General features: G+C 66.2%; 47 protein-coding genes (1 of these 47 only partly in view). 20 read left to right on the top strand and 27 right to left on the bottom strand.

Going from position 1 to position 57,069, the window contains the following annotated elements:
- Positions 1-331: transposase (locus QWL29_RS18605; protein WP_502572777.1), on the top strand; the 331-nt coding region annotated here is incomplete at its 5' end.
- 10 nt (positions 332-341) lie between these two features.
- Here the strand turns inward: QWL29_RS18605 and QWL29_RS18610 are convergent.
- Complete coding sequence (locus QWL29_RS18610; RefSeq protein ID WP_305824370.1) at positions 342-1,088, bottom strand: DUF3108 domain-containing protein; 747 nt, start codon at positions 1,086-1,088, stop codon at positions 342-344.
- Positions 1,089-1,090: 2 nt separating this feature from the next.
- Positions 1,091-2,209: a DUF3108 domain-containing protein gene (locus QWL29_RS18615; protein ID WP_305824371.1), complete on the bottom strand. Its 1,119-nt coding sequence runs from the start codon at positions 2,207-2,209 to the stop codon at positions 1,091-1,093.
- Positions 2,210-2,321: 112 nt separating this feature from the next.
- Here QWL29_RS18615 and QWL29_RS18620 point away from each other — a divergent pair, with 112 nt between their 5' ends.
- Both QWL29_RS18620 and QWL29_RS18625 read left to right on the top strand, forming a co-directional pair.
- On the top strand, positions 2,322-3,002 hold the full coding sequence (locus QWL29_RS18620; protein WP_305824372.1) for a PhaM family polyhydroxyalkanoate granule multifunctional regulatory protein: 681 nt from the start codon (positions 2,322-2,324) through the stop codon (positions 3,000-3,002).
- 147 nt (positions 3,003-3,149) lie between these two features.
- A complete protein-coding gene (locus QWL29_RS18625) occupies positions 3,150-6,416 on the top strand; it encodes a patatin-like phospholipase family protein (RefSeq protein ID WP_305824373.1) in 3,267 nt (1,088 codons plus the stop codon).
- A gap of 227 nt (positions 6,417-6,643) precedes the next feature.
- Here QWL29_RS18625 and QWL29_RS18630 read toward each other — a convergent pair whose 3' ends face one another.
- Both QWL29_RS18630 and QWL29_RS18635 read right to left on the bottom strand, forming a co-directional pair.
- A complete protein-coding gene (locus QWL29_RS18630) occupies positions 6,644-8,338 on the bottom strand; it encodes a tetratricopeptide repeat-containing response regulator (protein WP_305824374.1) in 1,695 nt (564 codons plus the stop codon).
- Positions 8,335-9,063, bottom strand: coding sequence for a sensor histidine kinase (locus QWL29_RS18635; protein ID WP_305824375.1), 729 nt, complete (start codon positions 9,061-9,063; stop codon positions 8,335-8,337). Before QWL29_RS18635 ends, QWL29_RS18630 begins: the two co-directional genes overlap by 4 nt.
- A gap of 590 nt (positions 9,064-9,653) precedes the next feature.
- Between QWL29_RS18635 and QWL29_RS18640 the strand changes: the two genes are divergently transcribed.
- On the top strand, positions 9,654-9,995 hold the full coding sequence (locus QWL29_RS18640) for a YciI family protein (RefSeq protein ID WP_305824376.1): 342 nt from the start codon (positions 9,654-9,656) through the stop codon (positions 9,993-9,995).
- A 62-nt stretch (positions 9,996-10,057) separates the two neighbouring features.
- Here QWL29_RS18640 and QWL29_RS18645 read toward each other — a convergent pair whose 3' ends face one another.
- From QWL29_RS18645 to QWL29_RS18670, 6 genes are all read right to left on the bottom strand, one after another.
- Positions 10,058-11,950, bottom strand: a complete 1,893-nt coding sequence (locus tag QWL29_RS18645; protein WP_305824377.1) for an ABC transporter permease — start codon at positions 11,948-11,950, stop codon at positions 10,058-10,060.
- Entirely contained in the window at positions 11,947-13,797 is a 1,851-nt protein-coding gene (locus tag QWL29_RS18650; protein WP_305824378.1) for an ABC transporter permease subunit, read from the bottom strand. The genes QWL29_RS18645 and QWL29_RS18650 overlap by 4 nt, the downstream gene beginning before the upstream one ends.
- Positions 13,797-14,645: an ABC transporter ATP-binding protein gene (locus QWL29_RS18655; RefSeq protein WP_305824379.1), complete on the bottom strand. Its 849-nt coding sequence runs from the start codon at positions 14,643-14,645 to the stop codon at positions 13,797-13,799. The genes QWL29_RS18650 and QWL29_RS18655 overlap by 1 nt, the downstream gene beginning before the upstream one ends.
- A 150-nt stretch (positions 14,646-14,795) precedes the next feature.
- On the bottom strand, positions 14,796-16,475 hold the full coding sequence (mnmC1, locus tag QWL29_RS18660) for an FAD-dependent 5-carboxymethylaminomethyl-2-thiouridine(34) oxidoreductase MnmC1 (protein WP_305824380.1): 1,680 nt from the start codon (positions 16,473-16,475) through the stop codon (positions 14,796-14,798).
- Positions 16,472-17,038 carry a DNA-3-methyladenine glycosylase I gene (locus tag QWL29_RS18665; protein WP_305824381.1) on the bottom strand — a complete coding sequence of 189 codons (567 nt, stop codon included), beginning with the start codon at positions 17,036-17,038 and terminating at the stop codon, positions 16,472-16,474. Before QWL29_RS18665 ends, mnmC1 begins: the two co-directional genes overlap by 4 nt.
- Positions 17,039-17,171: 133 nt before the next feature.
- Positions 17,172-17,993: a DUF4142 domain-containing protein gene (locus QWL29_RS18670; RefSeq protein ID WP_305824382.1), complete on the bottom strand. Its 822-nt coding sequence runs from the start codon at positions 17,991-17,993 to the stop codon at positions 17,172-17,174.
- Positions 17,994-18,300: 307 nt separating this feature from the next.
- Between QWL29_RS18670 and QWL29_RS18675 the strand changes: the two genes are divergently transcribed.
- The 3 genes from QWL29_RS18675 to QWL29_RS18685 are packed head-to-tail and all read left to right on the top strand — an operon-like array spanning position 18,301 to position 21,042.
- Positions 18,301-18,819, top strand: coding sequence for a PAAR domain-containing protein (locus QWL29_RS18675; protein ID WP_305824383.1), 519 nt, complete (start codon positions 18,301-18,303; stop codon positions 18,817-18,819).
- Positions 18,820-18,835: 16 nt separating this feature from the next.
- The gene (locus QWL29_RS18680; protein WP_305824384.1) at positions 18,836-20,188 is read left to right on the top strand and encodes a hypothetical protein; all 1,353 of its coding nucleotides are present in this window, start codon (positions 18,836-18,838) and stop codon (positions 20,186-20,188) included.
- Positions 20,185-21,042 carry a hypothetical protein gene (locus tag QWL29_RS18685; protein ID WP_305824385.1) on the top strand — a complete coding sequence of 286 codons (858 nt, stop codon included), beginning with the start codon at positions 20,185-20,187 and terminating at the stop codon, positions 21,040-21,042. The genes QWL29_RS18680 and QWL29_RS18685 overlap by 4 nt, the downstream gene beginning before the upstream one ends.
- Before the next feature lie 18 nt (positions 21,043-21,060).
- Here QWL29_RS18685 and QWL29_RS18690 read toward each other — a convergent pair whose 3' ends face one another.
- Positions 21,061-22,707, bottom strand: a complete 1,647-nt coding sequence (locus QWL29_RS18690) for an acid phosphatase (protein WP_305824386.1) — start codon at positions 22,705-22,707, stop codon at positions 21,061-21,063.
- Positions 22,708-22,882: 175 nt separating this feature from the next.
- On the opposite strand from QWL29_RS18690, the gene QWL29_RS18695 reads away from it, so the two are divergent.
- Entirely contained in the window at positions 22,883-23,467 is a 585-nt protein-coding gene (locus QWL29_RS18695; protein WP_305824387.1) for an O-methyltransferase, read from the top strand.
- A 17-nt stretch (positions 23,468-23,484) separates the two neighbouring features.
- On the opposite strand, the gene QWL29_RS18700 is transcribed toward QWL29_RS18695, so the two are convergent.
- Complete coding sequence (locus tag QWL29_RS18700) at positions 23,485-25,494, bottom strand: MHYT domain-containing protein (protein ID WP_305824388.1); 2,010 nt, start codon at positions 25,492-25,494, stop codon at positions 23,485-23,487.
- A 224-nt stretch (positions 25,495-25,718) separates the two neighbouring features.
- On the opposite strand from QWL29_RS18700, the gene QWL29_RS18705 reads away from it, so the two are divergent.
- Positions 25,719-27,116 (top strand): S41 family peptidase, encoded by a 1,398-nt coding sequence (locus QWL29_RS18705; RefSeq protein WP_305824389.1) that lies wholly within the window; start codon positions 25,719-25,721, stop codon positions 27,114-27,116.
- A 319-nt stretch (positions 27,117-27,435) separates the two neighbouring features.
- Positions 27,436-29,169 carry a hypothetical protein gene (locus QWL29_RS18710; protein ID WP_305824390.1) on the top strand — a complete coding sequence of 578 codons (1,734 nt, stop codon included), beginning with the start codon at positions 27,436-27,438 and terminating at the stop codon, positions 29,167-29,169.
- Positions 29,170-29,541: 372 nt separating this feature from the next.
- Here QWL29_RS18710 and QWL29_RS18715 read toward each other — a convergent pair whose 3' ends face one another.
- Positions 29,542-31,776: a TonB-dependent siderophore receptor gene (locus QWL29_RS18715; RefSeq protein WP_305824391.1), complete on the bottom strand. Its 2,235-nt coding sequence runs from the start codon at positions 31,774-31,776 to the stop codon at positions 29,542-29,544.
- Between the two features lie 182 nt (positions 31,777-31,958).
- On the opposite strand from QWL29_RS18715, the gene QWL29_RS18720 reads away from it, so the two are divergent.
- The 5 genes from QWL29_RS18720 (at position 31,959) to QWL29_RS18740 (ending at position 36,785) form a co-directional block, all read left to right on the top strand.
- Positions 31,959-32,672, top strand: a complete 714-nt coding sequence (locus QWL29_RS18720; RefSeq protein ID WP_305824392.1) for a DUF4198 domain-containing protein — start codon at positions 31,959-31,961, stop codon at positions 32,670-32,672.
- 19 nt (positions 32,673-32,691) lie between these two features.
- Complete coding sequence (locus QWL29_RS18725; RefSeq protein ID WP_305824393.1) at positions 32,692-32,994, top strand: DUF3649 domain-containing protein; 303 nt, start codon at positions 32,692-32,694, stop codon at positions 32,992-32,994.
- Positions 32,991-34,628 (top strand): PepSY-associated TM helix domain-containing protein, encoded by a 1,638-nt coding sequence (locus tag QWL29_RS18730; protein WP_305824394.1) that lies wholly within the window; start codon positions 32,991-32,993, stop codon positions 34,626-34,628. The genes QWL29_RS18725 and QWL29_RS18730 overlap by 4 nt, the downstream gene beginning before the upstream one ends.
- A complete protein-coding gene (locus QWL29_RS18735; protein WP_305824395.1) occupies positions 34,625-34,975 on the top strand; it encodes a DUF3325 domain-containing protein in 351 nt (116 codons plus the stop codon). The genes QWL29_RS18730 and QWL29_RS18735 overlap by 4 nt, the downstream gene beginning before the upstream one ends.
- A gap of 124 nt (positions 34,976-35,099) precedes the next feature.
- Positions 35,100-36,785 (top strand): PKD domain-containing protein, encoded by a 1,686-nt coding sequence (locus QWL29_RS18740; protein ID WP_305824396.1) that lies wholly within the window; start codon positions 35,100-35,102, stop codon positions 36,783-36,785.
- A 55-nt stretch (positions 36,786-36,840) separates the two neighbouring features.
- On the opposite strand, the gene QWL29_RS18745 is transcribed toward QWL29_RS18740, so the two are convergent.
- From QWL29_RS18745 to ssuE, 14 genes are all read right to left on the bottom strand, one after another.
- The gene (locus QWL29_RS18745; protein ID WP_305824397.1) at positions 36,841-37,614 is read right to left on the bottom strand and encodes an enoyl-CoA hydratase; all 774 of its coding nucleotides are present in this window, start codon (positions 37,612-37,614) and stop codon (positions 36,841-36,843) included.
- A gap of 294 nt (positions 37,615-37,908) precedes the next feature.
- On the bottom strand, positions 37,909-39,105 hold the full coding sequence (locus QWL29_RS18755) for an acetyl-CoA C-acyltransferase (protein ID WP_305824399.1): 1,197 nt from the start codon (positions 39,103-39,105) through the stop codon (positions 37,909-37,911).
- A gap of 24 nt (positions 39,106-39,129) precedes the next feature.
- Positions 39,130-41,526, bottom strand: coding sequence for a 3-hydroxyacyl-CoA dehydrogenase/enoyl-CoA hydratase family protein (locus QWL29_RS18760; RefSeq protein WP_305824400.1), 2,397 nt, complete (start codon positions 41,524-41,526; stop codon positions 39,130-39,132).
- Positions 41,527-41,547: 21 nt separating this feature from the next.
- The gene (locus QWL29_RS18765) at positions 41,548-43,338 is read right to left on the bottom strand and encodes an acyl-CoA dehydrogenase C-terminal domain-containing protein (RefSeq protein ID WP_305824401.1); all 1,791 of its coding nucleotides are present in this window, start codon (positions 43,336-43,338) and stop codon (positions 41,548-41,550) included.
- Between the two features lie 48 nt (positions 43,339-43,386).
- Complete coding sequence (locus QWL29_RS18770; protein WP_305824402.1) at positions 43,387-43,998, bottom strand: TetR/AcrR family transcriptional regulator; 612 nt, start codon at positions 43,996-43,998, stop codon at positions 43,387-43,389.
- A gap of 270 nt (positions 43,999-44,268) precedes the next feature.
- Entirely contained in the window at positions 44,269-44,649 is a 381-nt protein-coding gene (locus QWL29_RS18775) for an RNA-binding S4 domain-containing protein (RefSeq protein ID WP_305824403.1), read from the bottom strand.
- A 72-nt stretch (positions 44,650-44,721) separates the two neighbouring features.
- Positions 44,722-45,882, bottom strand: a complete 1,161-nt coding sequence (gene clsB / locus QWL29_RS18780; RefSeq protein ID WP_305824404.1) for a cardiolipin synthase ClsB — start codon at positions 45,880-45,882, stop codon at positions 44,722-44,724.
- A 2-nt stretch (positions 45,883-45,884) separates the two neighbouring features.
- Complete coding sequence (locus QWL29_RS18785; RefSeq protein ID WP_305824405.1) at positions 45,885-46,694, bottom strand: endonuclease/exonuclease/phosphatase family protein; 810 nt, start codon at positions 46,692-46,694, stop codon at positions 45,885-45,887.
- 130 nt (positions 46,695-46,824) lie between these two features.
- Complete coding sequence (locus QWL29_RS18790) at positions 46,825-47,028, bottom strand: hypothetical protein (protein ID WP_305824406.1); 204 nt, start codon at positions 47,026-47,028, stop codon at positions 46,825-46,827.
- A 509-nt stretch (positions 47,029-47,537) separates the two neighbouring features.
- Positions 47,538-48,311 (bottom strand): ATP-binding cassette domain-containing protein, encoded by a 774-nt coding sequence (locus QWL29_RS18795; RefSeq protein ID WP_305824407.1) that lies wholly within the window; start codon positions 48,309-48,311, stop codon positions 47,538-47,540.
- 9 nt (positions 48,312-48,320) lie between these two features.
- A complete protein-coding gene (ssuC, locus tag QWL29_RS18800) occupies positions 48,321-49,070 on the bottom strand; it encodes an aliphatic sulfonate ABC transporter permease SsuC (protein WP_305824428.1) in 750 nt (249 codons plus the stop codon).
- 201 nt (positions 49,071-49,271) lie between these two features.
- Complete coding sequence (gene ssuD, locus QWL29_RS18805) at positions 49,272-50,426, bottom strand: FMNH2-dependent alkanesulfonate monooxygenase (RefSeq protein WP_305824408.1); 1,155 nt, start codon at positions 50,424-50,426, stop codon at positions 49,272-49,274.
- A 9-nt stretch (positions 50,427-50,435) separates the two neighbouring features.
- On the bottom strand, positions 50,436-51,410 hold the full coding sequence (locus QWL29_RS18810) for a sulfonate ABC transporter substrate-binding protein (protein ID WP_305824409.1): 975 nt from the start codon (positions 51,408-51,410) through the stop codon (positions 50,436-50,438).
- A gap of 22 nt (positions 51,411-51,432) precedes the next feature.
- Positions 51,433-52,020, bottom strand: coding sequence for an NADPH-dependent FMN reductase (gene ssuE / locus QWL29_RS18815; protein ID WP_305824410.1), 588 nt, complete (start codon positions 52,018-52,020; stop codon positions 51,433-51,435).
- 190 nt (positions 52,021-52,210) lie between these two features.
- Here ssuE and QWL29_RS18820 point away from each other — a divergent pair, with 190 nt between their 5' ends.
- The 5 genes from QWL29_RS18820 to QWL29_RS18840 form a co-directional block, all read left to right on the top strand.
- Complete coding sequence (locus QWL29_RS18820; RefSeq protein ID WP_305824411.1) at positions 52,211-53,416, top strand: acyl-CoA dehydrogenase family protein; 1,206 nt, start codon at positions 52,211-52,213, stop codon at positions 53,414-53,416.
- Between the two features lie 19 nt (positions 53,417-53,435).
- The gene (locus QWL29_RS18825; protein ID WP_305824412.1) at positions 53,436-54,254 is read left to right on the top strand and encodes a methionine ABC transporter ATP-binding protein; all 819 of its coding nucleotides are present in this window, start codon (positions 53,436-53,438) and stop codon (positions 54,252-54,254) included.
- Entirely contained in the window at positions 54,247-54,909 is a 663-nt protein-coding gene (locus tag QWL29_RS18830; RefSeq protein WP_305824413.1) for a methionine ABC transporter permease, read from the top strand. Before QWL29_RS18825 ends, QWL29_RS18830 begins: the two co-directional genes overlap by 8 nt.
- Positions 54,910-54,937: 28 nt before the next feature.
- Positions 54,938-55,783, top strand: coding sequence for a MetQ/NlpA family ABC transporter substrate-binding protein (locus QWL29_RS18835; RefSeq protein WP_305824414.1), 846 nt, complete (start codon positions 54,938-54,940; stop codon positions 55,781-55,783).
- Positions 55,784-55,905: 122 nt separating this feature from the next.
- On the top strand, positions 55,906-57,069 hold the 5' portion of the coding sequence (locus QWL29_RS18840; RefSeq protein WP_305824415.1) for an LLM class flavin-dependent oxidoreductase. The gene runs 222 nt beyond the window's last position; the window shows 1,164 of its 1,386 coding nt (coding positions 1-1,164); the start codon lies at positions 55,906-55,908; the stop codon falls past the right edge of the window.

A 57,069-nucleotide genomic window follows, 5' to 3' on the forward strand; every position in this document is an offset into this window, starting at 1 on the left:
CCTGCTGCCCTTCCTGGACCGGGACGTCTTGCTCGTGACCGACGCGAACGCCGCCTACCGTGCTTTCGCCCGTGCGCACGGCATTGCGCACCAGTTCGTGAATGTCCGTACCGGCGAACGCACGCGCATGGGCGCCTCCGGACTAATCCATGTGCAGAACGTGAACGCCTATCACCAGCGCCTGCGCGAATGGTTGTTGCCGTGTCACGGCGTCGCGTCGCACTACCTGCCGAACTACCTGGGCTGGCGCCGCATGCTCGATGGCGGGAACATCACTTCTGCCGATCAATTGTTTCGCCTTGCAATCGGACCCATCCACAGCCAACGGTGACAGCGCCTTTTTATTTGCGCGTGATGCTCTTGACCGTCTGGTCGATGGTGTCACGATCATCCTCGAAGCGAATCTTCACCGGATACCATTCCTGGCCCGGCGCCAGCCAGACTTCGACGCTGTCGCCGCGGCCGTCGCGCGGCTCGCGCTTGACGTGGATGGTGTCGAGCTCGCCCATGCCGGTGCGGATTTTTTCCTGCTTGACCACCTTGAAGGTCCAGGGCTCGGCATCGCGCCGCCCGGCCACGATGAAGGTCCATTCGCTGCCCGGCTTGAACTTCGCCACGCCGGCCGCACGTGCCACCGAAGCCAATTGCCACGTGACCGAGGCGCGGTCCTGCTCGCCGCCTTTCATGACGTAAGGCAGCTTGACGCCGGTAAAGCTGATCACTTTCTCGTCGCGCACGAAGGTCGTGGTGGTCGCTTCCTTGCGGTAGCGCTTTTCGGTAAAGGTGTCCGGCGCCAGGCCGTAATCGTCGACCGCACCCTGGCTGCGGTATTCGTTCAGCTTGCCGAGCAGCTGTACTTTGGCCTCGACGTTGACGTCGTACTTGCCGTCGCCCGCGCGCCAGGTGATCAGGGCGTCGCCCTTCAGGCCGATGCTTTTCTGCTGGGCGTTCAGGTCGTAGGCCAGGTCGGCCGAGGGCGGCAATTCGACTGCGCGCTTGGCTGGTGCGGCGGGAGCGGCAATGGCTGTCGCGGCGCCCAGCGCCAGCAGGCCCGCCATCGCGGAACGCATGATTAGATTGCTTCTCATTATTACTTTCCTGTATCGCTTAAAGCTATATTATTCACCGTTTGCGTAGTCACTGCACCGTTGGCCTCCGTATTGCGAATCCGCACCGGATACCAGCCATGCGCCGGCGCCAGCCAGACGTCCAGGCGCGAGCGGTAGGAGCCCTCTTTCGGCGGACGCGACAGATGCCAGGTTTGCAGCTTGCCGAGCTTGGTGTCGATTTCTTCCTGGCCCACCACGACGAAGCGGAATACGGCGGCGTCGCGGTCTTCGCCGACCGGCATGTCTATGTTGCCGCTCAATTGTCCAACATCCCCGCGCGCGATGGCGGCCAGTTGCAATGGGACACTGGCCTTGTCCTGGGCGCCGGCCACCAGCGGGAAGCTTTTTTGCGAGGCCGAGAAGCTGATCTTGTTGCCGCCCCAGTCGAAATGGGTGGCGGTGAGCGCCCGGCCGCGGCGCTTCTCCGTCATCTTGATCGGCGCAAAGCCGGTCGCGGCCACGGCGCCGTCGCTGGTGAGCACGGCAAGATTTACGCGCGTAAACACGACACGGATGCCCGCCTCGAAATTGATGTGGTAGGTATCGTCGCGGTAGCTCCAGTCGAGCTGGGCCTCGCCGCTCCACTGGGTGCCATCCTTGTCGGTGCGCGCCACGTCCATCGTCATCTTCGCCGGCGGCGGCATGTCGACCTTGTAGCGGCGCGGTTCCGGCGCGGGTTCGGGAACGGGCGCAGGTTCGGGCGTGGGTTCGGGCGCAGGCGTTGCGGCCAGCGCCGGCGCCGCCTCGCCTGCGGCCGGCATGCCTTCCCCCGTACCGCCCGTGCCCGGGACAACCGGCGGACCGATGGCGTCGTCGGCCAGCACCGGGCCGGGCTCAGGCAGCGGCGTGGGCGGCAGTTCGGGCAAGGGCGGCGGCGGCAGCGGGGCCGGCTGGGGCAGCGGCGCGGCGTCGGGCGGGGGCGGCGTGGCCGGTTCCGGCAACAGGCGGGTCTGCACCATGTCCATTGCCGCCGGTGCGATCGTGCGCGGCACGCCGACGTGGCCGCCCATCCAGGCAAACAGCAGCGCGTGCAGCAGCACGATCAGCGTGCCCAGCACCAGCGCGCGGCGCCGTCCGGCAATGTAGGAAGCGATACCCATGGGCCATAGTGTACCCGGCCACGTGCGCGCCTGCTGTCCAGCTGCTCGCGCCAGCCTTTGAAGCCACCTCCTTTATCTGCTACGCTAGGCCCACAACCAAAGGAGACCAAGCATGCTCAAACCACCATCGCAGACCGTGCCCGGCATGACGGATACGCTCGAGTTCGTAAAGAATCTGTGGGGCGGCATGAACGTTCCCGGCATGGGCATGCCCGGCATGGGCATGCCCGGCATGGGCGCCGGCGGCCTCGGCGGCGGCCTGTCCACGGACGAGCTCGACAAGCGGATCACCGACCTGAAGGCCGTGGAAAGCTGGCTGAACCTGAACCTGTCGATGCTGCGCACCTCGATCCAGGCCATGGAAGTGCAGCGCGGCACCATCGCTGCATTGAAATCGATGAGCGACAGCATGACCCAGGCGCTCAGCGGCCAGGGTGGCCAGGGTGGCCAGGGTGGCGACCAGACGGCCTCGCTGCCGCCCTTCTCCGCCTTCTTCACCGCCAGTGGCGCGCCCGAGCCGGGCAGCAATACCCCGGGCGCCGGCGCCGACCCGGCCGCCGGGCCCGCTGCCAGCGCAGGCGGCGCAAGTGGTGCGGAAGCCGCGATGCCTGCCGCCGTCGCATGGTGGAATTTGCTGCAGGACCAGTTCCGCCAGGCTGTTGCAAGTGCGATGCCGCCAGATGGCGCTGCATCCACCGCGGCCCCGGAAGCGCCAGCCGCCAGGGAGCAGCCTGTGAAAGAACCCACCGACATGGGCGCCCGCACAACCCGCACGAAAGCCGATAAAAGTTAAGTCTTCCGGCAATACTGTTTGCCGTTCGCCCGCCATTTGATTTGACGGGCATCACAAGCGCCCCAGCCATGCTGAACTGATCAGTACGGCTGGGGCGCTTGACATTCCATGCTTTCCCATCCGCACCTACTTTGCGGGAGGCAAGACATGGCCCATCTCGATTTTTCCCAATTGACGGCCGAGCAGGTCGGCGACCTGCGCCGCAAGCTCGAAAGCGCCGGCTGCACCGTGCCGCCCTGTGCGTCCACCCTGGAGGAACTGGCGGGCGCCATTGCCGCCTTCCGCAAGGCGCAGGGCATTGCCGCCGGCGGCCCGCTCGACGAAGCCACCTGGCGCCGCCTCGATGCGGTCAGCGGCAGCGTATTCAGCGAAGTCTTCCAGAACGAACTCGACCTGCTGCGTCCGCGCCCGGATGGCGATGCCGCGCAAGTCATGCCGGCCTCCAGCTGCGCACTGCTGCAGCGCTCGCACAACGGCACCCTGGCCGGCCTGGCGCTCTCGGGCGGCGGCGTGCGCAGCGCCACCTTCAACCTCGGCGCCCTGCAGGCGCTGGCCGAACTGCGCCTGCTGCGCGACTTCGATTACCTGTCGACCGTATCCGGCGGCGGCTTCATCGGCGGCTGGCTGTCGAAATGCATTCGCGAGCGGCGCGGCGACGTGCGCCAGGTGGAGGCCATGCTGACGCAGGGAACCGCAAGCCAGGCGGTGACGTGCGAGCCGACCGAAATCCAGTTCCTGCGCCAGTACAGCAACTACCTGTCCCCGAAAAGCGGCACCTTCAGCGCCGACACCTGGACCCTGATCGGCACCTATGTGCGCAACACCTGCCTGAACCTGGCGATGCTGGTGGCCTGGCTCTGCGCCCTTCTCGTGCTGCCGCGCTTCGCGGTCTGGGGCGTGCACCGCATCATCGGCCCGAACGGGCGCTGGGCCGCCTGGTCGGATGCCGCCTGGCTGCTCGGCATCGCCCTGTTCCTGGTGTCCGTGTTCTGCATTGCGCTCTCCATTTCCAGCAAACCGGAAAGCTCGCGCGGGCTGCGCCGCTTTCCGCTCGAGCAGGGCGCGGTCCTGGTGTGCATCAATTTGCCGCTGCTGGCGGCGGGCTTCCTGGTCAGCATCGGGCTGTGGCGCTACGGCGGCGCGGTGCCGGCGCTCTGGAACGACGGGCTGCCGGCGCGCTTTGCCGGCTGGGGCCTGGCCTGGCTGCTGGTGCCGGGCCTGGTGTATTTTATCGTCTGGGCCTGCGGCTGGTACCTCGCGCACGACCGCACCAGTCCCTACCGGAATGCCGGCTACGTCATCTGCCTGGCCGGCGCGGGCGCGGTGCTGGCGGTATCGCTGGAGGCGGCGCTGGCCTTTGCTCCGTCCACCGTGGTCCAGCTGATGCCGCTCGCCAGCGCACGCATGCTGGCCTGGCCGGCAATCCCGATGCTGACGGTGGCGCTGCTGATCGGCGCCGCGGCGCTGGCGCTGGAGCGGCGCCTGGGGCGCTGCCGCTTTCCGGCCGACGTCTCGCGCGCCGAACTGCTGGAAGGCTTCAGCCACTTCGCCTGCGCCATCGGCGCGCTGGCGGTCGGCACCCTGCTGCTGCTGGCCGGCCTGGCCCTGCTGCCCGACCCGCAGCAGCATCCGATCCTGAACAACGCCATCGCCCTCTCCACCTTCGGCATGCCTTTGATGATGACGCTGTTCTCGGTGACGATGACGCTGATGATCGGCCTGATCGGCCGCCTGTACAGCGACGCCAGCCGCGAATGGTGGAGCCGCCAGGGCGCCTGGTCGTCGATCTTCTCGATCGGCTGGGTGATCATGTTCGGCGTCGCCTTCTTTGCCGCACCCCTGCTGCACTGGGCCTGGCTGACCTACGAGCCGATCGCGAATGCCGGCACCGCCGCCGGCTGGCTGGTGATGACCATCATCGGGCTGAAGGCGGGCAGCGGCAGCGCCACCGGTGCACCGGGCAGCAACTGCGCCAAGCGCGAACTGGCGGCGCGCCTGGCGCCCTACTTCTTTACCATCGGCGTGTTCATGCTGCTCTCGACCCTGGTGCAGGCCTGCGTCGCCATGCCCGACGTGCGCTGCCCCAGGCCCATATCGCTGCCCTGCGTGTACGCGGCCCACGCGAACGCCACCCTGGCCACCGATGGCGCCACGCTGCTGCTGGCGTTCGCGCTCTTCCTCGGCGCCGCGCTGCTGCTCGGCTGGCGCGTCGACATCAACAAGTTCTCGCTCTACATGCTGTACCGGAACCGCCTGGTGCGCGCCTACTTCGGCGCCAGCAGCGGCACGCGCAAGCCGCACCCCTTCACCGGCTTCGACCCGGAAGACGACCCGCAGCTGGCCGACATGGCCGACCAGCGCCCCTACCACATCGTGAACACGGCGCTGAACCTGGTCAGCGGCGAAGAGCTGGCCTGGCAGACGCGCAAGGCCGCCTGCTTTGCCTTCACGCCGCGCTACTGCGGCTTCGAGATGCCGCTGATGCCGGCGCAGGGACCGAAGCAGGGCCTGCGCGACGCCCAGCGCGGCGCCTACCGCCCGACGCGCGAATACGCCTCGAAGTCCGGCGCCGGCGACGACGACGCCAAGGTACGCCTCGGCATGGCGGTGGCGATGTCGGGCGCCGCGGCCAGCCCGAACATGGGCACCCACTCGTCGCCGCCACTGAATTTTCTGATGACGATGTTTAACGTGCGCCTCGGGCGCTGGTGTCCGAACCCGCGCAAGGCGGTGTGGACGCATTCCTCGCCGGGCATCGGCCTGTTCGCGTTGATCTCCGAGCTGTTCGGGATGACGAATGCGGACGCGAACTACGTCTACCTGTCCGACGGCGGCCACTTCGAGAACCTCGGCATCTATGAACTGGTGCGCCGGCGCTGCCGCCTGATCGTGGCGGTGGACGTGGCCAGCGACCGCGGCATGGCCTTCGAGGACCTCGGCAACGCCATCCGCAAGTGCGCCACCGACCTGCACGTGAACGTGGAGATCGACGTCTCGAAGATGGACCTGCTGCCCTCGACCAGTTTGTGCGGCGCCAGCTGCGCAGTGGGCACGGTGCGCTACAGCCACGTGGATGCGGGCGGCGTGGACGGAACGCTCCTGTACATCAAGCCGGCCATCGTGGGCTCGGAGAATGCCGATGTGCTCAACTACCGCAAGGCGCATCCCGATTATCCGCACCAGAGCACGGCGGACCAGTGGTTCGACGAGGCCCAGTTCGAGAGTTACCGGGCGCTGGGGTACCACATCACCAAGGCGGCGCTGGCCGGGTCGGCGGCGGCCTCGGAGCAGGCGGATGGGTCGCACGATGTGGCGAAGCTGTGTGCGCATTTGATGGCGGCGCATGGGTTGGTGGCGGTGCCGGCGCCCGCGCCGGTGCCGCCGACGCCGGGCAGTCGCGACGAGTTCCGGTAACGTCGATATGGCATCCGGCCTTAACCGTACGGTGGGCACTCCGTGCCCACGCGGAACGACGCGTCGCGTTGATGCTGGATGTCGCCGTACATAACGCGTATTCGCGGCGCTTCCAAATGCGTCTCGCCGGCGTATCGACCGATGTTGACGTTTGGGGGCGAATCATCACGGCTGCTGGCTACGGACACGCACGTACCCGCGTGGGCACGGAGTGCCCACCGTACGGGTTACGCCGCAGGTTCCGGCGGCTCCGATTCAGGCTGTGGCGCCACGACTTCCTCCACCTTCGGCACCAGCGCCGCCAATTGCTCCATCAACTGCGCAAACCGCTGCTGCCCCGGCTGCAGCTGGTCCACGTGCGCCAGCACCTCGTGCGCCTCGGCGGCCATCAGTTCGTCGTAGCCCTTTTCCTTCATGTGCGACACCAGCACCTGCGCCGCGTTGAACAGGATCCGCTGGTTGTTCGGCAGCTTGTTGCGCGCAGTGCGCATCCACGTCACCGCTTCGCCCAGCTTGCCGGTCTTCCAGAGCAGCACGCCCTGGTTCATCAGATCCGACGCTTCCTTCTTCGCCGCGCGGATCAGCTCAGCGCCCTCCTCGCCCATGCGCGCCTTGTCGAAAATCGCCTGCACCTCGTCGAGCAGCACCGCATTGTCGTGGTTGTTGCGCGCCACGTAGCACAGCAATTCGACCGGCGCATCCTTGACGCCGACCGCGAACAGCAAGGTCGCCATCTCCAGGCAGGTCGGCACGTCGGGCCGCTCGGGACGCGCATTCAGTTGCGTCTCCAGCTCGTCGCCGGCCTTGCGCGCATGGCGGTAATCGCCGCTTTCGTGGTACACCAGCCCCTCGGTGATCTTGGCGCGCAGCGGCATGTCGGGATGCTCGGCGCCGAACTCGCGCTGCGCCACCCCGAGCAGCACCAGCGCCTCCTTCGGATCGTTCTTCAAGCCGCACACACGCGCCAGCCCGAAGTAGGCGTCGGGCGTCCTGCGCACCGAGTACTCGCCGATCGCGATGCACTTGCGGAAGGCCTTCTCCGCCATCGCCACGTTCCCCAGCTTCAGGCAGACCTTGCCGAGATTGCGCTGGCGCGGCACCGAGTTCGGCGACAGCTTGGTCGCCCGTTCGAGAATGGTGCAGGCCTCCTCGTACTTGCCCATGTGCTGGTAGACCTGTGCCAGCTGGTCATAGGCATCGATGTAGTAGCGGTTTTCCGCGATCACGCCCAGGAACATCTGGCGCGCCTGTTCGAGTTCGCCGTTCACCATGCGGATCTTCGCCAGGCCGGAACGCGCCCACTGGTATTCGCGCCCGGCCAGTACGCGTTCGTAGGCTTCGCGCGCCTTTTCCGGCTCGCCGCTCTTTTCCATCAGGCGCGCCTTCATGCGCAGCAGCTCGGTCTCGTGCACGCGGCTGGCGGCAATCTGCTCGTCGCACAGGCGCGCCGCGCGCAGGTAGTCCTTTTCGGCGTAGGCCTGGTCGATCGGGCGGAACACCTGCTTGCGGTGCCAGGCGCGGTTCAGGCGCGTGAGCAGCACGCCTTCGGTGATCGGCTTGACCAGGTAGGCGTCGGGCTGGTGCTCGGCCGCGCCCATCACCGATTCCACGCTTTTCTCGGCCGAGACCATCATCCACACGCTCGACGGCAAGAGAAAATTGCGCACGCGCGCCTCTTCCAGCACCTGCTGGCCGTTCTTGCCGTCGCCGAGATTGAAGTCGCACAGCACCACGTCGTAGCGCGTCTTGGCCAGCAAGGCGATCGCCTCGCCGCCGCTTGCGGCCTGGTCGATGTTGCGCGCGCCCAGGCTGCGCAAACTTTCGCGCAGCAGCTGGCGCACGCCGATGAAATCGTCGACCACCAAATAATTTTTGCCGGCCCAGTCGATCTGCTCGGCCTTGCGCTCCAGCGGGCTGTTCATGGCAGGGTCAGGATGAAGCAGCCGCCGCCGAGCAGGCCGCCGTTTTCCAGGCGCACCGCACCATGGCGGCCGCGGTGGCGGTGCATGCGCGCCACTTCGCGCGCGAAGTACAGGCCCAGGCCGGCGCTGTTGGTGCGGAAGTCGACGCCGCTGGACACGCCGCTCATCGCCGCGGCGCCGGCATCCAACAGGGCTTGCGGATAGCCGCCGCCATTGTCCTCGACGCGGATTTCCAGCACCGTGCCATCATCGTGCACGATCTGGCGCAGCGCCAGGCGAATCCGGTCGCGCGTGTAGTTGACGGCGTTGTTCACGGCATGCGAGACCACGCCGATGATCAGGTCTTCGTCCAGGTGCCAGATCAGGTCCGGATCGACGTCGACCTCGAAGGCGATGGCGCGCGATTGCAGCAGCACGCGGCCCAGCGCCGCTACCTGCTCGGCCAGTTCGATGGCGGGAATGGGCTGCACGTCGAAGGGATATTCGGGCTGGCCGACCTGCTTGTACAAGGCCAGCAGCTGCATCAGGTTGTCGTTCAGGCGGCGCGTCTGGTACAGCATCTGCGCCATTTGCGCGACCTGGGGATCGGCGGTGCTGGTCTGCGGAGAAGTGCCATCGAGCAGGCGTTCGAGGGTTCCCGAGAGCACGCTGATCGAGTTCTTCATGTCGTGCGCGGTCGAGGCCAGGAACAGGGCAAGCTGCTGGGAGTGTTGGGTGTCGTCCATCGCCGGCGCCCTCCTTCCGGCGCAGAAAAGTTGCCACAGGCCAATTATACGCACAGATGTCGGCGCATCCGGCTCGTGCACATGCGGTTTATTTTGACGCAAGCGGCTGAGAGCGTCCAACGAAGCTCTTTCTTGTTCCAATACCAACAAAGTCGTACACTGAGCCGTTCCGACCATCCGCAGTCGGTCAAGACAGGACAGTAACCCATGTTCACTGATACCCGCCCAGGAGACACGCCATGAAAATCGCAAGAGCGCTCGTGGTCGCCGCCGTCTTCATCTCTTCATGCGGCGTCGTGATTCATATCGGGGCTTTGTTTGCCGGTCTGCCCTGGCTCACATTCTTCAATGCACCGACGACTGTCGTCGAGTCGTATAAGTCTGGCACTTGGCTGGCGCCTGCAAGCTGTCTCGCTATTGCAAGCCTCATGTGCACATGCGCTTATTGGTCCGCCTCGACCCTGGCAAATCGCAAGTCCTTGCGCCCCCCTGTCACACGGCCGCGTACGGACTTGCTGACCAATTAAAGACTTGCGCTGCCGGCTACATCACGACCTTGCCCCATGCAACGTAATCCGGAGCATCGAACCATGACGAAGTTTCTTGTTTCCTTCCCAGCCAGTGCGATGGACGTTCCTGCCGAAGAGATGGCCGCCGTCAGCGAGGCATCGCGTGCGGTCATTCGCGACGCCAAGGCCGCCGGGGTGTACGTATTTGGCGGTGGACTGAATAGCGAGGCCGCGTCGGTGATGGTTGCTGCCGACGGAAGCTGCACGGCCGAGACCTATCCGCAGACCAGGGAACTCGATGGCGGCTTCTGCGTGCTCGAACTCCCGTCACGGGTCCTGGCAGTCGAGTGGGCCGCCAGGATCGCCACGGCCTGCCGCTGCTCGCAAGAGCTGCGCGAGTTCTACTACGATCCCGAAAGCTGATTTGCCCGCCCTCGTTCCTCAAGCTTGTATCACGAGCGCCAGCGCCATCCCGGCATCGCCGTTCAGTCGCCGTTTGCCGAGTCCAGCGGCAGGCAAACCCACGGCTCATACATGATCACCGCATCGAGCAGCACGCCCGGCTGGAAACAGACCTCGCCCCGCGTCATCATACTTTCCGGTACCTCCGCGGTATAGGTGTCGTCTTCGGCAAGCTGGGCATACCGGGTGCGATAGCCGGACGCATCGCCGGCCTTGCCGGGCCGGTAACGCACCAGCGGTATGGCGTGCTGCGGGATGGGCAGGTCGAATCGCAGCGCAATGAGGTATTCCCCGTCCTGCTCGACCACGCTGCCGCGCGGCCGCGGCAGTTCTGCAATCCGGCGCGCATGGGTCGACTCCAGCCGCTTCAGGCGGCGCGCATAATCGTCCAGCACGAGATCGAGGTCGAAGCGGGCCAACTGGAACGCCGTCTGCCACAAGACATAGCCCTCGAGATCGCGCGGGAAATCCTCGCTGGCCATGGCCCGCAGCAGCGTCCTGGGGGCGGTGGCGCCGTAGCGGTGCACCAGGACGTCGACCAGGATCGCGCCCAGCGGATACTTGAGATTCTCGTCGACCGCGCCGATGAAAGCGGCTTGGTCGGTCAGCTGGCCCGGCGTGACCAGCCGGCGTGCCGAGACGATGGCCGCCGCCAGCTCCTGCTGCTCATTCACGCCTGCCTGCTTGTCGAGTTTGTTTTCGATCCACGCGGCCAGGCCTTCGTTCAAGACCATCATGTGATCCAGCTGCTGCGCACGGGCGCCGCCGGCCAGGCGCCTGGCGAACACGTGGGCCGTTTCGTGCGCCAGGACAGACGTTGCGCTCTCGCCGTTCACGCTCATGCGGATGCGGTCGAGATAGGCGGTGCCGGCATGGTTCTCGATGGTGCCGGACAAATCGACGTCGATCGGCGCCCCGCCTTCGATGCCGAGCAGGGCGGCAACTGCGGCGAAAGTACGATCGGCCTCGTCGATCAGGGGGCGTACCCGCGCACTGCTCAGGGCCGGATAGCTGAAGCTGTAGTGCTCCGTCGTGGCATGGGCGCTTGCAATCGGCGCGAATTCGAGGGCGTCCGCCCGATTGCCGGCACCATGCCCCGCCCTGTCTTCCTTGCCGCGCTCGACCAGCCGCGAGAAGCCTGCCACTGCCGCCGCCACCATCAGCGCAATACCAAGCCTGGCGAGCCAGCGCCGCAGCATGCCGCTCCCCTGCATCGGCACGCGCAACTTGCCGGCGCTGCAAAACAAGGCAAAGGCGAGTGAAGCGAACAGCACCGCCGCCCCCAGTTGGGTCCAGATGGTGGCCATCGGCAGTTGCCAGGCGTTCCCGGTGAAGCGCAAGCTCAGCAGGTCGGCGGTGTTCAGGACCGCTGCCGACGGCATCGGGTCTTGCAGCAGCCTGATGCCGATCGCGCACAGCGCCAGTACCAGCCAGGCCACATACCGCAGGAACCCGAGCAGCATCCCGGCCGTCAGCGCCACCAGCGTGACCAGGCAGCACAGGCCGAACATCGTCAGCAGCAAGGATGGCTGCAATGCGTAATCGAGCGAGCCGCGCGTGGCCACGTGCAGGGCCGCGTTCAACAGCAGTGCGCCGGCGGGGAAGACCATCAACACCAGCATCGCCGCCTGCATTTTCGCCGCGAAGATCGTCCGGCGCCGTAATGGCAGGCCATCGAGAAAACCCAGGGTGCCGTCGTCGATCTCGCGCACGAGCAAATTGACGCCCATGGCAAAGCCCAGCAGGATCGGCAATATCGCCAGCTCGTCGGACAAGGACTGCAGGCGGTCGGGGAAGGAGCGCGTGCCGAACGGAACCAGCAAGGCATCGACGAGATCGACCAGCAAGACCGCGAACACGACAAACAGGAAGGGGCGCAGGCTGCGCAGCTCCTTGCGCAACAGTACGCGCGTCATTTCACCTCCCAGCGCTGCGCCGCCAGCCTGACGCTGCAGCCGAGCAGCGCGTCGCGCCGTTCCACCGCCGTGAACAGGCGCGTGCCGCGTGCAAACGAGGCCGGCAGCACCCCGGCGCGCGTGCTGTCGACCCGGGCCAGCGCCTCGGGCCGGATTTCTCCCTCCCAGGGCCCCAGCACGTGGTACAGGATGGAGAACGGCGGCACGTCGCCAGCCGACGGCCCGACGCGGTAATGCACTTCGAATGCCTTTCCTGCCATGCGCTGCGCGGTGAATTGCGCCTTCGGCATGGCGATCCGGTCGAGCGTGCCGGCCATGCGCGCCTGCTCGGCGCCGAACAGGCGCTCGAACTGTTGGGTCAACATGGCCTGGTCCGGCGCGCCGGCCCCTGCCAGCAGCCGGGCGAAGCCGGGATCGAACAGCGAAGCGCGCGCGTCGCCCGGCGGACGTTCGGCCAGCACCGATTGGGCCAGCGCCCGGAAACGGGGCTCTCCGGTTTGCTGCGCCAGCGACGAGACCATCCGCCATGCCAGCGCATCGGCCAGGCAGGGGCCAAGTTCCTCGCGCACGCTCAGCCACGCGTGCACAGCGCGCCCGGCGCTGCCGGGACGGGCCTGCAACAGGCGCGCCGCAAAGGCCGCACGCAGCGCCAGCTTCTCCCGTTGCTGCGGCAAGTCGCGTGCGACCAGCCATTGCGCAAAGCCGTCCAGCAGCCAGCGGCGGTCTTCCGCGGCGGCGCGCTCGCGCGAATGCCATTCCATCCACGACGCCAATGCATACGCCCGGAAGCCTTCGCTGTCGAAGGCGCTGTTGGTGAACGCCGCGCGCACCACTACCCCATCGGCATTCGGCAACACGGCGCGCTGGAAGGCGTCGCCATCGAGCGCGTCGTCAGGCAGCGCCGTCAGTGCGGGAAGACCGGGCAGGGCCAGGAAATCCTGCATGCGCGCCAGGTCGGACGACAGCGCATCGGCCAGGTGCTGGGCGGCGCCTGCGGAACCGCCGACACCCACCGCAACCGGCGGGCCGCTTGCGCTGCGCATCGCGTGCACCAGTTCGAAGGGCGGCTTCGGCTTGCGCCCATCGATCACGGTAAATCCCACGATCAGCGCCAGGAAGCTGATGGTGACGGCGGATTTTTCGCGCGCGCGCATACGGCGCGACAAGGCCACCACCAGCGAGCCCTCGGCGGACAGCGCCAGCGCGAACGTCGCCGCAACCAGCCCCGCGGCAATGGCGCAGGTGCCCAGCACTGCCGACGCGGGCAGCGCCAGCCGTTCATACACCATCGACTCCGCGACCAGGTAGAACGGCGGCCAGTTCTGGACGGCCGCCTGGCCGGCAGCGTTGACCGCCACCACGCACACGAACAGCAAGCCCCAGATGACGTAACGGTAACGGCCGGTCAATCCGACCGCAAAGGCCAGTGCGTAGCTGAACAGGACGAAACTGGCACTGCGGATGGCAACCATGGCGACGTAGTGCGGCGTGAGCAGGGTCTTGCCGCGCGCAACGAGCAGGGCCGCGCCCAGGCACGCGGCCATGGCCAGCAACAAGAGCGCGGCCCCCAGCAGCCATTTGACGGCCAGCACCTGGGTTCGGCTGACCGGCAGGGTCTCCAGGAACAGTTGGGTACGCCCCATGTATTCGCGGACTACCAGGCGATTGGCCAGGACCAGCGCCATCAGGGGCGCCATCGTCACGACGATCTTCTGGTAGGCCACCATGGGGCTGCCCATCATCCCCGCGCCCCATAGCGTTACCGCCTGGGCCAGCCCCAGCAACAGCACCATGGCCAGCAGCACCCAGCGGTGCTCGCGCAACTCCTTGTAGAGCAAGGCGTGCATCAGGCAGGCACGCTGTCGGTGCGGGCGTAGGCCAGGAAAATGTCTTCCAGCGAAAGTGCCTCGACCACCGTGCCCGGCGGCCACCCGGCCTGCTCCCACAGTACCGGTTCGGCTTGCCAGATATCGCCACGCAGCCGTACGAATCCTTCGCCAGGCATGAGGGCGGCATCGCCGGCTATCCTGCGCACCCGCGTGCGCAGGGCGCCGACTTCGCCTTCGAAGCGGCAGGTGCCCGCCTGCACAATGCCGACGCGCTGCGCCAGCTGCTCCACCTCGCCCACCAGGTGCGACGAAAACATCACCGTCGTGCCCTGCTCGCGCTGCAAGGACTGCAACTGGTCGTTGAACTCGCGCCGCGCCACCGGGTCGAGACCGGCGGTGGGTTCGTCCAGCAGCAGCAGTTCGGGCCGCGGCGCCAGCGCCAGGGCCAGGCCCAGCTTGGTACGCGTGCCACCCGACATCTCCGACGCGCGCCGGTCTTGCGGCACGTCGAGCATGCGCAACAGGCGCTGGAATTCGGGTGCGTCCCAGGTCGGATAGAAGCTGCCGACAAAGGCGCCCAACTGGCCGGCCGTCATCCAGGGATAGAAATTCGGCTCCTGGCAGACGTAGCCGATGCGCTGCTTGAGCCCGGTCGGCATGCGTTTCACGGAACGGCCCAGGACGGTAATGCTGCCCTTGTCCGCACGCAGCAGGCCCATCAACAGTTTCAGGGTGGTGGTCTTGCCGGCGCCGTTACGACCGAGGAAGCCGAACATTTCGCCTTGCCGTACGGTGAGATTCAGACCGTCGAGGGCCTGGACCTTGCCATAACGGTGGGTGACGGAGTCAAGCTCGACAGCGTTCATGTTGTTAGCTGGAAATGAAATGATCTGGCGTATTATAGTGTTGCAGATTGGTATTTTGGCAATTTTTTGTGCCGAGAATCAGGTCTCGGAGCGCCTGTCATGTACTCGCCCGCACACGCACCTGACTGGCGGTGCGCTCACCTGCTGAAGCTAAGCCAGGAAATCCTGCGAGGCAGACTGAGGTGCCCGGCTGTTGCGGCGCGCACGCAATACAAAGCGCGCCGGATCGAGCGCATCGGCCAGGCTGGCCTCCAGCGGCAGCGGTTCGTTTTCCAGGCGCGCAGCCAGCAACTCTGCGCACAGCGGCGCCCAGATCAGGCCGCGCGAGGCGTAACCGAGCAGGCTATGCAGGCCGGGATGACGCGGCACGTCGCGCAGGCGCTCGGTGCTGCCGGCGGCCTCGAAATCGGGCAGCGCGCCGACCAGCGGCAGGCGGTCCGGCGCTACGCAACGGAAGCCGACGCGGCCCTGCAGCGGCGCATCCCTGCCCGCCGCCGGGTTCGAGACCAGCGCCTGCAGGCGTTCGATGTTTTCCTGCTGGCTGGCCGCGCGCAAGGCCGGGTCGGCATCGAGATCGTAAGTGGCGCCGGCGCAGGCCAGGCCGTTTGCGGCCGGGGTCAGGTAGGCTTCACGGCACAGCACATAGGGCAGCGACGGCAGCGTGGACGCATCCAGGTGGGTGACCTGGCCACGCAAGGCAGACAGCGGCAACCGCGACGCCTGCGGGAAGGCGCCGGAGGCCGCTCCGCCCGCCAGCACCACGGTCGGCGCCTGGGCGATGATGGCGCCATCCTCCGCTCGCACCAACCACGCATCGTCAACGCCATCATCGCCACGTTCCAGCGTCACACTGCCGACGCCGAAACGCGCCGTCAAACGGTCGCCGCATGCCGCCATCATCGCCGCGCACACGCTGCCGGGCCGCGCCCAGCCGCCCTGGCGGAACAGCCAGGCGCCATCCGGCGCCGGCAGGCCAAGCAAGGCTTCCGCCTCCGGCGACTCCAGCCACTCGGCAAACTCCGGCGACATTGAACCTGCCGCCGCGATGGCGCGCGATGCATCGGCGTGGCCGGCGTCGCGCGCCAGCTGCATCACGCCGCAGGCCGCGCCTTCGATCGCACGGCCGATGCCGCCGATGTTGTCCCAGTAGCGCAGCGCGTACAGGTAGGCGGCGCGCGTCAGGCGCGTCGGGATATTGTCGTCTTTCGAGAGCAGCGGCATGAAGATGCCGGCCAGGTTGCCCGAGGCTTCCATCGCCGCCTGCGGATGGCGTTCGACCAGGGTCACTTGCCAGCCGCGTGCGCACAGGCGCTGGGCGGCAGCGCAGCCGGCCAGGCCGGCGCCGATCACGATGGCATGGCGCGGCGGCACGGCCGGCACAGGCTGGCGTGGCTTGCGGCTGGCGAAGCGCGCACCGTTCTTATCGTCGTCGAACACGAAGCCCTGCGCTGCCAGCGCGGCCGCCTGCTCGTCGTCGAGCGCATCGGCAGCCAGGACCGCGTCGCTTGCCACCAGCCGCGCCAGTGCGCGCGCGAAGCCGGCTCCCTGCACCGCGTGGATATATGCGAAGTCGATCCTTGCCGAGAGCTGGGACAGCGCGGTTTCCAGCGGCGCACACAGCAGGTCGAGCGTGACGGCATCGTCATCCTGCGGCACGCGGTGAAAACCCGGCAGCAGGTTATTGGACAGCGCCACGATGTGCAGGCGTGCGGGCCGTGCCGGATCGCGGCGCCAGGCCTCGACCAGCGCCGCCACCCGGCTGCCATCGCCATACTGCGTATCGAACACCGTGTAGCGTTCGCGCCCCTCCCAGAACGAAGACGGCGTCACTTCGCGCCTGCGTACCGGAAGCAGTGCGGCGCGTGGTCGTCGACCATGCCGATGCCCTGCATGTAGGCGTAGACGATGGTCGAGCCGACGAACTTGAAGCCGCGTTTCGACAGGTCTTTCGAGAGTCGGTCCGACAGCGCCGTCTTGGTCGGGCGCGTGCCGTCGCTCCAGTCGCCGACGATCGGCTTGCCGTCGACATAGGCCCACAGGTAGCTGTCCAGGGTCTGGCCTTCGGCGCGCAAGGCCAGGTAGGCCTTGGCATTCGAAATCGTCGCAGCGACTTTCAGGCGGTTGCGCACGATGCCGGGATTGGCCAGCAGCTCGGCCACCTTGGCGTCGTCGTAGCGGGCAATCTTGTCGGCATCCCAGCCGTCGAAGGCGGCGCGGTAGCTGTCGCGCTTGTTCAGCACCGTTTCCCAGGACAGGCCAGCCTGGGCGCCTTCGAGATTGAGCATCTCGAACAGGCGGTTCTCGTCATGGCAGGGCGTGCCCCACTCGTGGTCGTGGTAGTCGAGGTAGCGTGGATTGGCCGGATTGGCCCAGCTGCAGCGTGGGATCGTCATGCCTGGAAGTATAAGCCAGGGTTAGCCATCGAAGCGAAAGGAGGAATCGTCCTCCTGAAACGAAAAGAGCACGCGGACCCGCAGGCCACGTGCTCTTGCAAGCTTCACCGGCCGTCGCGGCCGGCCGAAGCGCTTACTTGCCCGAGGTCGTACCCGACTTGGCCATCGCGTTCTGCTCGGCGGCCTTCAGGTGCTGCTCGACGGTCGGGATCATCTTGCCGGCCAGCGCCTTGACGTCGGCATCCTTGGCTGCCTTTTCATGCTTCTTCAGCATGGCCAGGGTGTCCTTGTGGGCCTTGACGCCGCCGGTCTTCATGTACTCGCGGTCAAAGGCATCGCCGGTCATTTTTTCCAGCTTGGCGGCCATGGCCTTGTGCTTGGCGTCGAGTTCGGTCGGCAGGGTCACGCCTTTCGATTGCGCCAGGGTCTGCACTTCCTGCAGGCCTTTGCCGTGATCGTCGATCATTTGCTGGGCGAAGGTTTTCACTTCGGCGTTCTGGCTCTTGCTTTGTGCCAGCTTGCCGGCTTCGACTTCCGCCATGTTGGCCATGGCCATGTCGGTGATGGCCTTGGTGTCGGCCTTGGCCAGCTTCGAGCTGGCGGTGGCGCCGGCCGCGCCCGAGGCGCCCTGCTGCATCGACGACGACTGGGTGGTCATGCCGGCGTCCGAGGTGCCGGTGCTGCCGCTCATGCCGTGTGCGCCGTGCGAGGACGAGCTGCTCGTTGCCTGGCCGGCGGTGCTGGAACCGACCTGGCTGCTGCGGTCTTCCATGCCCTGGCTGTTGGTGTTGCTGACAGCGCCGTCAGCGGCCGATTTGCCGGTCATGTTGGTGCCGGTTTGCGCGCCCTGGGCCTGCAGCCCGGTTGCGGTTTGTGCGTGGACGCCATAGCTTGCGAACATGGCTGCTGCGGCCGATACGGCGAGCAGTCCTTTCAGTGCTTTGTTTTTTTGCATGATGCTCTCCTGGGGTTGGGGAAGGCGCCGGCATCCTGTCTCCCGTGCCGGTTCCTGTTCAATGTGACATCGGCATATCCGAAGCGCGCCGCACCGCGTTGGCAGTAACGGAACGACAACGAAATTCGAGCCAAGCCGCAGTGTATCGCCGCGTTGACGAACCCAGCGCGCGTTAGCCTCTTGGCAATATTTTGTATCTTGATCCATCGACGCAACAGGTCGTTGAACCCTGCGCGAGATCAATTTCGGCAATCCTTGCGAACCTACAGTGAACGCTTTCCTCAAACAGCGGAGCTGACCAATGGTAATGCGCGCCGTAATCTGCAAAAGTGACCCGACCTCGCACGGGGGTGAAGTCCTGGAAGGCAATCCACGTGCGACCGCGAACGGCCATCCGATCGCCTTGAAAGGGCATATGACGCGCTGCCCGCAGTGCCAAGGCGATTTCCCCATCGTGGACGGCCGGGGCTTCCACAGCTTCGCCGGGATCGGCACAGCGGTCGAGGGCATGACAGCCGCATGCGGCGCCGTCCTGATCGCCAAGGCTGCGAAAGGCTTCATGATGATCGACGACCGGTCCGAGGCCGAAGCATCGATAGTCGCATCCGCAGCGCAGGCCGTCGCGCCGAACGCCGGTTCCTTTCGCGCCGTGGACGAGCCCACCGGCAAACCGGTGCCCGGTATGCCCTACCGTATCGAACTGCCCGATGGTTCCGTCTTGCGCGGCGTGACGGATGCCGACGGCTGCACGGAGCGCGTGACTGGCCATGACCCTGCCACCGTCAGGCTGCACTGGGAATCCGACCAGTCGGCCGAGGTCAAGTAAAGGCGGCGCAACCCCGATGACCGGTCCGGCGCCAGACGCAAGCTGCACCCTTTCCCCGGAAGGCGCCGTCACGACGGTCCTGGTCGGGGCGAAATGCAGGCTCACCTACGAATTCGACACCAAGGCAACCCATGCCGGCTTGGTCCTGCCCTATGTGGTGAGCCTCGACGGCCAGGTGCTGCCGGAGCACGTACAGAAGCCGGGCGCACTGCGCGACAAGCGCAAGATCGAGCTGGTCGTGAATCCCGGCAGCAAGGTCGCGCTGTTCCTGAACAGCGACGTGCACCCGAACCACCGCAGGAATCCGGTGTACGCGGTACAGGTCGGCAACAACGACGTGCACGTAAAGATCACCGAGCGAACGGGGCGCATCGGCCATGAACAGGCTACGCTGAAACAGCCAGCCTGCCGCTCGACCTCAACGCCCGGCAAGCGGCTGGAAGTGTACGAAGCGGCCCTCACCGGCGACATCTGGATGCAGGTCTCGCACCTGTACACCGCCGCCGAAACCGACGCGCTGCTGCCGCCCGACACTACCCCGACCGTTCGGGCCGCCGTGCGCAGCATCTATGTCGGCCTGGCGCGTCCGGAACTAATCGTGCACTTCCCTGCGAGCGATGCGGCGCCGAAACTGACGCTCAGGGTGGAGTTTCGCGCGGAGATGCAGGAGAACGTACGCCTCAACACCACGCATTGTCCCTGGCTGACCGGCATCCTGCCGCGCACCCATCCGTGCGCCTTTGCCGCGCTGCTGAGCGAGGCGCATGCCGCCGGCCTCACGTCGGTCGCCGTGACATCGGGATGGCGACCCAGCTTCGGCTCGATCGCCCACCGTGCCGGCCTGGGGCTCGACATCACTTATCTCGAAGGCGGCGAGAAGCGGGTGTTCCTGAACCGGGCGTTCCTGATCAAGGCGGGAGCGCCGCGCAATGGCAATGTCAGCGAGCGCGAGAAGACCTTGTGGAAGGATTATCAGGAGGTGAAGATGGTGCTGGCCACAGCGGAAAAGGAACTCAAGGCGGCGCAGGGCCGCCTGAAGAAAAACCGCGATCCTGAGAGGGGGGCTGAGCTAGCGAGGGAGGTGGCCACTTATGAGAATCGTATCGATAGCTTGAAAAAGCGTGAAATTGTGGCAAGCAAGACCTGGAACGACGAACGCGATCGCAATGAACCCGGCCTCATCCGCAAGTTGCGTGACCAGCTGGGCCGAAACAAGTCAGTGAAGCAGCTGTTCGATCCGTGGTACATGGATGCCAACACAGGAGACGACATCCCGCCGGCTCCCAATGAGCAGCGCGAAACAAATCAGAACGAACGGACCCATAACAACCATCTTCACATCACCGTCCTGGAGCCGAAGATATTATGAGGCATTACTTACTTGTCATGCTCTTGGCTGCACTTACCCTGTCCGCCCTGCCTGCACAGGCGGCAGGTGCGCCTTCCAGATCGCGAGTCTGGCTTGAGCGGCCGTGGGAGATCCGCTATATCTTGTTCGCTGAACAAGCACGGAGATTGCGTTCCGAAATCAGCGTGTCGCGACAAATCAATGCGGAGAAGGAAGCGCCCGGGAAGGAGAAAATTTACCTGCACGCAGCGGCGCTATTCAAGCCCACGGCCATGCTCGATGTGCCTGGAGAGGAGCCGGTCGCCGTCGTGCTGCTCGCATTCGATCACGCCGGCCACATCGTCAATCAGCAAGGTGCTCTCGGTAGCATGTCAGCGAAAAGGAATATGCTAAATGACCTTGTTTTGGCTAGAGACGATGCCCCTGGTGCGAGGCCATTTTATTTCGCCGACTGGGCGCAAGGCATTCCGGGTGATGTCACCTTCTCGCCGGCTGTGTGCAGCTCCGACGACAGGCGCCGCTACGAAACCGGCTGGGACAGCGACAGCTACACCGGCAGTTTCGGCTGCCGCGAATGGACCTCCCAGCTCTACGCGCGCGACCAGCCCTACATCGACATCACGTCCTACTCCTCCCATGGCACCTTCATCGGTGAACTGGTCGGCTGGTCGCGTTTCGAGGACCCTCCTAAGCCGGTCATCGGACGCCACGGCAAGACCTGGCTCTGCCTGCACGAATGCCCTGCCGGCGAAAAGCCCGGGGTTATCCCGAACATCAAGGCGTGGACCAAGAAACACGGCTACCCGATGCCCGAGCGCCCACGCAAGCAGCCGCTCTATCCGAATGCGGATTACGCGGACGACCTCAACGAATGAAGGCCGCTGCGCCGGCCATCAGCGGAAGCTCAGCGCCGCCGTCAAGTCTCCCGGCCCGCGCGCGCCACGCGACGCAAACGCCGCGTCGCGCGCCGCCAGGCCTTCCAGCAACGGCAGGCCGTGCAGGCGCGTGATCAGGCGCATGATCGAGGTCGTGTCGTAGTAGTTGTGGTCCACCGCGCCCTTCTTCGCATGCGGCGACACCACGATGGCCGGAATGCGCGAGCCCGGACCCCAGCGGTCGCCCTGCGGCGGCGCCACGTGGTCCCACCAGCCGCCGTTTTCGTCGAAGGTAATCACCACCACCATGTCCTTCCACTGCGGCGACTTCTTCAGGTGCTCGATCACGTTGGCCACGTGGGCGTCGCCCGACTCGATGTCGGAATAACCGGCGTGCAGGTTCAGGTTACCCTGCGGCTTGTAGAAGGAGACGGCCGGCAGCTTGCCCGCCACCACATCGGCGATGAAGCGGTTCGAGATCGGGCTGTCGCCCAGGCCGCCGTCGCGCAGGTGTTCTTCGCGCGCCTGCGTGCCCGGCGCGAACTGCTTGAAGTAATTGAAAGGCTGGTGGTGGTGCTGGAAGTTCGGGCGCTGGCCGGCGCCGCGGCCGTCGATCGCCGCTTGCCAGGCGCCGCCATACCAGGCCCAGCTGACGTTCGCGCGCGACAGCAGGTCGCCAATGGTGTCGTAGCTTTGCGGCGGCAGCACCGACGGGTCGCTGGCGTCGGCCACATTCGTGTCGCCTCCCGGCGCCGGACGCACCCAGCTTGGCTGGTAAGGCGGCGCCATGGTGTTCACGGCATAACCATCCGGCGTGATCGCACCGGAGTGGACGAACTTCGGTTTGCCGTCGAGCGCACTCTTCGGCGAATCCGGGGCGACGGCCAGGCGCGTGCCCTGCGGGCCGTCTGCCAGCACCGCGATTTTCTTTTTCGCCGGCGTTTCGGCGGCGTTGAAGAATTCCGGCGTGCGGCCGCTGATCAGGAACTGGTGGTTCAGGTAAGAGCCGCCAAACGCCGCCATGAAGAAGTTATCGCACAGGGTAAATTCGCGCGCGATCTGCCACAGGCCCAGGTGCTTGTCGGTCTCGCCGTAATGGCCCATCACCAGCGCGCCGGAGTCGCCCCAGGCCACAAAGCCGTCGTTCTTGCCGCCGTTGATCTGCATCTGGTTGTGATAAAAATTGTGCACCAGGTCGCGCGTGACCAGGCCTTCCGGCAGCGGCTTGCCGTCGCCGTCGACCAGCTTCCACGGGCCGTTCGGCAGGTTGGCGATCTTGTCTTCGCCGATCAGGTATTCCTTGCCGCCGATGTCCTGGCGGCCCGGCACCATGCCGCCCCAGATTTTCGGCAGCGTCGGCAGCACTGAGCCGTCGCGGTCCTTCTGCGGCGCGCTGGCCGGCAGCGGCGCGGCCAGGCCGGGGAAGTTGGCGAACAGGTTATTGAAGCTGCGGTTCTCAAGGTAGATCACGACCACGTTCTTGACGTTCGCCTTCAGCTTGGCGTCGAGCGAGGCCGGCTTGGTTGCATCCTTGGCAGCGCGCTTGGCTGGTGCGGCCTGCGCAGCTGGCAGGCTGCCGGCAATTCCGGCTGCGGCGGCAGCCTGGAAGATGCGGCGGCGGCCCGGGCTGGCGGGCTGGTCGTTGTCAATATCGTGGTCTTGCATTGCTGCTCCTGTGCTCGGCTAACCGGAAACGATGATTATCGTTTCTTTCTTTCCCGAGGGGAACCCAGAGATCGCCGCCAGCCAGCCGTATGGACGTGAGATAACAACATCCGGCCGCAAGCAAACAGGATGCATGTATGGCAGCATGGCTGGGTTAATCGCCAACGGAGTGTGCATGGACATCGCCCTGAAACGCCAGCTCGAACAACTCGCCGACTTCGGCAACCAGAACGACGCCGCCGTCGGCAAGAACGGCACGCGCATGCTGAACATCACGCCGGATACCGGCGAATTCCTGTCCGTGCTGGTGCGCGCGACGGGTGCGCGCCGCGTGCTGGAAATCGGCACCTCGAACGCCTACTCGACGCTGTGGCTGGCCGATGCCGCACGCGCCATCGGCGGCGCCGTGACGACCATCGAACGCTCCGCCGACAAGGTGGCGATGGCGCGCGAGAACATCGTCACGGCCGGCCTGGACGGCGTCATCACGCAGGTCGAAGGCGACGCCGGCGCCTGGCTGGCGCAGGCGCCGGACGCCTCGGCCGACCTGGTCTTCCTCGATTCGGCGCGCAGCCTGTATCTGGACTGGTGGCCGGACCTGCGCCGCGTGCTGCGCGCGGGCGGCCTGCTGGTGGTCGACAACGCGACCTCGCATGCGCACGAGATGGCGGACTTCGTCGCCGCGGTCAAGGAGGACGACGCCTTCGGCACCAGCCTGGTCCCGGTCGGCAAGGGAGAATTCCTGGCCGTAAAGGCCTGACTACGTCAGCCTGATTTTCAGGACTTGACAGTGTGCGCAGCAGCCTGCGCGGCGGGCCGCAGCGCCGCCACCGCCTCGACCAGCAGGTTTGGTGTGACCGGCTTGACCAGGTAATCGGTGAAGCCGTTGGCGCAGGCGCGGTCGCGGTCTTCCTTGCGCGCAAAGGCGGACAAGGCCAGCGCCGGCATCAGGCACAGCCCGATGTCGTCGAGCGCACGCACGCGGCCGATGAATTCGAAGCCATCCATGCCCGGCATGCCGATGTCGCTGATCAGGAGGTGCGGGCGCTCGGTGCGCAGCAGGGCGAGCGCCTCGTGCGGCGTGCGCGCCACGGCCACGTGGGCGCCGGCCGCGGCCAGGATGGTGCCCAGCACCTCGAGCGAATCGGGATCGTCGTCCAGCGCCAGCACGCGCATGCCGGACAAATCGGGCAGGGCCGCTGCATCGGGGTGTTCGCAGTCGCCGCCGGATGCGGCCGGCGCCAGGCGCCAGTCGGGCAGCGCGGGCTGCAGCGGCAGGCGCACGGTGAAGCTGGCGCCCTGCCCTTCGCCGGCACTGTCGACCATCACCGTGCCGCCGTGCAGCTCCACCAGCTGGCGCACGATCGACAGGCCCAGGCCCAGGCCGCCGTGCTGGCGCGTGGTCGAGGTGTCGGCCTGGCGGAAGCGGTCGAATACGTGCGGCAGGAAGTCGGCATGGATGCCGGGACCGTTGTCGCGCATCCGGATCGCCATCTGCTCGCCTTCGCGCCACAGCGCCACCTCCACCAGGCCGCCGCTTGGGGTGAACTTGACCGCGTTCGACACCAGGTTCCACAGCACCTGCTGCATGCGGCCGCTGTCAGCCAGCACCGGGCCGGCTTCCTCGTCGAGTTCGGCCTCGATGCGGATGCGCTTGGCCATCGCGGTAGGACGCAGCGATTCGACCACGGCGCCGACGAATTCGGCCGGCTTCACCGGCTGCAGGTCGAGGCGCACCTTGCCCGACAGGATGCGGCTCATGTCCAGCAAATCGTCGATCAGCTGCACCTGCACGCGCGCATTGCGCTCGATGGTGTCGAGTCCCTTGCGCAGCATCTCCTGGCTTGGCGCCTGCTTCTGCGCCAGCAGCTGCGACCAGCCGAGGATGGCGTTCAGCGGCGTGCGCAACTCGTGCGACACGGTGGACAGGAATTCGTCTTTCAGCTGGTTGATGCGCTCGGCCTCGACGCGGGCCTCGACTTCCTGCAGGTACAGGGCCTTGCGCTCCTCGGCCACGGCCAGCGAGGCGTCCAGCGAGGCGTCCAGGCTGGCGGCGCGCGCCTGCAGGCGCGCATCGAGCACCGAGAACAGCAAGGCTACGACCAGCAGGCCGACGATGACGGCGGCGACGATCAGCGCCAGGTTCTGCTGGCTGATCAGGCCGGTGGCCGCGCGGCACACGCTGCCCTCGGGGAAGCCGGCGGCGGCCATGCCGGTGTAGTGCATGCCAGCGACCGCAAAGCCCATCACCACGGCCGCCGCCGATTGCGCGACCCAGGCGCCGGCCGTGCCCTGGCGCAGGCGAAAGCCGATCCACAGCGCGCCGGCGGCGGAACCGACGGCGATCAGCACCGACAGCGCGAACAGCCAGGGGTCGTACGCGATGGCCGGCGACATGCGCATCGCCGCCATGCCGGTGTAGTGCATGGCGGCGATGCCGACGCCCATCAGCAGCGCGCTCGACGCCAGCTCGCGCGGACGCAGCAGCGGCGCGCGCAGCTGCCACAGCGCCATGCCGGACACCAGCACCGGCAGCAGCAGCGACAGGAGCGTGAGCGGCACGTCGTAGCCCAGCGGGATCGGCAGGCTGAAGGCAAGCATGCCGATGAAGTGCATGGCCCAGATACCGCTGCCCATCGCCAGCGCGCCGCCGGCGGTCCAGGCCAGGCTGGCGGCGCCATGCGCCTGTTTCACGCGGCCAGCCACGCTGAGCGCGGTGTACGACGCGAAGATCGCGACCAGCACCGACACCAGCACGAGCGCTGGATCGTAACTTCCTATGAGCATGGATGGATCGGTCTCCTGGATTCTCGGTTGCGTGCTGCCACACCTGCGTCAATACATCCGTGCCCGCAGTATAGACCGGCTACAGCCGGCGCGGCTACCGACTGCAAATGTTTCCCTAAGGATACACTTTAATGAAAGGCGAGCGCTTACAGTTGCTTACGAATGCATAACCGCAGCTAACAGCGCGGCGCCCCAGAATCGGCCTGAACAAAAAGGAAACCACCATGCCGATCCGCCGCCTTGCCTTTGCCGTCTCCCTGTGCTGCGCCAGCCTGGCCCATGCCGGGGACACCGTCACCCTGCCGAAGGAAGAGCTCGACCAGCTGATCGCGGCCTATGCGCTGGTGAAGTCCCAGTATGTGGAAGCGCCCGACGAGCGCAAGCTGCTGACGGCCGCCATCGGCGGCATGCTCGCCTCGCTCGATCCGCATTCGCAGTACCTGGGCAAGGACGACCTGGCCGGCCTCGAACAGGACCGGCTGGGCGAGTACGTGGGCATCGGCGTCGAGGTCGAAGTCGAGGACGGCCAGATGCAGGTGGTCGCCGTTGCCGACGACGGCCCGGCGGCGCAGGCCGGCATCGAGCCCGGCGACACGCTGGTATCGCTGAACGGCGACCCCATCCTGCGCATGCGTCCGGCGGAACTGGAAAAGCGCATGCGCGGCGTGCCCGGTACCGCGCTGGCCCTGGGCCTGCGCCGTGGCGGCAAGGGCGAAGTCCGCAGTGTCGACGTCACGCGCGCCGCGCTGCGCGCCGACACCGTCCGTACCCGCATGGCCGCGCCCGGCGTGGCCTGGATCAGGATCTCCAGCTTCGAGGGCCGCACCGCCGCCGACCTGGCCGCGGCCCTGGCCACGCTGGGCGCCGCCGGCGCGCCGCGCGGCATCGTGCTCGACCTGCGCAACGACCCGGGCGGGCTGGTGGCGTCCGCCGTCGGCGTGGCCGGCGCCTTCTTGCCGCCGGATGCGCTGCTGTTTACGGCGCGCGGACGCATGGCCGGCGCCGAGAGCCGGGTCACGGTCTCTCCGCGCTACTACCGCGGGCCGGGCGAACCCGACGTGCTGGCCGGCCTGCCCGCCTGGACCCGCACGGTGCCGCTGGCGGTGCTGGTCAACGGCGGCTCGGCTTCTTCGGCGGAGCTGGTGGCCGGCGCCCTGCAGGACCATGGCCGCGCGCAGATCGTCGGCACGCCGACCTTCGGCAAGGGCTCGATCCAGACCGTGTTCCCGCTGTCCGACGACAGCGCAGTGAAGATGACGGTGGCGCGTTACTTCACGCCCAAGGGGCGCGAGATCCAGGCGCGCGGCATCGTGCCCGACGTGGCGGTGGCGCCCCTGCGCGGCAAGAGCGGCGCCGAGGGCCTGGTGCTGCGCGAGGCGGACCTGGAACACCACCTGGCGGCCACGCTGCCGGCCCGCGACGGCGCCGACACCGCAGTGCAGGCGCGGCGTGCGGCGCCGGAAAGCACGCGCATGTTCGGCACCGGCGACGACCTGGCCCTGGCCACGGCGGTGCACATGCTGGCGCCCGACCTCGGCCTGGCGCACGAAGCCGGCGCCCTGCTGCGCAAGTTGGGCCTGAGAATCGAAGCCTCGGCCCAGGCGGTAGCAAAAGCCTTGTAGCGTCAGCAAACTGTCACCTGGCGGTCAAACGCCTGTCACATTCGTCGGCCAACATGGCGCCTGTTCACACGAACACGGCAGCTTGCCTGCCCTACCGGCGCCAGCGGTCGGGAAATATACTGGCACCAATTTCTTCCTGAAGATGATCGGCGGCAGTGCGCATGCATTTGGAATGCCTGCGCACTGCCGAGCTTTCCATTTGATCTGCGCCAGAAGCGGCCTCCACACCTGTCCCTAAGCTGGAACGACTGCGTTCATCTAGCACCTATTCCTGCGTGACACGTTGATTGAGCGCACGACACTGGATCAGGAGGAACAAATGCAAGCGAGAAATACGAGCGGCACGCTGCACCGAGCAGGCCGCAAGCCCTGGCTGTTGCGGCCCCTGGCCGCTGCTGCAGCTGCATCGGTGGCGGCAATTGCGGCAGCGGCCCCGGTTGCTGCTCCCGCCACCGCATCCGGCAGTACCGCACCCATTCCGAACTACCGGGTCATCCAGCTCTCGCCTTCGAGCGCCTTTGCGGAAATCAACGTCAAGGGCCAGGTTGCGTTCACCGAATTTTCCGCCGGAACCGGCACCCGGGCCAAGTTCTACGATGGGTACACCGTGCGCGACCTGGGCACGCTCGGCGGTCCGAGCGCGGACATCGGCGCACTGAACGACCATGGCCAGATCGCCGGCAGCGCCACCGTCGATGCCGCGGGCGAGGTCTACCACGCCTACCGCTGGAGCAAGGCCAGCGGCATGGTCGACCTCAACCCGCCGGGTTCCGGGCGCTCGTTCGGGAGTGCCATCAACAACCGCGGCTGGGTCGCCGGCGCCGTCGCCACCGCCCCCGGCCGCTCGCCCCTGCATGCCTTCCGCTGGACGCCGGCCTCGGGCGTGGTCGACCTCGGCTCCTTCGGCAATGCGTCCGGCGCCAACGCGCTCAACGAAGCCGGCACCGTGGTCGGCTACTCCGAAGGCCCCGAACTCGGCATCCTCGGCCGCGCCTTCCGCTGGACCGAGGCCGGCGGCCTGCAATCGCTGGTCGGCATCTCGAGCGTGGCCTCGGAAGGGCTCGACATCAACGAGGCCGGCAAGATCGTCGGCAGCGCCTCGTTCGACGCCTCGCTGTCCGACCAGGCCTTTCTGTGGACGCCGGGCGGCGGTTTGCAGAAAATCGGCACGGAACCGAGCTACCTGGCGTTTGCCCAGCGCATCAACGAAAAAGGCCTGGTCACGGGCCAGTACTACGACGCGCCGGTCGAGCCGAACGGCTTCATCTGGAGCCGCGACAGCGGCCTGCAGCTGATCGGCACGCCCGGCACCGACGTCTCGAACACGGGCGACGTCAACAACCTCGGACAAGTAGTCGGCAGCCTGAATGGCCGCGCGTTCGCGTGGACGCGCACGGCCGGCGTGGTCGACCTGAACACGCGCATCCCGGGCGCCCCGCCCGAGCTCGAACTGTGGCAAGCCCAGGCGGTGTCCGACAACGGTTCGATCGCCGCCGTCGGCAACACCGGCCTGGTGCTGCTGGTGCCGAGCGCGGCTTATCACCAGGCGCCGGTGGCCGCGCCGATCAAGCTCACCGGCCCCACGCGCGTGAACGCGCTGCTCTCGTTCTCGTCCGCCTTCCGCGACGTCGACCTGCGCGACACCACAAGGCCACCTGGACCTGGGGCGACGGAACCACGAGCGCCGGCATCGTCAGCCAGGCGGCCGGCAGCGGCAATGTCAGCGGCCAGCACGCCTGGCGCAAGACCGGCATCTACACGGTGCGCCTGGACATCCTCGACAGCGGCGGCCAGCGTACGGCAGTCGAGCGCAAGGTCACGATCTGCGGCTGCAGCAGCGCCGTCACCGGCGAAGGCAGCTTCTTCTCGCCCGCCGCCGCGCGCAAGGCGGCCAGCGGCCCCGCAGGCAGCATGGCGGCACGGCACGCCACCGGCAGCTTCGCCTTTGTCGCCGACGCCGGCAGCGCGCGCCCCGGCGCCGGCCAGGCCGCTGTCGAAGTCAACGTGGCCGGCCTGGCGCTGCGCAGCACCGCCATCGACGCGCTGGCGGTAAACGGCAAGCGGGTGCAGGTGAGCGGCGTTGGTACCGTGAACGGCAAAGCCAATTACCGCTTCACACTGGGCACGGTTGCGGACGGCAAGAGCGGCGCCGGAAACCGCGTCCGGGTGCGCATCTCGCACTTCGAACCGGGCACGAAAGCCGAGGTGGTCGACTACGACAACGGCGCCAGCCCGGCCAACGGCGCAGCCCAGAACAGCGCAGCCCAGGCAGGAACGGGCGGCGCAGGCGGCCTGCATGCCGATGGCAGCGTGATCTTTGGCGGGGCGCTGTCGCAGTCGCAGTGAAGGAAAGCGCAATGGCGTTGGAGGAAGCAGCATGCACGAACCAGGCCCCGGTTCGTGCGTGCTGCGCGCGTGATTCGTCTTACAGATTACCGCGCAGCGTCACCGACACGTTGCGCGGGTCGCCGTAGTAGTAGCCGATGCCGGTCGGCGCGAATTTCTTGTAGTAGACCTTGTCGAACAGGTTGTTGGCGTTGACCTGCAGCGCCAGGTTCCTGTTGAAGCGGTAGCTCAGCATGGCATTCGCCACCGTGTAGCCGCCCTGGCGCGAGGTGATCGTACCCGAGCGCACGAAGCTGTCGCTCTGCGCCTGCACGCCGCCGCCCACGCTCAGGCCCGGCGCCAGCGCGTCGAGCTTGTAGGTGGCGAACACGCGCAGCTGGTGCTTGGGGTCGATGCTGCGCAGCGGCTGGCCGGTGTTCGCCGCTGTGTCGACGACGTAACGGGTGCGGGTATTCGTGTAGCCGCCCATCACCTGCAAGCCCGGCAGCAGTTCGCCCGACAGCTCGGCTTCCCAGCCTTCGCTGCGTTGCTTGCCGCCGGCCACGCGGCAGTAGCCGCTGGTGAAGTATGGCAGGCAGGGGTTGATCGAGCTCGTGTCCTCGACCGCGCGGCCGACGTTCTCGATGCGGAACAAACCGGCCGAGGCGTTCAGGGCGCCGCCGAAGAACTCGCCCTTCAGGCCGAGTTCATAGTCTTCGCCGCGGATCGGGTCGAGGATTTCGCCTTGCGCGTCGCGCACGTTTTGCGGCGTGAAGATCTCGGTGTAGCTGGCGTAGGCGCTGACATTCTTCGACACGTCGTACACCAGGCCGAAGAACGGCGTCACTTCGCGTGTCACCTTGTAGTTGCTGGTCGGGCTGCCGTGCGAATCGTATTCCCACCAGCTCAGGCGGGCGCCGACCAGGGCCTGCAGCGAATCGAGCAGCGACAATTTGAAGGTGCCGAAGGCGCCCTGCTGGGTGGTGATGTTCGGTCGCGCCGGCGTGTTCGGCACCGGCACTTCGCGCTCGGGATAGGTGCTCGCCGGGTCCCAGTTGCGGATGTCCACCGTTACCGGATACAGGTTGCCCATGCCCCAGCTCTCGGTGGTATCCACGCGCACGCGCTCCAGGCCGACCGTCAGCTCGTGCTTGCGGCCAAAGGCGTTGAACGGGCCGTTGGCGACCACCGTCATCGCGCCCTGCTTGCTCTCGTTGCCGGTGTACTCGGCCGTGGTGACCGTCATCAGGTAGGGATTGGTGGCGCCGGCTGGACGCGCGAAATAGGTCTGCACGAAGCCGTCATCCTTCAACGCCAGGCGCGTGTAGGCCGCATTCGCCTTGACCGTCCAGCCGTTGTCGAAGCGGTGTTCGAGTTCCAGCATCGATTGCTCGTTGGTGCGGTTCCAGCGGTTCCAGTCCGAGCCGAGATAGGTGCTGCGCGCCAGGTTCAAGGGCGTGCCGTCCAGGTTGCCCGGCAGGCCGCCCCAGGCGCCGGTGGCGTCCAGGTCGGTGTACTGCAGGCTGCCGGTGAGCGTGGTGCGCTCGCCCAGGTCGGCTTCGATCACGCCGTACAGCACCGCACGGTCTTCCTGCTTGGCGTCCTGGAAGAAGTCCTTCTTGTCCTTCACCGCCACCACGCGGCCGCGCACCGAACCGGATTCGTTCAAGGAACCCGAGATATCGCCTTCCACGCGGCGGCGGTCCCAGGAACCGAGCGTCAGCGCGGTGGAAGCCTGGAAGGCGCGCGTCGGACGCTTGCGCACCATGTTCACCGTGGCCGACGGATTGCCGGCGCCGCGCAGCATGCCCGAGGCGCCGCGCAGCACTTCCACGCGTTCGAGCACGGCGGTGTCGGGCTGCACGAAGGAAGAACCGCTCTGGTTGATGGTCAGGCCGTCGACCTGCAGCGCATCGATCTGGTAGCCGCGCGAGAAATAAGTCACGCGCTCGCTGTCGACGTAATCGACCGAAACGCCCGGCGTGTTCTGCAGCACGTCGTGCAGGTCGAGCAGGTTGCGCGCGTCGAGGAATTCGCGGGTCAGCACCGTTACCGGCTGCGGAATATCGCGCAGGTCCTCGGCGCCCTTGAACACCGAGGCCGAACGCGCCACGAAGGTGTTCTTGACGTCGGCCTTGCCGCTCACGTTGACGATTGCCGGCGCCGCCTCGGTCAGCTCGGCCACCGCGGCCGCTTCGGCAACGGGCATGGTGTCGGCCGACGGGCCCTGGGCCAGCACGGCAAGCGGAGACAGCAGCACGGCGGTCGCGCACAGCAGTTTCGCCCGGCGCGCGCCGGGGGTGAGGTGGAAAACGGGGGACTGTGCGCGACGCATCGATCGGTTCCTTTGACTGGTTTGTAAATGAGAATGATTCGCATTATAATTCTCATTGAAGCATTGTTGCAATGCCGCATATCCGATCCGCATGAAGCAGCTGCGGATGGCAGCGCCAGCATTCGCATCACCAGGAATCCGCCCATGCCGGCGGCCATCGAAACCGTCACAGAAAGTCCGTCATGAAAAAACTGCTGCTCCCCGCTCTCCTCGCCCTTGCCGCCTGCGCGCCCGCCCAGGCGCACCACATCTGGGTCGAGCAGGACGGCAAGACGGCGACGCTGCAGTTCGGCGAGTTCGACGACAACCTGCGCGAAACCTCGCCCGGCCTGCTCGACAAGTTCGTCACGCCCACCGCCCGGCTGGTCGGCCCACGCGGCGAGCAGCCAATCGCATTCGAGAAAACGGCGCGCGGCTTCGTGCTGTCGCGCACGGCCGGCCCCGGCGAATCCATCGTGATCGAGGAAGCGACTTACCCCTATTTCGAGAACCAGCAGGACGGCAAGACCACACGCCACGCCTGGACCCCGGCGGCGCGCTACGTCACCACCTTCGCCGCCCAGGAAGCGAAACTGACCTTCGACATCGTGCCGACCGGCCAGCAGGGCCAGTTCCGCGTCGTCTACAAGGGTAAGCCGGCGCCGAAGGTGAAGGTCAGCGCGGTCATCCCGAACGGCTGGTCGAAGGAAGCGACCACGGACGAAGGGGGCCTGGTGCGCTTCGACCTGCCCTGGCGCGGCAGCTACGTGATCGAAGCCCGCCACCAGGACCCGGCCGCCGGCGAGCGCGATGGCAAGCCATACGACAACGCCAGCTACGTCACCGCCCTCTCGTTCACCCACGTGGCCGGGGCGCCCGCCTTGCCCGCCGGTCCGGCCGCGGCGCCGGGCAAGTAAGCAGCAAGAGGAGCCTGACATGACCATTACCGTCGACCGCCGCTACCGCCTCGGTGTGGCCGCGCGCGCCGTGGCCGCCATCGGCGGCGGCTACCTGCTGGCGGCCGTCGCCTCGACCCTGCTCGGCGTGCTGCTGGCGGCACTGCTGCCGCTGTCGCGCGCCGACGCCGTCAGCCTCGCCACCATGCTCGCCTTCGTGATCTACCCGTGCGCGGTGCTGTGGGTATTCGCCACCGCCAGCGCAGGACGCGCCTGGGCCGGCATCCTCGGCGCCAGCGCCCTGCTGGGCGGCGTGCTGTGGCTGACGGGAGGCCTGGCATGAGGGAGGGTCTGCGCCAATCGATGGCCTGGCTGCACACCTGGTCGGGCCTCTTGGTGTGCTGGGTGCTGCTGCTAATCTTCATGGGCGGCACCTCGGCCTATTACCGCGACGAGATCACGCTCTGGATGAAACCCGAGCTGCACGCCAGCGCTGCAGCCACGGCAAGCCTGCCACCGGCAGCGATCGCCGCGCACACGGTAGCGGCGCTGCAGGAACGCGCGCCCAGGGCCACGGCCTGGTACATCGGCCTGCCGAACGGGCGCAATCCGGTCGTTCAGGCCAGCTGGACCCTGCCGCCGAAAAAGGGCATGAGCATGGCCGAGCGCCGCGCCGCCTTCCGCAAGCAGAACGTCACGCTCGACCCGGCCAGCGGGCTCGAAGTGCCGCAGGCGCGCGACACCCGCGGCGGCGAATTCCTGTACCGGATGCACTTCGACCTGTACTACATGTCGGCCATCTGGGGCCGCTGGATCGTCGGCATCTGCGCCATGTTCATGCTGGTGGCGATCATCAGCGGCGTCATCACCCATAAACGCATCTTCAAGGACTTCTTTACCTTCCGCCCGAAGAAGGGCCAGCGCTCCTGGCTCGACGCCCACAACGCCACCGCCGTGCTGGCCCTGCCCTTCCACCTGATGATCACCTATACCGGCATCGTGACGCTGATGTTCATGTACATGGAAGCGCCGACGAAGGCCATCTACAAGGGCGACCAGCAGGCAATGTTCGCCGAGGTCTTCCCGGACAACGAACGCGTGAAACCGGCCAGGGTTGCGGCGCCGCTGGCCGACCTTGGCCCGATGCTGGCCCAGGCCCAGGCGGCATGGGGACAGCCGGTCGCGCGCATCGTCGTCAGCCAGCCGAACGACGCCAACGCCACCGTGCAGCTGGTGCGGCCCGCGGGGCGGCAGCTGTCGAACGTCGAGCCGTCGATGACCTTCAACGGCGTCACCGGCGCCCTGATCTCCTCGACCGGCGAGCCGAGCGGCGTATCGAGCATGCGCCGCGCCTTCTACGGCCTGCACCTCGCCCACTTTGCCGACACCCTGCTGCGCGCGCTGTTCTTCCTGTGCGGCCTGGCCGGCTGCGCGATGGTTGCCACCGGCGCCCTGCTGTGGGGCGTAAAGGAGCGCCAGAAGTACGCCAAGGTGGTGGCGCAAGGCGGACGTGTCGGCTTCGGCGCGCGCCTGGTCGACGCGCTGAACATCGGCGCGATTGCGGGCCTGCCGATCGCGTTCGGCGTCTACTTCTGGAGCAACCGCCTGCTGCCGCTGGCGCTGGAAAACCGCGCCGCCATGGAAGCCAACTGCTTCTTCATGGCCTGGGGCGCGGCGCTGCTGCTGGCGCAAGTGCGGCCGTCGCGCGCAATGTGGCGCTTCCAGTTGATCGTCGGGGCGCTGCTGCTGGCTGGGGTGCCGCTGTTGAATGTGCTCACCACGAACACCCATCTTGGCGCGACGCTGTTCGGGCCGGCAGGGCTGCGTGCGGTGGCGGCGTTCGATCTGGTGACATTTGCACTCGGTGCGCTGCTGGGCTACGCGGCCTGGTGGCTCAAGCGCAAGGAGCAGAAGGCGGTGGGCAAGCGGGCGGAGCCAGCGCCATCTTCAACCCTCGTCCAGAAGGAGGCCGCATGAACCTGCTAATCCTGGCCGGCGCCCTGCTGGCCTATGGCGGTCTGGTGGCGAATGGCCTGTCGATCGACCGCCATTACGCCGACATCCATGGCCGCAGCAAGGAACCGGCCCCACGCCTGCGCCGGCGCTACCGCAGCGCCGGCTGGCTCGGCATCGTGCTGTCGCTGGCGGCCTGCGTGGCCGCCCGAGGCTGGCATACCGGGCCGGTGCTGTGGTGCGGCCTGTTGACGGCGGCGGCCATCGCGCTGGCCCTGCTGTTCCAGTACCGGCCGGCGCTGGCGCCACGGCTGGGCTGGGCCGGCGCGATGGTGTCCGTGCTGCTGGTGGCGCTGCACGCCCTGGCCTGAGGGACCACGGCGGCCAAGTTTGCATGGCAGGCCGCGGCGACGCCCCGGCCTTGATCTGCTTCAGTACACAGCTCATCGGTGCTCCCTAAGCTGGACAGTGTGACCTCGCTTACCACCTATTCCCTTGTGGCATGTTGACCGAGCGCACAACGACCTGGGGCAGGTAGCCGGTACGGCGTCGACCGGGGCCAGCACGCCCTACCACGCGTTCCGCTGGAGCCGGCAAACCGGGCTGGTCGACCTGAACGCGCCCGGCACCGGAAACTCGATCGCCACCGACATCAACAGCAAGGGCCAGGTTGTCGGCCTTGCCCGCTTCGGCGGCACCTTGCCGGAGCGGGCGTTTCGCTGGAGTCCGCATACCGGCATGGTCAACCTGGGCGCGCTTGGTCCCACATCCGGCTCGGTTGCCTTCGGGATCAACGATGCCGGCACGGCCGTCGGCTGGTCGGAAGAGGCCCAGGGTCCCAGGCTGACCCAGGTCACCAAGTGGCCTGCCGCCGGCGGCGGGCCGATCGCGCTCAACGATTTCCCCAGCATCGCCTCGCTGGCCGAAGACATCAACAACGCAGGCCAGGTCGTCGGCAGCGCTGCGTTCAATTCGCTCGGCCACGACCAGGCCTTCATCTGGTCCAGGCAGGGCGGCCTGCAGGAGCTGGGCACGGAGCCCGCGTATCTTTCCTGGGCCGACGGCATCAACGAGAAAGGACTGGTGATCGGCGAACTGTTCGCAACCCCGAGCGACAGGAACGGCATCATCTGGAGCCGCGAGAACGGCCTGCTCGTGATCGGCACGCCCGGCGTGGACAGCTCCGAGACGAACGACCTGAACAACCAGGGGCAAGTGGTCGGCAGCCTGAATGCCCAGGGGTATATCTGGACGCGCGCGGGCGGCTTCGTCGACCTCAGCGCGCGCGTGGTGGGTGCGCCGCCCGGCATGACGGCATTCTTTGGCGCGGCGATCAACGACAAGGGCACGATCGTCGCCGGCACCAACACCGGCACCCTGGTGCTGCTGGTACCGCGCGCCGTGTACCACCAGCCGCCGGTCGCCGGGGCGGTCAGCTTTACCGGGCCGGCGCGCGCGAACGCCCTGCTGTCGTTCGCGGCCGGCTTTACCGATGTCGACGCGGGCGACACGCACAAGGCCCTCTGGACCTGGGGCGACGGCAGCGCGACCGTCGGCATCGTGAGCGAAAAGAATGGCGCGGGCAGCGTCAGCGGCCAGCACGCTTACCGCGCACCCGGCATCTACACGGTCCGGCTGACCCTGACCGACAGCAGCGGCAAGAGCAGCACGGTGGAACGCCGGGTCGTCATCTGCGGGTCGCAGGCTGCCATCAGCGGCGACGGCACCTTCGCCGCTACCGCCTTTGCCGCGAATCCAAACACGCGCCGCGCCTCGATCGGCAGCTTCGCCTTCCTGTCCGAGGGGCCGGGTACGGGCAAGGGGCAGGTCGCGGTGAACGTGGGCGCCCTGGCGCTGCGCAGCAACCAGGTCGATGCAGTGACGGTCAAAAGCACGCGCATCCGCTACAGCGGGCATGGCACCGTCAACGGCAGGGGCAATCACCGCTTCGTCCTGACCGTGACCCGGAGCGCGAAAACGGGCGGCAAGGACCGGATTCACGTGCGCATCACGCATACGGAACCGGGGACGAATGGCGAGGTGGTGGATTACGACAATGCCGAAGTGCGTGGCACTGTGCGCGGCAACCTGCGTGGCGACGATGGCGCGGGCAAACACCTAGCCAGCGGTGTCGGGGGCGATGCGGTCGTGGAAGGGAGGATCAACTTCGGCGCCAACTGACGCGCCCAAGCCGGATACCGCGCAGCGCCGTGGTCGGGCTGCGCGGTTTGCTGCATCAATCGAACTTCGAAAAGTCCGGCTTGCGCTTCTGGAAGAAGGCGGTGAACGCTTCCTTCGCTTCGGCGCCGACCAGCATGGCGCTGAACTGCTTGTTCTCCACGCCGACGGTCTCGGTAACGATGCCGGCGCGTGGGCGCTTCATCAGGGCCTTGGTGGCGCGGATCGAAGCGGCCGGCAGGGCGACCAGCTTGGCGGCCTGGCCTTGGGCAAACGCCAGCAATTCGGCGGCCGGCAGCACGCGCGCGACGATGCCCATTTCAAAGGCTTCCTGGGCGCCGAAGGCTTCGCCCAGCATCAGCTTTTCAGCGGCACGGGTGTAGCCGGCGGCTTGCGCCACCAGCAGCGACGAAGCGAATTCCGGGCACAGGCCGAGTTGGGTGAAGGGCATCGAGAACTTGGCGTTGTCGGCGCAATAGACCAGGTCGCAGTGCATCAGCATCGTGGTGCCGATGCCGACGGCGGCGCCGGCCACGGCGGCGACGACCGGCTTGGTGCAGCCTTCCAGGGCCTTCATGAACTGGAACACCGGGCGGTCTTCGGTCATGGCGCCTTCGCCGGCGTTGTTTAGGAAGTCGTCGAGGTCGTTACCGGCGGTGAAGATTTCGGGCTTGCCGGTGATGAGGACGGCGCGCACCTGCGGGTCTTGTTCCGCGTCGAGCAGGGCGTCGGCCATCGTCTGGTACATGGCGCCGGTGATGGCGTTCTTGCGCTCGAGGCGGTTGAATTCGATGGTGAGGATGCCGTTTTGTTTATTGGTTTGGATCGTCATTTTTTCAGTCTCCAGGATGTATTCGGGGGCACGAAAAACGCGTGGGCACAAGTGCCCACCCTACGAACGTCGAAATGTAGGGTGGGCACTTGTGCCCACGCGGTGATGGTTGAAAGCGGCATCAACACGGGGTCGGTCTCGCCGCTTCAACTCAGGATTACACGCGCTCGATGATACCGGCCGCGCCCATGCCGGCGCCGACGCACATCGTCACCATGCCGTACTTCAAATTGTTGCGGCGCANGGTTGAAAGCGGCATCAACACGGGGTCGGTCTCGCCGCTTCAACTCAGGATTACACGCGCTCGATGATACCGGCCGCGCCCATGCCGGCGCCGACGCACATCGTCACCATGCCGTACTTCAAATTGTTGCGGCGCAGTGCGTGCACGACGGTCGCGGCGCGGATCGCACCGGTGGCGCCCAGCGGGTGGCCCAGGGCAATCGCGCCGCCCATCGGGTTGACCTTGCTGGTGTCCAGGCCCAGGTCGCGGATCACGGCCAGCGCCTGTGCGGCGAAGGCTTCGTTCAGCTCGATCCAGTCCAGCTGGTCCTGGGTGATGCCGGCGGCGGCCAGCGCGGCAGGAATCGCGAACTTCGGACCGATGCCCATGATCTCAGGCGGCACGCCGCGCACGGCGAACGACGAGAACTTGGCCAGCGGGGTCAGGTTGTGCTCGCGCAGGATTTTTTCGCTGACGACGATCAGGGCGCCGGCGCCGTCCGACATCTGCGACGAGGTCGCAGCGGTAACGGTGCCCTTGGCGGCGAAGACCGGCTTCAGTTTCGCCATGCCTTCCATGCTGGCGTCGGCGCGCGGGCCTTCGTCGGTGTCGACGGTGCGGCGCTTGACCGACACTTCACCGGTGGCCAGGTTCGGCGTACGGGTGACGATCTCGACCGGGGTGATCTCGTCCTTGAAGTAGCCGGCCTGCTGGGCGGCGATGGCGCGGCGGTGCGATTCCAGGCCGAAGGCGTCCTGGTCTTCGCGCGACACTTTCCACTGCTGGGCGACTTTTTCAGCAGTCAGGCCCATGCCGTAGGCCAGGCCGACGTTCTCGTCCCTGAACGTCTCCATATTAATGGAGGGATGGTGGCCCATCATCGGCACCATCGACATCGATTCGACGCCGCCGGCGATCATCACGTCGGCTTCGCCGACGCGGATGCGGTCGGCCGCCATGGCCAGGGCGGTGATGCCCGAGGCGCAGTAACGGTTCACGGTCACGCCGCCCACGGTGTTCGGCAGGCCGGCCAGCACCACCGAGTTACGGGCGATGTTGAAGCCTTGTTCCGCTTCCGGGAACGAGCAGCCGACGATGGCGTCGATGATCAGGGCCGGGTCCAGGTTCGGCACGGCGGCCATGGCGCCACGGATGGCGTGCACCAGCAGGTCGTCCGGGCGGGTGGTCTTGAACATGCCGCGTGGCGCCTTGCCGATCGGGGTGCGGGTCGCTGCGACGATATATGCGTCTTGAAGTTGTTTGCTCATGTTGGTCGTCCTGTTGTTCAGCGTTTAGTTGCGCACCGGCTTGCCGGTCTGCATCATGCCCATGATCCGCTCTTGCGTCTTCGGGTTGTTCAGCAGCGAGACGAAGGCCTTGCGTTCCATGTCGAGCAGCCACTGCTCGGACACCACACTGCCCTGGTCGACGTCGCCGCCGGTCACGATCTCGGCGATGGCGTCGCCCAGCTGGTAGTCGTAGGCCGAAATGAAGCCGCCGTCACGCATGTTGACCAGCTGGCCGCGGATCGTCGCCCAGCCGTAGCGGCCGGTGACGGTGACCGGCCGCTGCGCCGGAGCGCGGTAGCCGGCGTCGAACATGGCGCGCGCCTGCACCTTGGCCACGTGCAGCAGCTCGTAGGCGTTGAAGACGATGATGTCGTCTTCCTTCAGGTAGCCCATGGCTTTCGCTTCCAGCGCCGACTTCGACACTTGCGCGGTGGCCGCGTTGGTGAAACCGGTCTTCAGGAATTGCAGGATGTCGTTGCCCTTGGCTTCCGTGAAAGCGCGCACTGCCGCTTCCTTCAGGCCGCCGCCGGCCGGCACCAGGCCGACGCCCACTTCGACCAGGCCGATGTAAGACTCGATCGAGGCCACGCGCTTCGATGCGTGCAGGGCCATCTCGCAGCCGCCGCCCAGCGCCAGGCCAGCGACAGCAGCCACCACCGGCACGTTCGAGTACTTCATCTGCATGAAGGTGTCTTGCAGTTCCTTGACGATCGGGTCCATCGCTTTCGCGCCGCCGGCCATGAAGGCTGGCAGGGCCGATTGCAGATCGGCGCCGGCCGAGAAGGCGCCGCCTTCGGTGGCGTCGGTGTTCCAGATCACCAGGCCCTTGAAGTTGGCTTCGGCTTCCGCCAGGCCGCGCTTGATGCCCTTGATGACGCCGTCACCGATGACGTGCATCTTGGTTTTCAGCGAAATGATCAGGACCTCATCGCCGGTATGCCACAGGCGCACCGAGTCGTCCTCGAACACAGTGGTGCCCGCGGTCTTCGCGTCTTGCGCGCCGGCGCCCAGCACTGGCGCACGGAAGGCCTGGCGCTCATACACTGGCAGGGTCGAACGTGGCACGTAGCTGTTCGATGCGGCCGAGTACGAACCTTCGGCAGTGTGCACGCCCTTCTCTGCTACTTGTCCTTCGAAGACCCAGGCTGGCAGCGGTGCGTTCGTCAGCGCCTTGCCGGCGTCGATGTCTTCCTTGACCCATTCGGCGATCTGCTTCCAGCCGGCCGCTTGCCAGGTCTCGAAGGGACCGACGCTCCAGCCGAAGCCCCAGCGCATCGCGAAGTCGATGTCGCGTGCGTTGTCGGCGATGGTATCGAGGTGGATCGCGATGTAGTGGAAGGCGTCGCGGAAGATCGCCCACAGGAACTGCGCCTGCGGATTCGTCGATTCGCGCATGGCCTTGAACTTCTTGACCGGGTCTTTTTCTTTCAGGATGCGGGCAACGATGTCGGCTGCTTTCGCACCGCCGGCAACGTATTCGCCGGTGGCGAAGTCGAGGCGCTGGATTTCCTTGCCGACTTTCTTGTAGAAGCCGCCGCCGGTCTTCTGGCCCAGGGCGCCCTTCTCGATCAGCTTGGCCAGCACGTCCGGCGTCTTGTACAGGCTGAAGAACGGATCGTCCTGCAGGGTGTCCTGCATGGTCTTGATCACATGGCCCATCGTGTCCAGGCCGACGACGTCGGCGGTACGGAAGGTGCCCGATTTCGCGCGGCCCAGCTTGGCGCCGGTCAGGTCGTCGACCACGTCCACCGACAGGCCGAACTTCTCGGCTTCGTGGATGGTAGCCAGCATGCCAAAGATGCCGACGCGGTTCGCGATGAAGTTCGGCGTGTCTTTCGCGCGCACGACGCCCTTGCCCAGGACCGAGGTCAGGAAGGTCTCGAGCTGGTCGAGGATTTCCGGCTTGGTGCCGACGGTCGGGATCAGCTCGACCAGGTGCATGTAGCGCGGCGGGTTGAAGAAGTGCACGCCGCAGAAGCGTGCCTTCAGCTCGTCGTCGAAGCCTTCGGCCAATTTATTGATCGACAGGCCCGACGTGTTCGACGCGAAGATCGCGTTCGGCGCGATGTGCGGCGCGACCTTGGCGTACAGGTCGTGCTTCCAGTCCATGCGTTCGGCGATGGCTTCGATGATCAGGTCGCAGCCGGCCAGCACGTCGAGGTTGTCCTCGTAGTTGGCGATCTGGATCAGCGAGGCGTCATCCTTGTTGCCCAGCGGCGCAGGCGACAGCTTCTTCAGGTTCTCGATGGCGCGCAGGACGATGCCGTTCTTTGGGCCTTCCTTTGCAGGCAGGTCGAACAGGACGACAGGCACCTTGGCGTTGACGCAGTGCGCAGCGATCTGCGCGCCCATCACGCCCGCGCCCAGGACGGCGACTTTCTTGACGGTGAAATTGGTCATGGTTTTTATCCCTAGAAGCGGTTAGAACAGGTCGGCGTCGAGCGCCAGCAGGTTGCTTGCGCCCGAACGTGCCTGGCGGATCAACATCGCGGTTTCCGGGTACAGGCGGGCGAAGTAGAAGCGTGCGGTGTGCAGCTTGGCTTCGTAGAACTTGTCGCCAGAATCTTTCTTTTCCAGAGCGATCTTCGACATCTGGGCGAAGAAGTAGGAGAACACCAGGTGACCGACCACGCGCAGGTAAGGCACGGCAGCGGCGCCGACTTCGTCCTGGTTGGTGAAGGCCTTCATGCCGATTTCCATGGTCAGCTTGGTGACTTTTTCGCCGAGCTCGCCCAGCGGGGTCACGAATTCCGACATCGATTCATCGAGGCCGTTTTCTTCGACGAAGGCCTTGATCTTTTCGCCGAAGGCGCGCAGCTTGGCGCCGTTGTCCATCAGGATCTTGCGGCCCAGCAGGTCCAGCGACTGGATGGTGTTGGTGCCTTCGTAGATCATGTTGATACGCGCGTCGCGCACGTACTGCTCCATGCCCCACTCGCTGATGTAGCCGTGGCCGCCGTAGACCTGCATCGCTTCCGAGGTGGCGATCCAGCCGTTGTCGGTGATGAAGGCTTTCACGATCGGGGTCAGCAGCGCGACTTCGCCGGCGGCTTCCTTGCGCACTTCTTCGTCAGGGTGGTTCAGTTCGCGGTCGATCTGCAGCGCAATGTACGAGGTCAGCGCACGCGCGCCTTCGGCGTAGGCCTTAGCAGTGAGTAACATGCGCCGGACGTCCGGGTGCACGATGATCGGATCGGCTGGCTTGCTTGGATCCTTCGGGCCCGACAGCGAACGCATCTGGATGCGGTCTTTTGCGTACACCAGGGCGTTCTGGTAAGCCACTTCGGTCAGGCCGAGCGACTGCATGCCCACGCCCAGGCGGGCGGCGTTCATGAACACGAACATCGCGTTCAGGCCTTTGTGCGGCTGGCCGATCAGGGTGCCGACGGCGCCGTCCAGGTTCATCTGGCAGGTCGAGTTGCCGTGGATGCCCATCTTTTCTTCGATGGCGCCGCAGAAGATCGGGTTGCGCTCGCCGATCGAACCATCCGCATTCGGCAGGAATTTAGGGACCAGGAACAGCGAGATGCCCTTCGAGCCTTCAGGGGCGTCCGGCAGGCGCGCCAGCACCAGGTGGACGATGTTCTCGGCCACGTCGTGTTCGCCGGCCGAGATGAAGATCTTCGAGCCGGTGATTTTGTAGGTGCCGTCGCCTTGCGGTTCGGCCTTCGAGCGCAGCAGGCCGAGGTCGGTGCCGCAATGCGCTTCGGTCAGGCACATGGTGCCGGTCCACTCGCCCGAGACCAGCTTCGGCAGGTAGAATTTCTTCTGTTCGTCGGTGCCGTGTTCTTTCAGGCACTCGTAGGCGCCGTGCGACAGGCCCGGGTACATGGTCCACGCCTGGTTGGACGAGTTCAGCATTTCGTAGAACGAATTGTTCAGCGAAACAGGCAGGCCCTGGCCGCCGTATTCCGGATCGCACGCCAGCGCAGCCCAGCCGCCTTCGACGTACTGTTTATACGCTTCCTTGAAGCCTTTTGGCGTGGTTACGGTCTTGGTTTCCGCGTCGAAATGGCAGCCTTCGCGGTCGCCGGAGTGGTTCAGCGGGAACAGCACTTCCTGCGTGAATTTCGCACCTTCTTCGAGCACCTGGTTGATGATGTCGGCGTCGATTTCCTGGTATGCCGGCAAGTTCTTGAACTCTTCGGTGACATTGAGGAATTCGTGCAAAACGAACTGCATATCCCGGATTGGCGCGACGTACTGACCCATGGTTTTCTCCTGACGAAGGTAAGATTGTGTGAGACTTGCTAAACGGGCTCAGCCCGCTTGATTGCTTTGAGTGGGATTACGGTAATTCTCGATCAGCCGCACGAAGCCGCGGTTCGCGCGCTCCAGTGCGCCGGGGACGCGTAGGAAACGCGCATCGTGGTGCAAGGCCAGGATCAGCCCGTACATCTCGTAGACCAGCTGGTCGGGGTCGGTGCCCTCTTGCAGCGCGCCGACATCGATGCTCTGCTGCACGGCGCGCAGCAGCGCACCCTGCCAGGCACGCACCATGGCCACCAGCGCTTCGCGGATCGGACCTGGACGGTCATCGTACTCCACTGCGCCACTGATATAGATGCAGCCCGACGCAATTTCCACCGAAACGCGCTTGACCCAGCGTGCGAACATGGACTCCAGGCGCGGCAAGCCACGCTGCTCCTTGACGCTGGGGAAGAACACTTCCTGCTCGAAGCGGTGGTGATAAAGCTTGAGCACTTCCATCTGCAGGTCTTCGCGCGAACCGAAGTGCGCGAACACGCCCGATTTGCTCATGTTCATGCGGTCGGCCAGCAGGCCGATGGTCAGGCCTTCCAGCCCGTTGCGGCTGGCCAGCTCGAGTGCGACGTCGAGGATGGCCGCCCGGGTCTGCTCGCCCTTGCGCATGAATTTGGCTGAAGTGTTGATGACTGTCCCCTGGGTGAATCGAAAAATCCGAACGCTCGTACTATTATCTATCGGCGGGTGAATGTCAAACGGGAACTTAGAGGTGGGGTTCTAGTATGGTGGGCACTCCGTGCCCACGCGGAAATATGAACAATGTTGGCAGCGTAAGAGCGGGCCTGCGGCCTTGATTACTGGCGCAACCGATCGCGGTCCGATTGAACGCGTGAACGTTCGTTACTCTGCCCATTGGCCAGAGCTACCCTGTCCACCCTATTCCCCTGCCCGCGTAATCGCCCGGCGATCACGCTTGGTTGGCCTGCCCTTGATGCTGCTGCCCGGCTCCGGGAACAAACGCCGCGCTTCGGTATCGTTCTCGCGCCGGGCAATGCTTTCCTGCGTTTCGCTGTACATCGTCCGTGCAATCGGCGCGCCGCCGCGCTTGTCGGAAATGCCCAAGACCATCACTTCCCAGCGGTCCGAGCCATTGTCGATAAAAATCTTGTCGTTCAACTTCACGGCGCGCGCCGATTTCACCGGCTCGCCGCCGATACGCACGCGGCCACGTTCCACCGCATCGGCCGCCAGCGAGCGCGTCTTGAAGAAGCGCGCGGCCCACAGCCACTTGTCGATGCGAACATTATCGTTTTCCATTGCTTGTCCTCTTTCTGGTTCAAGCACCCCATATGCTGGCGAGGACCCGCTTTTTCGAGGCCTTTTCGCTGATCAGGCGTAGCCGATGGCAAAAATCCGCATTGCAAACTTGTAGGCCAGGTAAGCCGTCCCGTACAAGGCCCGGCGCACCCAGCCGAAGCCGGCAAATTCCTCCAGGTGCACCGGCACCCCGTCGGCCACGCCGCGCAGGATGTGGGCGCGCACGGCACGCGCAAAGCCAACGTCGCGCACGACGATGTTCGCTTCCTGGTTCACGAACAGCGACAGGCCGTCGCAATTGCTCGACCCCACGGTGGCCCAGTCGTCGTCGACCACGGCGATCTTCGCGTGGAGCTGCGTCTTGCGGTACTCCACCACCTTGATGCCGGCCGCCAGCAGTTTCGGATAAAAGGAGCGCGCCACCGCGTCCTGCATCTTGAATTCGCCCACGCCGATCAGGAGCGTAACCTCGACGCCGCGGGCAGCCGCATGCGCCAGTGCCTCGCGGAACTTGCGCCCCGGGGCAAAATAAGGATTCGCCAGCAATACGCATTTCCTGGCCTGGCCGATCGCCTGCAGATAGGCGCGCTGGATGGTGCGCCGGTTGCGCAAATTGTCGCGCACGACGAAGGCCGCGCGCATCGGCTTCGCGCCCTCGGTCGGCGGCTGGCTCCGCATCTCGCGGAACAGGCCGATACGGCGGATCAGCGGCAGGTGGCCGGCGCGCGCCCACTGCGCTTGCGCCTCCAGGTGGATTTGCGCCAGCAGCGGCCCCTGCACCTGCACCGCGAAATCCCAGCGCGGCGCCGGCAGCGGCCTGTGCGGCTCGTAGTCGCACAGCATGTCGTCGTTGATGTTGATGCCGCCGATAAAGGCAATGCTGCGGTCGACCACCGTGATCTTGCGGTGCGTGCGCGTGACGCCGCGCTTGAACCATGGGTTGAACACGCGGTAATGCACGCCGGCGGCGGCAAAGGCTTCGGCGCGGCGGCAGCAGACGCGGTGGCCGGTGCCGAACCAGTCGACCAGCACCCGCACCTTGACCCCGCGTTTGGCGGCCCGGATCAAGGCGTCCTCGATGCCGCGCGCGACGGCGTCCTCGGCAAAGATATAGGTCTCGAACAGGACGTCGTGCCGGGCGGCGTCGATGGCGGCTATCATCGCCGGAAACAGCTGGAGGCCGGATTCGAGCAGGGTGATGTCGTTGTTCGCTACATAGCTGACCGGGCGCATACCTAAGCCAGCTGGAGTTCCGCGACGATCGGTGCGTGATCCGAGAGTTTGGCCCAGATCGGGCCAGCCATGACCTGGGCATTGTCGACCTTGAAGCCGCGCACGTAGATGCGGTCAAGGCGGAACCAGGGCAGCGCGGCCGGGAAGGTGCGCGCCGGCGCCAGGCGCGGCTGGCGCCCTGCCCAGCTGCGCACCATGTCGCCCAGGGCCGACTTCGGCCCGAGCTCGTCGAACACCTCGGTCACGCCCAGGGCATTGCGCAAACGGTCGCTCAGGGTATTGCGCCAGTCGTTGAAGTCGCCGGCGATGATTACCGGTTCGCCGTTCGACGACTGCTGTACCGCCTCGATGAGTTGCACGGTCTGGCGCCCGCGCCCGCCTTCGAACAGCCCCAAATGGACCACGTAGCAATGGACCCGGCCAGCCGGCGTTTCCAGCACGCAGTGCAGGATGCCGCGCTGCTCGTAGGCATGGTCGGACACGTCGTGGTTATGGCTGTTTTCGATAGGGAAACAGCTGAGCAGCGCATTGCCGTGGTGGCCGTGGTCATAGACCGCATTCATGCCGTAGGCCGAATGGTGGGATTCGCCGGCAAAGTACTCGTACTGCGCCGTTTCCGGCCAGATGCGGTGTTCGCGCTTATGGTTGGCATAGCGCGCCAGGTTGCGATCATGCCTGCCCTGCACTTCTTGCAGGAAGACAATATCGGCGTGGAATTCAGCGATGGCTTTCTTCAATGCCAGGACGCGTGGCGTGCTGCGCAGCGAGGAAACACCCTTATGAATATTATAGGTAGCGACACGAATCTTCATGGGAACATTCTACCCCCATCAGTCCGTGACATTTTGGAACGACTTCCAATCGTGCGGCATGGCGCCGCCGTACTCCAAAAAACGTGTCTTGCGGGTGCGGAGCAGGCACGCAGCCCGCCCCGCGATGCTATCAATCGAACACGGGTGCGGCTTCCCAGTTGCTGCGTACTGCGGCGTTCCGGGGTGCTGCCAGGTGCTCCGCCTCGTCCAGAGACACGGCAATCAGGCGCGGGCCACTCAGGCGTAAGCCACACTCGAGGTCGATATAAAAGCATTCATCGTCCACGCTCAGGGCTTTCACCTTTTCCTCGTGTTTCGGTTGGAATTGATCCATTCGTTCCTCCAGAATCCGTTGGTTGGACAGTGTTGCAATTATTAAATTTCGCTGGATGCGAATTAATGACAATATTCGACCGATTTCCGATTGTCAACCGCAGATTCTACTGTGCGCCACCTAACATAACGAATTTCCTGTGGGCATTTTTCTCACAGGAACTAATTTCATTAAGTTAATTGCAAAGTTTCTTTCTAATCATTTTTTGACTCAATATGTATATTGCGAGGGGAAAGACACAATTTGCGTTCACGATTAGCGACGACGAACGAACTTTCGCTCCGTAATGTAAACCGAGAGTTAAAGAGAGGAATTGAAGGGTTCTGGACGGAAAATAAATCCGGCTCATCAAGCCATTTCTTCGTTAGAACTGCGTTGTATTTACGTTTTAAGAAATAAATTTCTTGACTTCTTGTTCAGACACTGCCGGAAGAGCAATACCTATAACAAGGCTGTTCCCCAGACATTTTTTATATCCAGGCGACGACGAGATAAATGGAAGAGCGCGCCTACTTACTGTCGAGTACGCAATCCAGCAACTGACGTTCAAGTGCCGCAAAACCGGCGCTGCCGCGCTCGCGAGGACGCGGCAGGTTCACTGCCACGTCATGTGCGATGCGGCCGCCATCGACCACCAGCACGCGATCGGCCAGGGCCAGCGCTTCCTGCACGTCGTGGGTGACCAGCACGGCGGTAAACCCCTGGCGCAGCCACAGGCTTTCGATCAGGCGCTGCATCTCGATGCGGGTCAGCGCGTCGAGGGCGCCCAGCGGTTCGTCGAGCAGCAGCAGTTGCGGCGCATGCACCAGGGCGCGCGCCAGGGCCACGCGCTGGCGCTGTCCGCCCGAGAGCACGGCCGGCCACTCCTGCGCCCGTTCGGCCAGGCCGACGGTGGCCAGGGCCTCGCTGGCGCGGCCGGCGCCATGCTTCAGGCCCAGCGCTACATTGTCGAGCACGCTCTTCCAGGGCAGCAGGCGCGCTTCCTGGAACATCAGGCGGGTGCCGCCTTCGCCCTGCCCTGTACCGGCATCGGCGTCGACCTCCAGGGTGCCGCCGTCGCGCTGTTCGAGCCCGGCGATCAGGCGCAGCAGGGTGCTCTTGCCGCAGCCGCTGCGGCCGATCACGGCCACCGCCTCGCCGGGCGCGATGTGCAGGTCGATGTCGTCCAGCACGGTGCGCTCGCCGTAGCGCTTGGTGAGTGCGCGCGCATGGACCTCGGCGCCGCGTCCACCGGCGGCGGCCGTGGAGCCGACCCGGCGGGTTTCTTCTTGAGTAATGTGCATAGACCCTCGTTAGCGGTAAGCCGGATTCCAGCGCAGGAAAGTGCGCTCCAGTGCGCGCGCCGCCAGGTCGGCCAGCTTGCCGAGCAGCGCGTACAGCAGGATGCCAACCAGCACCACATCGGTTTGCAGGAATTCGCGCGCATTCATCGTCATGTAGCCGATGCCCGATTGCGCCGAGATCGTTTCGGCCACGATCAGCAGCACCCAGACCAGGCCCAGCGAAAAGCGCACGCCCACCAGGATCGAGGGCAAGGCCGCCGGCAGGATCACGTCGCGGTGCAGGGCCCAGCCCGACAAGCCATAGCTGCGCGCCATCTCGATCAGGCCCTGGTCGGCCGAGCGGATGCCGTGGAAGGTGTTCAGGTAGACCGGGAAGAACACGCCGATCGCCAGCAGGAACAGTTTTGCCGTCTCGTCGATGCCGAACCACAGGATCACCAGCGGAATCAGGGCCAGCGCCGGGATGTTCCGGATCATCTGCAAGGTCGTGTCGAGCAGGGTTTCGGCGCGGCGCGAACTGCCGTTCAAGAGGCCCAGCAGCAGCCCAAGGCCGGCGCCGATGCCGAAGCCCACCGCCGCGCGCCACAGGCTGGTGCGCAGGTGCGCCCACAGCTCGCCGGATTCAGCCAGCGTCCAGAAGGCGGTCAGCACCTGCCAGGGTTCGGGCAGGATGCGGCTCGAGAGCCAGCCGACGTGGGCGGCTACCTGCCAGAAGACGACCAGCGCCACGGGCAAGGCCCAGGGTGCGAGGGCCGCCAGTACCTTGCGCTGCCGGTGGCCCGGGGTGCTGACTGCCGCGCCGGCAGCCGCACTTGCTGGCAAGGCCGTGGAGACTGCGGCGCTCGCACCCGCACTTGCTTTGCGCGGCACTGGCGCGGATCGTGCAGGCGCCGCAGGTTCGACGCTCCCGCTATCGGACGCGCCTGCCGCTCCGGCCCGAAGCACTTCAAACGACGCCATTTACGCCGCCTTTTTCTTCGGCACGATGTCGCTGGCCATCATCTCGCCAAACGGCCCGGTGATCGACTGCTCGCCGCTTTCCTTGCCCTTGCCGAGCAGCGGGAACACCAGTTCGGCGAAACGGTAGGACTCTTCCAGGTGAGGATAGCCCGACAGGATAAAGGTTTCGATACCGAGGTCCTGGTACTCGCGCATGCGCGCCGCCACGGTTTCCGGGTCGCCCACCAGCGCGGTGCCGGCGCCGCCGCGCACCAGGCCCACGCCGGCCCACAAATTCGGCGAGACTTCCAGCTTGTCGCGCCGGCCGCCGTGCAGGGCCGCCATGCGCTGCTGGCCGACCGAATCCATCTTCGCAAACGCGGCTTGCGCCTTGGCGATGATGTCGTCGTCCAGGTGGCTGATCAGTTCATCGGCGGCGCGCCAGGCTTCTTCGTTCGTTTCGCGCACGATCACGTGCAGGCGGATGCCGAACTTCACGGTACGGCCACGCTTGGCGGCGCGGGCGCGGATGTCGTCCAGCTTCTCGGCGACGGCCGCCGGCGGCTCGCCCCAGGTGAGGTACACGTCCATCTGCTCGGCCGCCAGCTCGTGCGCCGGTTCCGAGGAGCCGCCAAAGTACAGCGGCGGATGAGGTTTTTGCACCGGCGGATACAGCGTCTTGGCGCCCTTCACCTGGATATGCTTGCCCTCGAAATCGTAGCCCGCCGCCCCGCCCTCGCCGGCCAGGCTGGCGCGCCAGACGCGGATGAATTCGTCCGAGATCTCATAGCGTTTCGTGTGGTCGGCGAACAGGCCGTCGGCTTCGAGCTCGCCCTGGTCGCCGCCGGTGACCACGTTGATCAGAAGGCGTCCATTCGACAGGCGGTCAAACGTAGCCGCTTGTCGCACCGCGAGGCCGGGCGTCGACAGGCCGGGACGGATCGCGACCAGGAATTTCAGGCGCTTGGTGGCGCCGATCAGCGAAGCGGCCGAAATCCACGGGTCTTCGCAGGAGCGGCCGGTAGGCAGCAGCACGCCTTCGTAGCCCAGGGTGTCGGCGGCAACGGCGATCTGGCGCAGGTAGTCGGCATCGACCGTGCGCGCGCCTTTCGTGGTGCCGAGGTAGCGGCTGTCGCCGTGGGTGGGGAGGAACCAGAATACGTTGGGAGTGGACATGGTGTTTCCTTAGATCGGTGTGACGAGTGCGTCTTTGACGGCGATCGGTTTCGGGATCAGCTTCAGGGCGTGGAAGGCGTCGGCGATGCGCTGCTGTTCGCGCACGACTTCCGCCGACATCGGCTTCACGCCATAGGCGTAGCGGCTGGCAGCCAGGTCGACCACGTTCTTCGGCAGGCCGGTCTGGGCCGAGAGAATCGTCGAGACCTCGGCCGGATTGGCCTTGCCCCATTCGTCGACCTTGGCGATTTCCTCGAGCAGGATGCGGTTCAGGTCCGCATGCTTTTCGGCGAAGCTGCGCGCGGCAAGATAGAACTGGTGGTTCGATACCAGGTTGCGGCCATCGGCCAGCACGCGCGCGCCGAGCTGCTGTTCGGCTGCCGCCAGGAAGGGGTCCCAGATCACCCAGGCGTCGACGCTGCCGCGCTCGAAGGCGGCGCGCGCATCGGCCGGCGGCAAATAGATCGGCTGGATCGCGCTGTAGGGAATGCCGGCCTTTTCCAGGGCTCTCACCAGCAGGAAGTGCACGTTCGAACCCTTGTTCAGGGCGATCTTCTTGCCACGCAAATCGGCCAGCGTACGCAGGGTGGAGTTCTTCGGCACCACGATGGCTTCGCTGCCCGGCGAGGCTGGCTCATGGCCCACGTACACCAGGCGCGCACCGGCGGCCTGGGCAAAGATCGGCGGCGCCTCGCCCACGGTGCCGAAGTCGATGCTGCCGACGTTCAGGCCTTCCAGCAGCACCGGGCCGGCCGGGAATTCGGTCCATTTGACGGCGATCTTTTGCGCGGCCAAACGCGCTTCGAGCGTGCCGCGCCCCTTCAGCAGGGTCAGGGTGCCGTACTTCTGGTAGCCGATGCGGATTTCCTTCGGCGCCTGGGCGATGGCGGGAAGGTGCAGGCCGGCGGCGATGCCGGTGGCGCCGGCGGCGAGCAGGCCGAGGGCGCGGCGGCGCGTGGGGCGCAGGGTGGAATCAGGAGGCATATGCGTTTTCCAGGAAGAGAATTCAGGCTGCGACGGCGTGCAGGTCCTTGGCGGCGACGGCGTCGGTGCCTGGGCGCGGCGCCACCAGGCGCAGTTCCGAGGCCAGTTGCTCGACGCCCTGCGCCACGCGCACCGCGATCGGCGCGGCCAGCGTCAGGCTGCCATCGAGCCCGCGGCCCAGCTGGTCGGAAGTGGCGTAGATGCTGGGCAGGATGAAGCGCGCCGACATCGAGGCCAGCACCGGGCGCAGCGCGTAATCGAGCGCCAGCATGTGCGACTGGCTGCCGCCGGTGGCCAGCGGCAGCACCAGCTTGCCGGCCAGGCCGTCTTGCGGCAGCAGGTCGAGGAAGGCTTTCAGCAGGCCGCTGTAGGCCGCCTTGTAGACCGGCGTGGCGACGACGATGGCATCGGCCTGGCGCACTGCGGCGAGGGCGCGGGCCACCGAGGGCTCGTCGGTGTCGAGCGAGAGCAGCGCGCTGGCGGACAGGTCGCGCACTTCGATGCGGCTCACACGCTGGCCGTGCAAGGCCAGACGCTCGCCGATGTGCTGCAACAGGCGCGAAGACGAAGAGTGCGGCGCAGGGCTGCCGCCAAGCAGGATGACGCTCATGGTGTGTCCATTCATATAGGGATGAGTACAGACTAGGGCCACGCGGCTTGCATGAAAACTAATCATTTCGCACATCCTTATGCGCTGGCCGTTCTAAGGTTTTGCGCATATCGATGACCGGATTTCTTCGTTCACGGCGCTGCAAACCCGGTGCAATACTGATTGCTACATTCTCATCAGGACCTGCACCATGCCTCCCTCAGTCCAACCCCTGCACGTTGTCGAACCCGTGTCCACGCCCGATCCGCTGGCCTTGGCCGAGCGCCTGGCCGAGCAGTTCGCCGCCACCGCCGTCGAGCGCGACCAGGCCGGCGGCCACGCGGCGCACGAACGTGAACTGATCCGCGACAGCGGCCTCCTCACGCTGTCGATCCCGGCGGAATTCGGCGGCCAGGGCGGCTCCTGGGAAACCGTGCAGGCCGTAATCCGCACGCTGGCCCGCGCCGACAGCGCGCTGGCCCACCTGTTCGGCTTCCACCACCTGCAGCTGGCCGGCATCCGCCTGTACGGCACGCCGGTCCAGCAGCGCAACCTGCTCACGGCCACCGTCGAACAGCGCCTGTTCTGGGGCAATGCCCTGAACCCGCTCGACAAGCGCACCCGCGCCCAGGCCATCCCTGGCGGCTTCATGCTCAATGGGATCAAGAGCTTTTCGTCGGGCTCGGTAGGCTCGGACTGGCTGACGATTTCCGCCTGGGATGAAGCCGCCAACGCGCCGCTGATCGCGGTGCTGCCGACCGCGCAGCCGGGCATCCGCGTGGAAGCCGACTGGGATGCATTCGGCCAGCGCCAGACCGACAGCGGCAATGTCCACTTCGACAAGGTGTATTTGCCGGCTGCGCTGGTGCTGCAGGCGCCCGGCCAGGCGCCGACCGCGCAGGCGACCCTGCGCTCGCAGGTGGCCCAGCTGATCATGACCAATTTGTATCTCGGCATCGCGATCGGCGCCTTCGAGGCGGCGCGCGACTACACGCTGGAACAGGCACGGCCCTGGTTCGCATCCGGCGTGGCGGACGCCAGCCATGACCCCTTCACCCAGCACCGCTACGGCGAATACTGGCTCAAGCTGCGCCCGGCCACGGTGCTGGCCGACCAGGCCGCGCGCCTGCTCGACGCCGCCTTCGGCAAGGGCGCGGACGTTACCGCGCAGGAGCGCGGCGAAGTGGCGGTGGCGGTGGCCGAAGCCAAGGTGCTGTCGCACCGCGCCGCCATCGACATCGCCAGCGGCATGTTCGAGCTGCTCGGCGCGCGCTCCACCTCAGGCCGCTTCGGTTTCGACCGCTACTGGCGCAATGCGCGCGTGCACACCCTGCACGACCCGGTCGACTACAAGCTGCGCGACCTGGGGCGCTATGCGCTGGAAGGCCGCCTGCCCGAGCCGACGGCCTATTCGTGACGATGAGTCTGACAGCGCCATGACCACCGCTCCTACTCCCGACACGCCGCCGCTGGCGATCCGTTTGGTGGACGTCGCCAAGACCTTCGCCACGCCCGACGGCGGCCGCTTCGAGGCGATCCGCAGCGTTTCGCTCGACATCCTCGATGGCGAGATCTTCGGCATCGTCGGCAAGAGCGGCGCCGGCAAATCGACCCTGCTGCGCATGATCAACCTGCTCGAACGCCCCGAGCGCGGCAGCGTGACGGTGGCCGGCGAAGAACTCACCCGCCTCGACAAGCGCGACTTGCGCAAGGCGCGCCAGCACATCGGCATGATCTTCCAGGGTTTTAATTTGCTGCAGAACGCCACCGTGTTCGAGAACGTGGCCTTTCCGCTGCGCCTGCACGACTCCCTGAACGCGCCACGCTTGAAGGCGCGGGTTGCCGAATGCCTGGAGCTGGTCGGGCTGGAGGACAAGAGCGCCAGTTATCCGGCCCAGCTCTCGGGCGGGCAGAAGCAACGGGTAGCGATTGCGCGCGCCCTGGCCAGCCACCCTGCGGTGCTGCTGTGCGACGAGCCGACGTCGGCGCTCGACCCGGAAACCACGCGCGCCCTGCTCGACACGCTACGCAGCATCAACGTCCAGCTGGGCGTGACCATTGTGATCGTCAGCCACGAGCTGCAGGTGCTGGGCACGCTCTGCGACCGCGTCGCGGTGATTGAAAACGGCGTGATTGCGGAGCAGTTCGCGCTCGCCGACCACAGCGTGCCGCGCCGGACCGCGCTCGGCCGCGAACTTGCCTACTACGGCACCGAGGCCTTTGCCGCGGCTGCCTGGGGAGATGCCCATGCCTGAATCGATTCTCAGCGTCCTGCCCGAACTCTGGACCGCCTTCCTGCAAACCGCCCTGATGCTCGGCATCGGCGTCACGGCGGCGGTGCTGCTGGGCGGCCCGCTCGGGGTGCTGCTGTTCCTGGTGTCCGATGGCCAGGCCCTGCAGAACCGGCGCCTGGCACTGGTGCTGGGCTGGTTCGTGAACACGGTGCGCTCCTTCCCCTTCATCATCCTGATGGTGGCGCTGGTGCCCTTTACGCGGGTGCTGGCCGGCACCTCGATCGGGCCGCTGGCCGCGTCGGTGCCGCTGTCGATTGCAGCGATTCCCTACTTTGCGCGCCTGGTCGAACAGAACCTGCGCGACGTGCCGCGCGGCGTGATCGAGGCGGCGCAAGCGATGGGCGCTTCCGAGCTGCAGATCGTGCTGCGCGTGCTGCTGCCCGAGGCGCGCGCCGCCCTGGTGCTGTCGCTGACGGTGCTGGCGATCAGCTTTCTTTCGTATTCGGCGGTGGCCGGCGTGGTGGGCGGCGGCGGTATCGGCGACCTGGCGATCCGCTACGGCTACTACCGCTTCGAGACCGACGTGATGATGTTCACGGTGACGATTCTGATCGTGCTGGTGCAGCTGATCCAGCTGACCGGCGCCCGCACTGCCCGCCGCCTCGACAAACGCTGACCCTACTCTTCCAATAAAAAGGACTACCATGCGCTTCCCACGCCGCACCCTGCTTGTCGCTCCCCTTGTCGCTCCCCTTGCCGTTGCCCTCAGCCTGCTCGCCGGCGCCGCCCACGCCAAGGACCCGAAGGAACTGGTGATCGGCACCAGCGCCGGGCCCTATGCCGACCAGGTCCGCTACGGCATCAAGCCGATCCTGGAAAAGCAGGGTTACAAGGTCAAGCTGGTCGAATTCAACGACTACATCCAGCCGAACTTCGCGCTGGCCGAAGGCGCGCTCGACGCCAACATCTTCCAGCACATCATCTACCTGACCCGCTTCGCCGAGCAGCACAAGCTGCCGCTGTCGGAGCTGATCAAGATTCCGACCGCGCCGATCGCCATCTACAGCCACAAGCACAAGTCGCTGAACGAAGTGAAGGCCGGCACCACAGTGGCGCTGCCGAACGACCCGACCAACCAGGCGCGCGCGCTGGTCATGCTGGACCAGATTGGGTGGGTCAAGCTGAAACCAGGCATCGACCCGATCAAGGCGTCCGAGAAGGACATCGCCCAGAACCTGAAGGGCATCAAGCTGCTGCCGCTGGAGGCGGCCCAGCTGCCGCGATCCCTGCAGGATGCCGACTATGCCTTCGTGAACGGGAATTTTGCTTTGGCCTCGGGCTTGAAGCTGAAGGATGCCCTGCGCACCGAGAAGATTTCGCCGAGCTACGCCAATCTGGTGGCGGTGCGCACGGCCGATAAAGATAAACAGTTTGCGAAGGATATCGCGGCGGCCTACCGCTCGCGCGAATTCCTGGAAGTGACGAACCAGCGGTTTGCCGACTATGCCAAGACCGATTATCAGCTGGCGCTGGAGAAGAGTGCAAAATGACGGCTGCCGACAGGAAAGCGGGTGACGGGAAGGTGGCTGATACTGGGGCGGACCGCGTGGGCACGAGTGCCTGTCGCGGCCCGGCCCACCCTACGGAAAGCGAAGCACGTTCGGAGAAGCCGGTGCGTTTCAACGCCTTCCAGATGAACACGCCCAGCCACCAGTCGCCGGGGCTGTGGCGCCATTCGCGCAACGACAGCGCGGGCTATGCGAATGCCGGCTACTGGGTCGAGCTGGCGCAGTTGCTGGAAACGGGCGGCTTCGATGCGATTTTCCTGGCCGATGTGCTGGGCGCCTACGACGTGTATGGCGGCAGCCTCGACGCCGCCCTGAAGCACGGCGTGCAGCTGCCGCTGAACGATCCGCTGGCCCTGGTGCCGCTGATCGCCCACGCCACCACGCGCCTGGGCATCGGCGTGACGGCGGCCGTCGCCTACGAACACCCGTACACCTTTGCGCGGCGCATGTCGACGCTGGACCACCTGAGCGGCGGCCGGGTCGGCTGGAACATCGTCACCGGCTACCTCGACAGCGCGGCGCGCAACCTGGGCCAGGAGCGCCAGCTCGGCCACGACCAGCGCTACGACCTGGCCGACGAATACCTCGACGTCGTCTACAAGCTCTGGGAAAAGAGCTGGGACGGGGACGCCGTGCTGCGCGACCGCGAACGCGGGGTCTACACCGACCCGGCGCGCGTGCACCCGATCAATCACCGGGGCCAGTACTACACGGTGCCGGGCATCCACCTGTGCGAGCCCTCTCCCCAGCGTACGCCCTTCCTGTACCAGGCCGGCGCCTCGCCGCGCGGCCTGGCATTCGCTGCGCGCCATGCCGAGGCGACATTTGTCAGCGGCCCCACCAAGGGCATCGTGCAGCGTTATGTCGAGAGTGCGCGTGCCGCCGTGCAGGCCGCAGGGCGCGACCCGGCCGCCTTGCGCGTGTATGCCCAGGCGCTGGTGATCGTCGGCGCCACCGAAGCAGAGGCCCGGGAACGCCTGCGCGAATACGAGGAACACATCGATATCGAGGCCTCGCTGACCCTGCTCTCGGGCTGGACCGGCGTCGATTTCTCGCGCTATGGCCTGGACGACACGGTCGAGTACATCGACACCGAAGCCGGCCGCTCGGCGCTGGCCTCGCTCAGCGTGGCCGATCCGTCGCGCCGCTGGACGGTGCGCGAAGCGGCGCGCTTCATTGGCCTGGGCGGACGCGGGCCGGTGATCGTCGGCGACGCGGCGCAAGTGACTGACCAGCTGGTCGCCTGGCTCGACGAGACCGGCATCGAC

The sequence above is a fragment of the Massilia brevitalea genome, from assembly GCF_030711405.1.
GTDB classification, from domain to species: Bacteria; Pseudomonadota; Gammaproteobacteria; order Burkholderiales; family Burkholderiaceae_D; genus Telluria; species Telluria brevitalea.

Excerpts from the sequence above, each read along its gene's own strand:
- QWL29_RS18610 (WP_305824370.1), bottom strand. The coding sequence starts at position 1,088 with ATGAGAAGCAATCTAATCATGCGTTCCGCGATGGCGGGCCTGCTGGCG.
- QWL29_RS18615 (WP_305824371.1), bottom strand. The coding sequence starts at position 2,209 with ATGGGTATCGCTTCCTACATTGCCGGACGGCGCCGCGCGCTGGTGCTG.
- QWL29_RS18620 (WP_305824372.1), top strand. The coding sequence starts at position 2,322 with ATGCTCAAACCACCATCGCAGACCGTGCCCGGCATGACGGATACGCTC.
- QWL29_RS18625 (WP_305824373.1), top strand. The coding sequence starts at position 3,150 with ATGGCCCATCTCGATTTTTCCCAATTGACGGCCGAGCAGGTCGGCGAC.
- QWL29_RS18630 (WP_305824374.1), bottom strand. The coding sequence starts at position 8,338 with ATGAACAGCCCGCTGGAGCGCAAGGCCGAGCAGATCGACTGGGCCGGC.
- QWL29_RS18635 (WP_305824375.1), bottom strand. The coding sequence starts at position 9,063 with ATGGACGACACCCAACACTCCCAGCAGCTTGCCCTGTTCCTGGCCTCG.
- QWL29_RS18640 (WP_305824376.1), top strand. The coding sequence starts at position 9,654 with ATGACGAAGTTTCTTGTTTCCTTCCCAGCCAGTGCGATGGACGTTCCT.
- QWL29_RS18645 (WP_305824377.1), bottom strand. The coding sequence starts at position 11,950 with ATGACGCGCGTACTGTTGCGCAAGGAGCTGCGCAGCCTGCGCCCCTTC.
- QWL29_RS18650 (WP_305824378.1), bottom strand. The coding sequence starts at position 13,797 with ATGCACGCCTTGCTCTACAAGGAGTTGCGCGAGCACCGCTGGGTGCTG.
- QWL29_RS18655 (WP_305824379.1), bottom strand. The coding sequence starts at position 14,645 with ATGAACGCTGTCGAGCTTGACTCCGTCACCCACCGTTATGGCAAGGTC.
- QWL29_RS18665 (WP_305824381.1), bottom strand. The coding sequence starts at position 17,038 with ATGACGATCCCACGCTGCAGCTGGGCCAATCCGGCCAATCCACGCTAC.
- QWL29_RS18670 (WP_305824382.1), bottom strand. The coding sequence starts at position 17,993 with ATGCAAAAAAACAAAGCACTGAAAGGACTGCTCGCCGTATCGGCCGCA.
- QWL29_RS18675 (WP_305824383.1), top strand. The coding sequence starts at position 18,301 with ATGCGCGCCGTAATCTGCAAAAGTGACCCGACCTCGCACGGGGGTGAA.
- QWL29_RS18680 (WP_305824384.1), top strand. The coding sequence starts at position 18,836 with ATGACCGGTCCGGCGCCAGACGCAAGCTGCACCCTTTCCCCGGAAGGC.
- QWL29_RS18685 (WP_305824385.1), top strand. The coding sequence starts at position 20,185 with ATGAGGCATTACTTACTTGTCATGCTCTTGGCTGCACTTACCCTGTCC.
- QWL29_RS18690 (WP_305824386.1), bottom strand. The coding sequence starts at position 22,707 with ATGCAAGACCACGATATTGACAACGACCAGCCCGCCAGCCCGGGCCGC.
- QWL29_RS18695 (WP_305824387.1), top strand. The coding sequence starts at position 22,883 with ATGGACATCGCCCTGAAACGCCAGCTCGAACAACTCGCCGACTTCGGC.
- QWL29_RS18700 (WP_305824388.1), bottom strand. The coding sequence starts at position 25,494 with ATGCTCATAGGAAGTTACGATCCAGCGCTCGTGCTGGTGTCGGTGCTG.
- QWL29_RS18705 (WP_305824389.1), top strand. The coding sequence starts at position 25,719 with ATGCCGATCCGCCGCCTTGCCTTTGCCGTCTCCCTGTGCTGCGCCAGC.
- QWL29_RS18710 (WP_305824390.1), top strand. The coding sequence starts at position 27,436 with ATGCAAGCGAGAAATACGAGCGGCACGCTGCACCGAGCAGGCCGCAAG.
- QWL29_RS18715 (WP_305824391.1), bottom strand. The coding sequence starts at position 31,776 with ATGCGTCGCGCACAGTCCCCCGTTTTCCACCTCACCCCCGGCGCGCGC.
- QWL29_RS18720 (WP_305824392.1), top strand. The coding sequence starts at position 31,959 with ATGAAAAAACTGCTGCTCCCCGCTCTCCTCGCCCTTGCCGCCTGCGCG.
- QWL29_RS18725 (WP_305824393.1), top strand. The coding sequence starts at position 32,692 with ATGACCATTACCGTCGACCGCCGCTACCGCCTCGGTGTGGCCGCGCGC.
- QWL29_RS18730 (WP_305824394.1), top strand. The coding sequence starts at position 32,991 with ATGAGGGAGGGTCTGCGCCAATCGATGGCCTGGCTGCACACCTGGTCG.
- QWL29_RS18735 (WP_305824395.1), top strand. The coding sequence starts at position 34,625 with ATGAACCTGCTAATCCTGGCCGGCGCCCTGCTGGCCTATGGCGGTCTG.
- QWL29_RS18745 (WP_305824397.1), bottom strand. The coding sequence starts at position 37,614 with ATGACGATCCAAACCAATAAACAAAACGGCATCCTCACCATCGAATTC.
- QWL29_RS18755 (WP_305824399.1), bottom strand. The coding sequence starts at position 39,105 with ATGAGCAAACAACTTCAAGACGCATATATCGTCGCAGCGACCCGCACC.
- QWL29_RS18760 (WP_305824400.1), bottom strand. The coding sequence starts at position 41,526 with ATGACCAATTTCACCGTCAAGAAAGTCGCCGTCCTGGGCGCGGGCGTG.
- QWL29_RS18765 (WP_305824401.1), bottom strand. The coding sequence starts at position 43,338 with ATGGGTCAGTACGTCGCGCCAATCCGGGATATGCAGTTCGTTTTGCAC.
- QWL29_RS18770 (WP_305824402.1), bottom strand. The coding sequence starts at position 43,998 with ATGCGCAAGGGCGAGCAGACCCGGGCGGCCATCCTCGACGTCGCACTC.
- QWL29_RS18775 (WP_305824403.1), bottom strand. The coding sequence starts at position 44,649 with ATGGAAAACGATAATGTTCGCATCGACAAGTGGCTGTGGGCCGCGCGC.
- clsB (WP_305824404.1), bottom strand. The coding sequence starts at position 45,882 with ATGCGCCCGGTCAGCTATGTAGCGAACAACGACATCACCCTGCTCGAA.
- QWL29_RS18785 (WP_305824405.1), bottom strand. The coding sequence starts at position 46,694 with ATGAAGATTCGTGTCGCTACCTATAATATTCATAAGGGTGTTTCCTCG.
- QWL29_RS18790 (WP_305824406.1), bottom strand. The coding sequence starts at position 47,028 with ATGGATCAATTCCAACCGAAACACGAGGAAAAGGTGAAAGCCCTGAGC.
- QWL29_RS18795 (WP_305824407.1), bottom strand. The coding sequence starts at position 48,311 with ATGCACATTACTCAAGAAGAAACCCGCCGGGTCGGCTCCACGGCCGCC.
- ssuD (WP_305824408.1), bottom strand. The coding sequence starts at position 50,426 with ATGTCCACTCCCAACGTATTCTGGTTCCTCCCCACCCACGGCGACAGC.
- QWL29_RS18810 (WP_305824409.1), bottom strand. The coding sequence starts at position 51,410 with ATGCCTCCTGATTCCACCCTGCGCCCCACGCGCCGCCGCGCCCTCGGC.
- ssuE (WP_305824410.1), bottom strand. The coding sequence starts at position 52,020 with ATGAGCGTCATCCTGCTTGGCGGCAGCCCTGCGCCGCACTCTTCGTCT.
- QWL29_RS18820 (WP_305824411.1), top strand. The coding sequence starts at position 52,211 with ATGCCTCCCTCAGTCCAACCCCTGCACGTTGTCGAACCCGTGTCCACG.
- QWL29_RS18825 (WP_305824412.1), top strand. The coding sequence starts at position 53,436 with ATGACCACCGCTCCTACTCCCGACACGCCGCCGCTGGCGATCCGTTTG.
- QWL29_RS18830 (WP_305824413.1), top strand. The coding sequence starts at position 54,247 with ATGCCTGAATCGATTCTCAGCGTCCTGCCCGAACTCTGGACCGCCTTC.
- QWL29_RS18835 (WP_305824414.1), top strand. The coding sequence starts at position 54,938 with ATGCGCTTCCCACGCCGCACCCTGCTTGTCGCTCCCCTTGTCGCTCCC.